Origin of the sequence: Marseilla massiliensis (assembly GCF_023336985.1) — a bacterium.
Lineage (GTDB): Bacteria > Bacteroidota > Bacteroidia > Bacteroidales > Bacteroidaceae > Prevotella > Prevotella intestinigallinarum.
Genome location: NZ_JAMBLP010000017.1, coordinates 1 through 57,671, shown reverse-complemented (window position 1 = coordinate 57,671; position 57,671 = coordinate 1). Strand labels below are relative to the sequence as shown.

General features: G+C 53.6%; 40 protein-coding genes and 1 pseudogene (1 of these 41 running past the window's edge). 30 read left to right on the top strand and 11 right to left on the bottom strand.

Annotated features, from left to right (window positions below; all coding sequences use genetic code 11):
• The 6 genes from M3089_RS11570 to M3089_RS11545 all read right to left on the bottom strand — a co-directional run.
• Nucleotides 1-1,274 carry the 5' portion of a DUF349 domain-containing protein gene (locus tag M3089_RS11570; RefSeq protein WP_249084249.1) on the bottom strand. It extends 595 nt beyond the left edge of the window, so only the first 1,274 of its 1,869 coding nucleotides appear in the window; its start codon is at nt 1,272-1,274; its stop codon lies beyond the left edge, outside the window.
• Nucleotides 1,275-1,451: 177 nt separating this feature from the next.
• Entirely contained in the window at nt 1,452-2,378 is a 927-nt protein-coding gene (locus M3089_RS11565) for a magnesium transporter CorA family protein (protein ID WP_205107469.1), read from the bottom strand.
• 245 nt (nt 2,379-2,623) lie between these two features.
• Nucleotides 2,624-3,097: a PH domain-containing protein gene (locus M3089_RS11560; protein WP_249084248.1), complete on the bottom strand. Its 474-nt coding sequence runs from the start codon at nt 3,095-3,097 to the stop codon at nt 2,624-2,626.
• A gap of 170 nt (nt 3,098-3,267) precedes the next feature.
• The gene (locus M3089_RS11555) at nt 3,268-4,725 is read right to left on the bottom strand and encodes an aminoacyl-histidine dipeptidase (RefSeq protein ID WP_249084247.1); all 1,458 of its coding nucleotides are present in this window, start codon (nt 4,723-4,725) and stop codon (nt 3,268-3,270) included.
• Nucleotides 4,726-4,837: 112 nt separating this feature from the next.
• Nucleotides 4,838-5,854 carry a lysylphosphatidylglycerol synthase transmembrane domain-containing protein gene (locus M3089_RS11550; RefSeq protein WP_249084246.1) on the bottom strand — a complete coding sequence of 339 codons (1,017 nt, stop codon included), beginning with the start codon at nt 5,852-5,854 and terminating at the stop codon, nt 4,838-4,840.
• 805 nt (nt 5,855-6,659) lie between these two features.
• Nucleotides 6,660-6,821, bottom strand: a complete 162-nt coding sequence (locus M3089_RS11545) for a hypothetical protein (protein ID WP_249084245.1) — start codon at nt 6,819-6,821, stop codon at nt 6,660-6,662.
• A gap of 740 nt (nt 6,822-7,561) precedes the next feature.
• On the opposite strand from M3089_RS11545, the gene M3089_RS11540 reads away from it, so the two are divergent.
• From M3089_RS11540 to M3089_RS11520, 5 genes are all read left to right on the top strand, one after another.
• Nucleotides 7,562-8,161 (top strand): flavodoxin, encoded by a 600-nt coding sequence (locus tag M3089_RS11540; protein ID WP_249084244.1) that lies wholly within the window; start codon nt 7,562-7,564, stop codon nt 8,159-8,161.
• A 32-nt stretch (nt 8,162-8,193) separates the two neighbouring features.
• Nucleotides 8,194-8,736 (top strand): flavodoxin family protein, encoded by a 543-nt coding sequence (locus M3089_RS11535; protein ID WP_249084243.1) that lies wholly within the window; start codon nt 8,194-8,196, stop codon nt 8,734-8,736.
• Between the two features lie 219 nt (nt 8,737-8,955).
• A complete protein-coding gene (locus tag M3089_RS11530) occupies nt 8,956-10,341 on the top strand; it encodes an MATE family efflux transporter (RefSeq protein ID WP_249084241.1) in 1,386 nt (461 codons plus the stop codon).
• A gap of 1 nt (nt 10,342) precedes the next feature.
• Nucleotides 10,343-11,017 (top strand): peptidylprolyl isomerase, encoded by a 675-nt coding sequence (locus tag M3089_RS11525; RefSeq protein ID WP_249084239.1) that lies wholly within the window; start codon nt 10,343-10,345, stop codon nt 11,015-11,017.
• A gap of 56 nt (nt 11,018-11,073) precedes the next feature.
• Nucleotides 11,074-11,634, top strand: a complete 561-nt coding sequence (locus M3089_RS11520) for a very short patch repair endonuclease (protein WP_249084238.1) — start codon at nt 11,074-11,076, stop codon at nt 11,632-11,634.
• A gap of 96 nt (nt 11,635-11,730) precedes the next feature.
• Here M3089_RS11520 and M3089_RS11515 read toward each other — a convergent pair whose 3' ends face one another.
• Nucleotides 11,731-12,567 (bottom strand): helix-turn-helix domain-containing protein, encoded by an 837-nt coding sequence (locus M3089_RS11515; RefSeq protein ID WP_249084236.1) that lies wholly within the window; start codon nt 12,565-12,567, stop codon nt 11,731-11,733.
• 174 nt (nt 12,568-12,741) lie between these two features.
• On the opposite strand from M3089_RS11515, the gene M3089_RS11510 reads away from it, so the two are divergent.
• The 5 genes from M3089_RS11510 to rsmA all read left to right on the top strand — a co-directional run bounded on the left by M3089_RS11510 (nt 12,742) and on the right by rsmA (nt 18,120).
• Complete coding sequence (locus M3089_RS11510; protein ID WP_249084234.1) at nt 12,742-14,085, top strand: TolC family protein; 1,344 nt, start codon at nt 12,742-12,744, stop codon at nt 14,083-14,085.
• A 45-nt stretch (nt 14,086-14,130) separates the two neighbouring features.
• On the top strand, nt 14,131-15,198 hold the full coding sequence (locus M3089_RS11505) for an HlyD family secretion protein (RefSeq protein WP_249084233.1): 1,068 nt from the start codon (nt 14,131-14,133) through the stop codon (nt 15,196-15,198).
• 12 nt (nt 15,199-15,210) lie between these two features.
• Nucleotides 15,211-16,830: an efflux MFS transporter permease gene (locus M3089_RS11500; protein ID WP_249084231.1), complete on the top strand. Its 1,620-nt coding sequence runs from the start codon at nt 15,211-15,213 to the stop codon at nt 16,828-16,830.
• A gap of 66 nt (nt 16,831-16,896) precedes the next feature.
• The gene (locus tag M3089_RS11495) at nt 16,897-17,109 is read left to right on the top strand and encodes a winged helix-turn-helix domain-containing protein (RefSeq protein ID WP_205107159.1); all 213 of its coding nucleotides are present in this window, start codon (nt 16,897-16,899) and stop codon (nt 17,107-17,109) included.
• Between the two features lie 195 nt (nt 17,110-17,304).
• The gene (rsmA, locus tag M3089_RS11490) at nt 17,305-18,120 is read left to right on the top strand and encodes a 16S rRNA (adenine(1518)-N(6)/adenine(1519)-N(6))-dimethyltransferase RsmA (RefSeq protein ID WP_205107157.1); all 816 of its coding nucleotides are present in this window, start codon (nt 17,305-17,307) and stop codon (nt 18,118-18,120) included.
• 1,655 nt (nt 18,121-19,775) lie between these two features.
• Here the strand turns inward: rsmA and M3089_RS11485 are convergent.
• The gene (locus M3089_RS11485) at nt 19,776-20,684 is read right to left on the bottom strand and encodes a helix-turn-helix domain-containing protein (protein WP_249084230.1); all 909 of its coding nucleotides are present in this window, start codon (nt 20,682-20,684) and stop codon (nt 19,776-19,778) included.
• A 157-nt stretch (nt 20,685-20,841) separates the two neighbouring features.
• On the opposite strand from M3089_RS11485, the gene M3089_RS11480 reads away from it, so the two are divergent.
• The 9 genes from M3089_RS11480 to M3089_RS11440 all read left to right on the top strand — a co-directional run bounded on the left by M3089_RS11480 (nt 20,842) and on the right by M3089_RS11440 (nt 28,586).
• On the top strand, nt 20,842-21,858 hold the full coding sequence (locus tag M3089_RS11480) for a DUF6282 family protein (RefSeq protein ID WP_249084228.1): 1,017 nt from the start codon (nt 20,842-20,844) through the stop codon (nt 21,856-21,858).
• 9 nt (nt 21,859-21,867) lie between these two features.
• On the top strand, nt 21,868-23,157 hold the full coding sequence (locus M3089_RS11475; protein WP_249084225.1) for an aldo/keto reductase: 1,290 nt from the start codon (nt 21,868-21,870) through the stop codon (nt 23,155-23,157).
• Between the two features lie 343 nt (nt 23,158-23,500).
• Complete coding sequence (locus M3089_RS11470) at nt 23,501-24,205, top strand: radical SAM protein (protein ID WP_239483432.1); 705 nt, start codon at nt 23,501-23,503, stop codon at nt 24,203-24,205.
• Nucleotides 24,147-24,974: an energy transducer TonB gene (locus M3089_RS11465; RefSeq protein ID WP_249084223.1), complete on the top strand. Its 828-nt coding sequence runs from the start codon at nt 24,147-24,149 to the stop codon at nt 24,972-24,974. The genes M3089_RS11470 and M3089_RS11465 overlap by 59 nt, the downstream gene beginning before the upstream one ends.
• 5 nt (nt 24,975-24,979) lie before the next feature.
• Nucleotides 24,980-25,933, top strand: a complete 954-nt coding sequence (locus M3089_RS11460; RefSeq protein WP_249084222.1) for a carboxypeptidase-like regulatory domain-containing protein — start codon at nt 24,980-24,982, stop codon at nt 25,931-25,933.
• A complete protein-coding gene (locus tag M3089_RS11455; protein ID WP_249084221.1) occupies nt 25,926-26,786 on the top strand; it encodes a hypothetical protein in 861 nt (286 codons plus the stop codon). The genes M3089_RS11460 and M3089_RS11455 overlap by 8 nt, the downstream gene beginning before the upstream one ends.
• Before the next feature lie 550 nt (nt 26,787-27,336).
• Nucleotides 27,337-27,717, top strand: coding sequence for a YccF domain-containing protein (locus tag M3089_RS11450; protein ID WP_205111798.1), 381 nt, complete (start codon nt 27,337-27,339; stop codon nt 27,715-27,717).
• Between the two features lie 73 nt (nt 27,718-27,790).
• Nucleotides 27,791-28,348 (top strand): NADPH-dependent FMN reductase, encoded by a 558-nt coding sequence (locus M3089_RS11445; protein ID WP_249084220.1) that lies wholly within the window; start codon nt 27,791-27,793, stop codon nt 28,346-28,348.
• Nucleotides 28,349-28,406: 58 nt separating this feature from the next.
• A complete protein-coding gene (locus tag M3089_RS11440) occupies nt 28,407-28,586 on the top strand; it encodes a transcriptional regulator (RefSeq protein WP_205111794.1) in 180 nt (59 codons plus the stop codon).
• 241 nt (nt 28,587-28,827) lie between these two features.
• Here M3089_RS11440 and M3089_RS11435 read toward each other — a convergent pair whose 3' ends face one another.
• Nucleotides 28,828-32,556, bottom strand: a complete 3,729-nt coding sequence (locus M3089_RS11435) for a hybrid sensor histidine kinase/response regulator transcription factor (protein WP_249084219.1) — start codon at nt 32,554-32,556, stop codon at nt 28,828-28,830.
• 1,064 nt (nt 32,557-33,620) lie between these two features.
• Between M3089_RS11435 and M3089_RS11430 the strand changes: the two genes are divergently transcribed.
• The 11 genes from M3089_RS11430 (at nt 33,621) to M3089_RS11380 (ending at nt 56,796) form a co-directional block, all read left to right on the top strand.
• A complete protein-coding gene (locus M3089_RS11430) occupies nt 33,621-36,194 on the top strand; it encodes a rhamnogalacturonan lyase (RefSeq protein WP_249084218.1) in 2,574 nt (857 codons plus the stop codon).
• A 34-nt stretch (nt 36,195-36,228) separates the two neighbouring features.
• Entirely contained in the window at nt 36,229-37,053 is an 825-nt protein-coding gene (locus M3089_RS11425; protein WP_205111788.1) for a hypothetical protein, read from the top strand.
• A 23-nt stretch (nt 37,054-37,076) separates the two neighbouring features.
• Nucleotides 37,077-40,271 (top strand): SusC/RagA family TonB-linked outer membrane protein, encoded by a 3,195-nt coding sequence (locus M3089_RS11420; RefSeq protein WP_394802281.1) that lies wholly within the window; start codon nt 37,077-37,079, stop codon nt 40,269-40,271.
• 3 nt (nt 40,272-40,274) lie between these two features.
• Nucleotides 40,275-42,329, top strand: coding sequence for a RagB/SusD family nutrient uptake outer membrane protein (locus M3089_RS11415; protein ID WP_249084217.1), 2,055 nt, complete (start codon nt 40,275-40,277; stop codon nt 42,327-42,329).
• 39 nt (nt 42,330-42,368) lie between these two features.
• Nucleotides 42,369-45,182, top strand: coding sequence for a SusC/RagA family TonB-linked outer membrane protein (locus M3089_RS11410; RefSeq protein ID WP_249084214.1), 2,814 nt, complete (start codon nt 42,369-42,371; stop codon nt 45,180-45,182).
• 151 nt (nt 45,183-45,333) lie between these two features.
• Nucleotides 45,334-46,995: a RagB/SusD family nutrient uptake outer membrane protein gene (locus M3089_RS11405; RefSeq protein WP_249084273.1), complete on the top strand. Its 1,662-nt coding sequence runs from the start codon at nt 45,334-45,336 to the stop codon at nt 46,993-46,995.
• Nucleotides 46,995-49,577, top strand: coding sequence for a glycosyl hydrolase family 28 protein (locus tag M3089_RS11400; RefSeq protein WP_249084213.1), 2,583 nt, complete (start codon nt 46,995-46,997; stop codon nt 49,575-49,577). Before M3089_RS11405 ends, M3089_RS11400 begins: the two co-directional genes overlap by 1 nt.
• A 337-nt stretch (nt 49,578-49,914) precedes the next feature.
• Nucleotides 49,915-52,314 (top strand): glycoside hydrolase family 2 TIM barrel-domain containing protein, encoded by a 2,400-nt coding sequence (locus M3089_RS11395; RefSeq protein ID WP_249084211.1) that lies wholly within the window; start codon nt 49,915-49,917, stop codon nt 52,312-52,314.
• A gap of 628 nt (nt 52,315-52,942) precedes the next feature.
• Nucleotides 52,943-55,471 carry a glycosyl hydrolase gene (locus tag M3089_RS11390; protein WP_249084209.1) on the top strand — a complete coding sequence of 843 codons (2,529 nt, stop codon included), beginning with the start codon at nt 52,943-52,945 and terminating at the stop codon, nt 55,469-55,471.
• Between the two features lie 421 nt (nt 55,472-55,892).
• Nucleotides 55,893-56,300 carry a COG3415 family protein gene (locus M3089_RS11385; RefSeq protein ID WP_249084208.1) on the top strand — a complete coding sequence of 136 codons (408 nt, stop codon included), beginning with the start codon at nt 55,893-55,895 and terminating at the stop codon, nt 56,298-56,300.
• A complete protein-coding gene (locus M3089_RS11380) occupies nt 56,278-56,796 on the top strand; it encodes an IS630 family transposase (RefSeq protein ID WP_317236440.1) in 519 nt (172 codons plus the stop codon). The genes M3089_RS11385 and M3089_RS11380 overlap by 23 nt, the downstream gene beginning before the upstream one ends.
• A 201-nt stretch (nt 56,797-56,997) precedes the next feature.
• Here M3089_RS11380 and M3089_RS11375 read toward each other — a convergent pair whose 3' ends face one another.
• Nucleotides 56,998-57,297 carry a hypothetical protein gene (locus M3089_RS11375; protein WP_249084207.1) on the bottom strand — a complete coding sequence of 100 codons (300 nt, stop codon included), beginning with the start codon at nt 57,295-57,297 and terminating at the stop codon, nt 56,998-57,000.
• 100 nt (nt 57,298-57,397) lie between these two features.
• Nucleotides 57,398-57,671, bottom strand: a pseudogene (locus M3089_RS11370) (hypothetical protein); the annotation flags it as partial.

The following is a 57,671-nucleotide window of genomic DNA, read 5'->3' as shown; positions in this document are numbered from 1 at the left end:
ATCTTTTTCCATTCCTTCTGCAGCGCTATGAGCTTGTCGGATGTAGAGCGCCATTCGGTGCTGTCTTGCAGAGCCTTGGCCTTTTCCACCAAGGCGCGTTTCTTCTCGGCGTTGGCTTTGAATGTTTCCTTGAGCGTCTTGAAGTATTCGGCCTTGCGTCCGAAGAAATCGTCGCATGCAGCCCTGAAGCGTTCGAATATCTTGACGTTCATCTTCTGCGGTGCGAATCCGATGGTCTTCCATTCAGCCTGTATCTCGATGATGGCCTTGGTGTGCTTCTCCCAGTCGCTTGCGCCCTTGTTTTCTTCGGCGGCTATGGCCTCCACCTTTTCGCAGAGGGCGGTCTTGCGTGCCAGGTTGTCTTCCTCCTTGGCCCTCAGCTGCTCGAAGTGTTGCTGGTGGCGCTTGTTGATTACGGTCGATGCGGCCTTGAAGCGCGCCCATATCTCTTCGCGCAGTTCCTTGGCCACGGGACCGGTCTCGCGGTATTCCTGGTGCAGTTTCTGCAGTTGGTGGAAGGCGCTTATCACGTCCGGCTCCTCGGCCAGCTTTTCGGCAGCCTCACACAGGCGCAGCTTTATTTCCTGGTTTTTCTTGAAATCATATTCGCGGGCTTCGCTGTTGAGCTTCAGCATGTCGTAGAATTGCTCAACGTATAGTTGGTAGTTGCGCCACAGTTCGTTGGCTTTGGCGGCAGGCACATTCTTTATCTCTTTCCATTCCTGCTGCAGCGCCTTGAATTCCTGGTATGATTTGTTGGCCTCCTCGGGCGAGGTGACCATGGTTTTTATCTTTTCTATTATGTCGAGTTTCTTCTTTAGGTTGGCTTCTTTCTCCTCTTCCTGCTCTTTGAATATTTTCGCACGCTTTTCCTTTATTATGCCCATTTCAGCCTTGAAGGCCTCTTCGTCTTCGTCGGGTGCGATTTGGTAGCTTTCAGGGTCGCCGCCGGCATCGATGTAACTTTTCAGGTTGGCTTCGCGCTCGGCAATGTGGAGCTTGTAGAACACGGTCTTGAGATAGTCCACTTCGTCTTTTGCAGGTGCTTCCTCGTTGTGGGCTATCTCCCTGACGCGGTCGAGGACTTCCTTCTTCGTGGCATAGTGCTTCTTGTATTCCGGTTCGGCTGCAGCCTCGGCCTCGGTTTCTTCGGTTGCCACTTGCGGAGTCTCACCCTCGGTTGCTGGCTCTGCGGCCGTGACGGGGGTTGATTCCACTTTGTTCATTTCTTCCTGATTGCCCATTTCGAGGGTCTTTTCTTGAGAGTCCATCATTCAAACTTTTTAGTCCGTGATTGTTTTAATGCCACTATCATTGTGCCTTGTGTGAATGTTGCTTTCAGAGTGTTGAATTGTTCTTTATGGCGCTTTGCACAGCACAATTTAGGCGCAAACTTACAGAAAAATATTGTAAACTCCTAATTTTCAGTCTATTTTTTAAAGCTTTTAAGTCTAAATAAGTCTCTTGTGGCGGAAAACCCACCAGAAAACGCCGGAAATGCAAGCTGATATGACGAGTGCTATGGCAAATCCGTATTTGCTGTCTTCCATGCCGTTGACGAGGTTCATGCCGAACAGGCTGGCTATGAGCGTGGGGAACATGAGTATTATCGACACCGATGTGAGCGTACGCATGACGGTGTTCATGTTGTTGTTGATGATGCTCGAGTAGGTGTCCATGGTCGACTCAAGGATGTTTGAATAGATGTTGGTGGTCTCTCGGGCCTGCGTCATCTCGATGTTCACATCCTCGATGAGGTCGGCGTCAAGCTCGTCTATCTGGAGCTTGAACTTCAGTTTCGACAGCAGCGTCTCGTTGCCGCGTATCGACGTGATGAAGTAGGTGAGCGAGTCTTGCAGCCGGCTGAGCCCGATGAGCGACTCGTTGTTCACTTCGCGGTCGAGGTTGCGCTTGGCTTTCTCTATGAGGCTGTTTATCTGCTTGAGCCGTTTGAGGTACCACACGGCCGAAGAGAGGAACAGGCGGAATATCATGTCTACGTAGTCGGTGAAGCCTTCGCCCCGCTTCTGCTGGTAGCTGACGAAGTCTATCATCATGTTTGTCTCGTAATAGCACACCGTTATGGTGACGTCGCGCTTGTGGATGATGCCGAGCGGAACCGTGGTGTAGGGCGTGCGCGAGCGTATCTCCTTGACGTACGGTATGCGGAGGATAATGAGCATCCATCCGTCGTCGTACTCGTAGCGGGCACGCTCGTCGGTATCGCTGATGTCAGAGATAAAGTAATCGGGTATCTTGAACTGCTCTTCCAGCATCTGCTGGTCTTCTTCTGTGGGACAAGTAACTTGTATCCAACAATTGGGCTGCCACTCGTCGATGGCTGTGAGCCCTCCAACCGTGTTCCAGTAAGTTCTCATTTTGCTAATCCTCCATAATGATTTCAGGTCAAGGATTAGCTTCATCGAGCGAACCCTCGGCACCTACAAGTTAAAGTTTTCCGCGTGATAATCGTCCATGATTTTGTTTGCTGTTGTTTTTTGCGGTGCAAAGGTACTCATTTTCTTTTTAACTTCCAGCATTTATTTCAACTTTATTTAAGTGCCGACATGCATATTTTTGCTATTGAAACATCTGTTACGGCCTGTTGGCGCCGCTTTACCGCCTACGCCTTGCCGCCGTTGCCGATGAGGCTGGACACAAGAGCCACCAGCTCTTCCGGTTTGTCGCAGCTCACCACGTATTTTCGCCGGGTGGTCGTCAACATCACCGTGTTGCGGTGGTCGCCCACGTATGCGAAGTACTTGCCCTTTCCACCGGTGAACCAACCGGTGAATCCGAACACTCCGCCGACGCCGAACAGGCGTAGGTCGGTTGCCATGCCGCCATATCTTTCAATCGAGATGATGTCGCGGATGGGCAGCGCTTTCTTTCCTATCCGCCGGATGATGGTGAGCGAATGGCTGTCTGCGACAATCTTCTTTGACGAATAGTAGTAGCTAAGGAACATGGAAACCAGCACTGCGACGAATGTCACAGTGGTTGCGGTCGTTGCGGCCAAGCCAATGCCGTCATACATACTGATGCCGTAGGTGATGCCGAACACTGTAAAAATTATGGCAAAACATACTGCGGTCATAACTTTTACAGTCTTGTTCATGGTAACATTGAATGTGGTGGTCATGTAGTTTTGTGTTGAGGTTAGTGTCGGTCGGTCAGAAGGAAGCTGCCGGCACAACTTGCCGTATGGGCCGTGTTGTGCCGGCAGGCATTCCATATTGTGATCATATCATTTCGTGGTGGCATGCCTTATTTGGCCGGGATGTCCTCAAGTGTCTTCTTGAGCAGGTCCCAGAATGGTGCCATTGTGGGTATGTAGCAACGCTCGCCGGTGGTGTGGGGAGAGCGGAGCGTCGGGCCGAGCGATACGACATCGAGGTGAGGATACTTGCCGAGGATGACGCTGCACTCCAGTCCGGCGTGGTCAACCTTCTCTTCTGCCTCCTCGCCAAAGAGCTCGCGGTATTCGCGTTCGAGCAGCTTCAGAATCTCGCTGTTGGTGTTCGGGTCCCAGCCGGTGTAGCCGCCGCTCATCGTAACCTTCATTCCGGCCATGTTGAAGCAGCTCTGCAGGGTGTTGGCAAGGTATTCCTTCATGCTCTCGCTCGACGAGCGTGCAAGTATCTTTACGGCCGCATTGCCTTCTGTAATGTCTATTATGGCAAGGTTCGACGACGTCTCGACCACGGCGGGTATTGCCGGTATCATGCGCAGCACGCCGTTGTGGCAGGCGTAGATGGCGTCGAGCAGGTTGTCTTGGATGTCCTCCGGCACTTCCTTCTTGGGCGTCTCGGTTTCTTCGGCGGTGAATATTATGCCGCTCTCAATGCCTGCATACTCGTGCTCGAAGGTCTCCTTGTAGTCGGCTGCGAGCTCTTTTGCGGCCTCGATGTTCTCTTTGGGCAGCGTCAGCACTACCTCGCACTCAAACGGTATGGCGTTGCGCATGTTGCCGCCGTGCCACGATGCCAGGCGTGCCTCGCATCCGGTGATGGCGTCGCGTACGTAACGGGCCATCAGCTTGTTGGCGTTGGCGCGGCCTTCGTGTATCTCCAATCCCGAGTGCCCGCCTTTCAGGCCCTTCAGCGTCACCTTTATGGCTGCGTCGTCAGGGTCGGTGTCGGCCTCTTTGTATTCCAGTGTGGCTGTTATGTCGAGTCCTCCGGCGCTGCCGATGACAAACTTTCCCCAAGTCTCAGAGTCGAGGTTGAGCAGTATGTCGCCGTTGAGTTCGCCCTCGGGCAGGTCGTTGGCACCGTACATGCCGGTTTCCTCGTCGGCCGTTATCAGTGCCTCCACCGGTCCGTGCTTCAGTTCCTTGTCTTCCATTACGGCCATGATGGCTGCCACGCCGATGCCGTTGTCAGAGCCGAGCGTGGTTCCGCGTGCCTTCACCCAGTCGCCGTCGATGTATGTCTCAATGGGATCCGTCTCGAAGTTGTGCGTGCTTTCCTTCGACTTCTGGGGCACCATGTCCATGTGCGCCTGCAGTATCACGCCTTTGCACCCCTCCTTTCCCGGGGTTGCGGGCTTGCGCATCACAATGTTTCCGGCCGTGTCCTTAAAGGCTTCGACGCCAACCTTTGCGGCGAAGTCGAGCAGGAAGTTCTGTACTTTCTCAAGATGTCCTGACGGACGCGGCACCTGTGTCAGCGCGTCAAAGTTGCGCCAGATGCACTCGGGCTTTAGGTTTTTTATCTCACTCATAGTCTATGGTTTTATTAGGGTGGGCTTCGGGGCTCGCTTCTGCCTGCCGGCATTGGCCTCGCCCGTGGCTTTCCCTTGTTGTGTCATTGTTTTATGCCGGCTCGCTGATGGCTCATGCTGCCGGCGCGATGGCTGCCGGCGCATTGCGCCTTTTGGTGAATGCCAGTGCCGCCCAGCCCCATACGCCGAGCAATATCACGAGCATTGTCTGCACGGAGTGCACTATTAGCACGAAAAACAGAGCCTGCTCGTCGGCCACTCCGTAGAGTATCAGCATTGTCTTCACGGCAAAGTGCCACGGGCCGGCGCCGTTGGGGGTAGGCACTATCACTGCTATGCTGCCCACTACAAACGTCACCAATGCGCAGGAAACGCCGAGATGGGCCGTGAAGTCGAAGCAGAAGAACGTCAGGTAGTAGTGGAGGAAGTAGCTGGCCCATATCCCGATGGTGAACAGCAGGAACATCGGCGTGTTCTTGACCCCCCTTAGTGACACCACACCCTGCCATATTCCGCTCAGCGTGGCCTTCACCTTATTATATACAGACAGCTTCTTCAGCAGTATGTGTATTAGCAGCAACGCGGCGATGGCGCACACTGCGGTCACTGCATAGCCCGCCGGCGAGAACCGTTCGAGCAGCGAGTCCATGCTTGTTCCGGTCTTGTTGAAGAACGTGTTGAACACTCTCATCTGGCACAACAGCATCACCCCGGTGACTATGAGCACCAAAAGAGAGTCTATGGCCCGTTCCGTCACTACAGTGCCCAATGCCTTCGGAAACGACACCCCGTCGTATCTCTTCAGCACTCCGCAGCGTGTAAACTCGCCTATTCGCGGCACCAGGAGGCTTGCGGCGTATGAGATGAATATCGAATATATGCTCACCGACCGCCTCGGATGTTCGCCGACAGGCTCCAGTGTCTGCCTCCATCGCCAGCCGCGCAGCATTTGCGCCAGTATGCCGAAGGGAAACGAGAGCGCCATCCACGTCCAGTCCATTTCGTGGAGCAACACGTCTTTCATGCTCTTGAAGTCGAAGCCACGGTACATCCAGTATAATATGGCTCCGCCCAACGCCAGCGGCATTATTATCTTGACGCAAGTGTTTGCTATCTTTCTTGCTTCCATATCAATATGCAAATATACATTATTTCGTGCGTAACGCAAAATAATTCGGTTAGTTTTCTTGTCCCAGGCAGGGCATAATTTGCGTTTGTCGGTGTTGTTTGTGGCTTTGTGGTGATTATGCGGCCGTGTGGGCGATTGCTGCGACGGCCCGGATTGCGGGCTGTGTCATGCCTGCCGGTGGCTCAAACCATGCGGTTTCGCCAACTGGCAGGCATGCCTGGCTTATGTCGGCAGGTGGCATCTTCGTGCCGAAGGGTGCCGTCCGGCCAATTGCCGGCTTGCATGTCTCACGATTGGGGCGGCTCCGTTTCGGCGTGGAATTTTGCTGTTTGTGGGCGCGCACAACATTGATTTGTGTCAAATATATGGGCTTTTGGCGCATTTAGTGCCTTTGCTTTAGGCGTCGTTTCGGCCGGAAGGCGTACCTTTGCATCAGAAAATAAGTATTAGGATAACAACAAAAAGTAAGTAGAAGATTATGGAAATGATTGGAATTGTAGCATTGTGCGTAGTTGTGCCGGTTCTTACGGCCGGTTTGTTTTTGGCATCTGTTGAGCTTCTCAAGGCCAACTTCTAATTGAAAGGAGGTCAAGGCGATGATTATGTTTGTAATGATGGCAGTCTATGTGGTAGTGTTGCTGGCGGCTGTAGCGCTTGGCATAATGATAGGAATCAAGACCGCCGGCAACCATTGACGCCACTCTTGTTGTGTCAGACAATTAGTTTTGTTTTATGATAAAGAATCCGGGCCACAATTGCATGGTGCAATTTCGGCCCGGATTTGTTTTGTTCAGTCGGTCAGCCGTCAGTCGGTGACGTCTTCATCGGCCACGGCATCCTGCCAGTTGTCCCATTTAGGTATGTCGGCATCGTAGCCCTCATATCCGAAGTTCTGCCATAGTTGCCCGTTTTTGTTGGCGGTTATGGCGTCGTTTGGTATCGGCCAGAACACGTTTCTCTTGTCCATCGTATACTTGAGTGTTGCCGGTCCGCTCACAATGCCGTTGCCGGTGTGGTTGTAGAGCGAGTAGTGGTAGATGCGTTGGTAGAAGTAGCTTCCGCCGTCGGCGTCTGTTCCCTGTTATAGTGTACCTTGTCCATGGGTGTCATTTTTGTCAAATCGTTTCATTTTCTCGCCCGGCTGCGCAACCGCTTGGCTGTCAGCGGGTTGCGGTTTGGGCCGTTTTGAATGGCAAAACGGCGCGTTTTGCAGCCCCAAACGGGCGCTTTTGCGGCCTCGTTGGGGCCGTATCGCCGGTGCGCCATGGCATGGCGTGGGCCGCATCCCGACGTTGTAACTATTTTGTTTCTTGTTTCCGTAAGGCCGCCGGCTGGCTTGCGGTGATATTGTGCAATGCTTCACAGGCGCTTGGCTCAAGGCTTCCACGCCTTGTCGGGTTGCGCCACAGGCCGAGGCAGAGGCCTGTCGGCACGGCTACAATGATACGGCTTTGCGGGCCCCGGCGCCATGCAGGTGCCTGTGGCCGTGGCGACTGTGCTCCAAGGCCAGCCTGAATATCAGTAAAAATGGTTGGCGTTTCGGTAATGGCGATATTCGGTTTACAGCCGAAAACAAGTATCTTTGCATTTAGAAAACAGAGCGCGGGCAGTGCAGGGCGGCCCGGCGGGCAGCCCATGGCCTTGCGCCGGATTGATGGAACACCGGTGCCGGCCTCCGGGCAGGCACCACAATAAAGCATATCGGATATGGTTAAAGCAATTGGATTTATCGCGGCGGCCATGATGCTCGCCGCATCGTGCACCGCACGGCAGGGCGGCCCACGGCCGGCCGGGCAGACGGCCGGACAGACGTCCGGCGGCAACAAGGTTCTTGTGGCCTATTTCTCTTGTACGGGAACTACCGAAACAGCAGCCAAGGCAGTGGCCGAGGCCACCGGCGGAACCCTCTATCGCATTCGGCCGGCAAAGGATTACACCGCTGCCGACCTTGACTGGCGCGACAAGTCGAGCCGCAGCTCGGTCGAGATGGCCGACCCGGCGTCGAGGCCGGCGCTGGCCGACAGCAGCGCCGCAGTCGGACAGTATGATGTTGTCTTCCTCGGCTATCCCGTGTGGTGGGACCAGTGCCCGCGCATAGTATACACCTTCATGGAGGCCTACGACTTCGACGGCAAGCGCGTGGTGCCATTTGCCACCTCGGGGGGCAGCACCATAGCCAACAGCGTGGGCGAACTGAAGCGGCTGTATGGCCAAGGCATCACCTGGGGCGACGGCCGTTTGCTCAACTCGGGGGCCGACGACGCGCGCAAGTGGGCCGCGTCGGTGGTGGCAGGCGGCAAGCAGTGACGAAGCATTAAGAAACCAACAAACACTTGTCTATGAGCAACATTCTTATTATCAAGACCAGTCCGCGCACAGGGGGTAACTCCGACGCGCTGGCCGATGAGTTTGCCCGCGGCGCCGCCGAGGCCGGGCACAATGTAGAGACGGTGAGCCTGGCCCGCAAGGCCATAGGCTTTTGCCGCGGCTGCCTGGCCTGCCAGGACACCCACCGCTGCGTGATGCACGACGACGCCGACGCCATCGGGCAGCAGATTCACGACGCCGACGTGGTGGTGTGGGCCACGCCGGTTTACTATTACAGCGTGAGCGGCCAGATGAAGACCATGATCGACCGTTCCAACCCGGTTTACGGCACCGACTACAAGTTTCGTGACGTTTATTTGCTGGCCTCTGCCGCCGAAGACGAACCGACCACGGCCGACGGCGCCGTTACGGCGCTGAAAGGTTGGGTGGCATGTTTCGAGCGGTCAAGGCTGGCCGGCGTGGTGTTTGCCGGCGGCGTCAACGAGCGTGGCGACATAGCCGGCCACCCCTCGCTGGCAAAGGCCTACGAGGCCGGTAGGTCCGTAGGGCGTTGACACACAGGCCTGCCGGGCCTTGCCGGGTAGGGCCGCCGCCGCGGCCCTACCCCAGTTTTTTCCACCCAAACCGTTGCCGGAAAAGAATAAAATGAGTAATTTTGCATCCCCGCCACGAATGGTGGCGCATGCCGGCTGCGGGCAGCACGGCCCTCGGGGCGCCGGTGGCGGCATGCATGAGGGGTAAACTTCATAACGAAAAGAGAAAAAGGCAACTCGATGTTTGGAAAGAACAAGGGCGACGAACTGTTGTCGTACATCCGTGAGGGTCGCACCATGACGCGCGGCGAGAAGCTGCGACTGATAGCCCAACTTAGCGTTCCGTCAATACTTTCACAGATGTCGGCCATCGTGATGTTCTTCATTGACGCATCGATGGTGGGCAGTCTGGGCGCGCGCCAGTCGGCATCCATAGGCTTGGTAGAGTCGTCCACGTGGCTGTTCAGCGGCTTGCTGGCAGCGGCCTCGATGGGATTTTCGGTGCAGGTGGCCCACGCCATCGGCGCCAACGACTTCGAGCGGGCGCGCCGCATATTGCGCCAGGGGATTGTGTGTGCACTCGTCTTCAGCACCATGCTCATGCTGCTGGGCATTGCCATCCACGCCCATCTGCCCTATTGGCTGGGTGGCGGCAGCGACATCGCCCACGACTCGTCGATGTATTTCCTGATTTTCTCGCTGGCACTGCCTTTCTATCAGTTGCAGAACCTGTCGGGAAGCATGCTCAAGTGCAGCGGCAACATGAAGGTGCCCAGCGTGCTCAACATACTGATGTGCCTGCTCGACGTGGGCTTCAACTACATTTTCATATTCAAGGTGGGGCTCGGTGTGGCCGGCGCAGCCCTCGGCACGCTGTGCGCCATATTCGTTTCGGCCACGCTGATGGCCTACTCGCTGCTTTTCCGCTCGCCCCACCTGGCCTTGCGCCACAGGCCCGGCTCGTTTCGGCCAACGGCCGACTGCGTGGGCACGGCGCTCAGGATAGGCGCCCCCATGGGCCTGCAGCAGATACTGATGGGCGGGGCCCAGATAGTGAGCACGGCCATCGTGGCCCCGCTGGGCAACATCTCGATAGCCGCCAACACCTTTGCCATAACCGTTGAGAGCTTGTGCTACATGCCCGGATACGGCATTGCCGACGCCGCCACCACACTTGTGGGCCAGGGCATCGGTGCCGGTCAGCGGGCGCTTACGCGCAGCTTCGCACGCCTTTCGGTGGCCATGGGCATGGTTGTCATGACGTTCATGGCCGTGCTGATGTATGTTTTCGCGCCAAACCTCATGTCGGTGATGACGCCGGTCGAGGCCATACGCGAGCTCAGTGTGGCGGCGCTGCGCATCGAGGCGTTTGCCGAACCGATGTTTGCGGCCGCCATCGTGTGCTATGGTGTGTTCATCGGGGCCGGCGACACGCTCAAACCGGCTGTCATGAACCTTCTCAGCATGTGGGGCGTGCGCCTGACGCTGGCGGCGGCACTGGCACCTCACTACGGCCTGAGGGGCGTTTGGACGGCCATGGCCGTAGAACTGACGTTCAGGGGGGCCATCTTCTTGCTGCGCCTTTTCAGGGGAGGATGGCAGAATTCGATTACAAAACAATCATGACATGAAGCATTTGGCTATTTCTTTCATCATGGCCTTCGCCTTGGCCGGCGCGCTGCAGGCGGCAGCACGCAAGGCGGTCGTTGTGCAGACCACGCTCGGCGACATACGCATTGAGCTGTACGACGAGACGCCGGCGCATCGTGACAATTTCCTGAAACTGGCGCGCAGCCATTTCTACGACAGTCTGCTGTTCCACCGTGTGGTGCGAAACTTCGTGGTGCAGGCCGGCGACCCCGGCAGCAAGAGGGCCGAACCGGGCCAGATGCTGGGCGGCGGCACGCTCGACTACAGGATTCCGGCCGAGATACGGTTGCCCCGGCTGTACCACAAAAGGGGGGCCGTGGCCATGGCCCGCGAGGCCGACGAGGCTAACCCCGGGCGCGAGTCGGATGCCTGCCAGTTTTATATCGTATGGGGCAAGCGCCATTCCACGGCCGTCGTCGACGAGCAGCGCCAACGCCTTGACACGCTGGGCGGCGGGGCTACAATGACCGACGAGATGGCTTCAACATACCGCAAGGTGGGAGGCCTGCCGCAGCTCGACGGCCTGTATACCGTGTTCGGCGAGGTCACCGAAGGCCTCGACGTAGTTGAACGAATGCTCGAGGTCGACACCGACGACTACGACCGACCGCTGGACGACATACGCATCATTGCCGTCAGGGTGGAAGAGTGAGCGGCTGATGCCCCCGTCGGCTTCCGCCGGCAATGTCAACCAATGTTTGTTTGCCTATGGACAATGACCGTGAGCGACAGAAGCGGAGCCGCATCATGGCTTCAATACACAGTCGGGACACCAGGCCCGAACTGATTGTGCGCCGCTATCTCTTTGCCAGGGGATTCCGTTTCAGGCTGGCCCACCCCAGATTGCCCGGCCGGCCCGACATCGTGCTGCGCAAATACCGCACGGCAATATTTGTCAACGGGTGCTTCTGGCACGGCCACGACTGCAAGGCTTTTCACCTGCCCAAGACCAACACCGACTTCTGGAGACGCAAGATAGACCGCAACCGCAGGCGTGACGTCGACGTGCAAAGGCGGCTGGCTGAGATGGGATGGCACTGCCTGACGGTGTGGGAGTGCGAACTGGCCGGGGAGAAGCGCAATCAGACGCTGCTTTCGCTGGAGTTTACGCTCAACCATATTTACCTTGAAGACCGCAAAATGCGCTACAGCCTTCCCGACGACACGCCGCAGATGGCGGCCGAACAGTGCCCCGGCCAATCTTTCGACACCCGCAGACGCAGTGCCGGCGATGACCCGCCGGCGCAGGCCGGGGCCGAAAAGCCTTGACCGGGGGCACAGGGTGTGGGGCTGCCTTTATAGCCTTTGTAGCCGCCATGCCAGCCGTTGCCGGGCCATTGCAGCCCCGCAGGCCGGTGGGCACAGTCATTCTGCAGCCTTGTTTCTGTAATCTGAGGGCGACATACCGCAGTGTTTCTTGAAATAACGGCCAAAGACCGACTGGTCGGGAAAGTGCATCTTATATGCAATCTCCTTTATTGTAAGTTTTGTGAAGCGCAGGCTGTGCTTGGCTTTCAGTATGGTTAGCGTTTCAATCCATTGCATGGCAGTGCGGTCGGAATGCGACTTGATGACCGACGAGAGGTAGTTTGGCGTCAGGCTTTGCTCGTTGGCATAGTATGACACGGCGCGTTCGCGCTCGCAGTTGCGGAACACCGACATGAAAAAACGGTTGAATATGCGCTCCTCGCAGTCTTGTGGCAGCTCTTCGACAGGGGCGCAGTTGAAGTAAATGTCAAGCACTTCGAGGCAGAAAGCCTGCAGCAGTGACTGCACGACCATGCCCCGAAGGCGGGCCGAGCGGGGACTGCACGACTCCCGGGCAAGCGCAGTGCGGTTGCCAATGGTGTTGAACAGCTCTTCGATGCGTGCCACCTGGGCATCGCCAAGCCTCACGCACGGATGTGAACGTATGTGCAGCCGGTCGGCAATGTGTATGTCTGAAAGCGCCGGCTGTATGGCGTCGAGCCCGCCTTCCATCAGGCATCCGCCAATGTCGGGGCTGTGTTGCACTATCCTGATAAACGTGTATGGGGTGTATATGCACATCATTCCCGCCTCGACATGAAAGCTCTTGTTGTTGAGCAACAGGTCGGCGCTGCCGCGGCGGCACAGGAAAAAGCCGCACTTGTTTTCTGAAACGGTGGCATAATTGGCCAATAGCTGGTCGATGTCGAGCATCCGGTAAAACTCATTTTCCATGTCGTTGGTTGCTGATTACGATGCAAATTAACCGAATTTTTGCCAATATTCCAATACCAATACAGCTGTTTTTAAAGCACATTCGTTGAAATTGCACAGTCTTCCGCTTGTTTTGCACTTTTCAGAGAGGCCGTTTCCCGCTATCTTTGCACCCAAACAATCGAAGCTACTGATATGAATACGAGACTAATGTTTGTGCTGCTGGCGGCTCTGCCGTCGGCGCTCTGCGCCCAAGGGGGCGTGATGTCATTGAAAGAATGCATCGAGACAGGCATACGAAACAACCTCACGCTCGCTGAAAGTCGCATCGACATGGAGAAGAGCCGTACGGCATTGACCCAGAGCCGTTCGCGTTTGTTGGCGGTGATTGCGGCCGATTTCATGCTGACAGACTATTTCATGAAACCTGCCAACGTGACATCGGGCACGCTGCTGGGCAATGATTTCCCCGACGAACCCACATGGCAGAAAATACAAAGCATGCAGTATGCAGTGGCGGCTGGCGTGAAGGTGAGCGTGCCGCTGTACAGCCAGACCATCCTGGCGGCAAGCAAAGTGGCGCAAACGCTGGTTAACCTAAGCAGCCTGGGGTATGAAAAGGCGGTTGAAGACCTCACGGTGCAAATCGGAAACGTATATTACCTGGCTCAGGCGTCGCAGCTGCAGCAAAGGCTTCTTGACGAGAACATAAGCCGGATGAAGGAACTCTATGCCATAACGGAGGAAATGTTCAAAGGCGGGGTGGTGATGGAAACAGACCTGTCGAGGGTGAAGATAAACATGGAAAGCCTCACGGCGCAGCGCGACAGGTATGCCACGCTTTACGAACAGCAACTTAATCTGTTGCGCTTCCTGCTCGACCTGCCGCCCGAGACTTCGGTCGGGGTCGTTGAAATGGCGGCCGATGTGCCGGCGGCCTATATCGGGGTGAGAAGCGAAATGCTGCCCGAACTGAGGCTGATTGCCGCAAAGGGCGAGCTGGCAGAGCGGCAGGCAAAGGCTGTCAGGGCCGGTTATCTGCCTTCGGTGATGCTCGGCGGGCAGCTGGGGGCTGTTGGGTATCAGGAAAAACTCCGCCATTTCTTCCACACAGACGGCGACACCCACAACTGGTTCGGCAACACTTACCTGGCCCTGACCGTCAACATACCGATATTCGACGGCAATGACAAGCGGCTCAGAAGGCGGCAATACGAGTACGACCGGCATCGGGCCATGGTGGAATATGAGCAGAAACGCAAGCAGATGGACAAAGACTACGGCGACGCCATGCGCCAGCTGCGCCACAACATCGAGGTTTTCAACACGCAACAGAAGAGCTACAGGCAGGCTGTCAGCGTCTATGAGGTGACCGGAGAGAAGTATAAGGAGGGCGTGGCATCCATGACCGAGCTGCTGCAAGACGAGATGAGGCTGCGCAACGCGCAGTCGGCCTGCGTGCAGGCGCATTGCATGTGCGACATGGCCAGGCTCGAGCTGCTCAAGCTGTCGGGCGCCCTTGATGAGCTGACGCGCTGATGTGATGTTGACGTGAAACGCAAGTAAAAACATAATACGTGGTATATGGAAACAAATGATAAGTCTGTCGAACAGGTCGGAACAAGTGTTTCGATGCCCCGGAGAGTTGCCGCAATAGTGGCGCTGGCCTTTGTTGCATGGGGTATATGGGAGGTGGCAGCCCTGTTTATCGGCCACAGGAAAAGCGTAACTACCGACGATGCCCAGGTGGAGCAATACATCTCGCCGGTCAACATCCGTGTGCCGGGTTACATAAAGAAGGTGAGTTTCACCGAGCATGAGTATGTGCATAAAGGCGATACCATACTTATGATCGAGGATGACGAGTACCGTATAAGGCTGAAACAGGCCGAGGCAGCGCTGATTGATGCCAGGAGCGGGCGCAAGGTGGTCGATAACACGAAGCAAACCGCGTCGGATGCCGCGTCGGTCTACGACGCTTCGATAGCCGAGGCACAGTTGCAGGTAGCCCAGCTTGAGAAGGATTGCCGCCGATACGGCAAGTTGCTCGAAAAGAAAGCGGCTACGCAGATAGCCGTCGAGCAGTATCAGACGCAGCTGGAAATGGCCCGTGCGTGTGTCGTTGCCCTCATGCAGCAGCGCGACGCTGCCCTCTCGTCGGTGTCGGAGGTAGGCCAACGGCAGGTAAACGCCGACGCGGCGATAATGCGTGCAGAGGCCGACGTAGAGCTGGCGCGGCTCAACCTGTCGTACACCGTGGTGACTGCACCGTGCGACGGCTACCTGGGGAGGCGGTCGATTGAGGAAGGACAGTTTGTAAATGCGGGCCAGACGCTCACCACAATAATGCCCGACAGCCACAAGTGGGTGGTTGCCAACTACAAGGAGACGCAGATTGAGCGACTTGCGGTGGGGCAGGAGGTGACCGTTACGGTCGATGCCTTCGCCGGGGAGACGTTTAAAGGCAGGATAGAGGCCATAAGTTCGGCAACCGGCTCGAAATATTCGATGGTGCCAACCGACAACTCTGCCGGCAATTTCGTGAAGATACAGCAGCGTGTGCCTGCGCGTATCTCGCTCACAGACATTACCGACGAAGACAACGCACGCCTCGTGGCAGGCATGATGTGCGTGGTGAAAGCAGACCTTTAGACCGCATGCCGTATGACAGAGAGCTTTCCTTTCCACAGCTGGATGCCCAAGCCTGTTGGTGTGGCGGTGTTGCTTGCACTGTTCGTGCCGTTGTTTTTCTCGGGCGGAACCTACCTGAGCAACATCAACGAGATGGCCGGCAGCATGGGCGTACTGACCGAAGAGTTCCAGTTTCTGAGCCTTTGTGCGAGCATAGGCATGTCGATGGTGTTTCCGTTTATGGTGCCCTATCTGCGTGGCCGCAACGTCAAGGCTGTCTACATAGGCGGCTATGCCGTGCTGGCTTTGCTCAATGTGGTGTGCGCCGTGAGCCGCAACCTGCCGCTATTGGCGTTGTGTTGCTTTCTCATTGGTTTTGTCCGGGTGGCCCTGGTGCTCAATACCACGTTCGTGATAGCGCCGTATGTGCTTGGCATAAACACGCTTGACATGTTCTTGCACGACCCGGCCACCGCCTCGGAGGCATACCGTGGCGAGCATGCCCGGACGGTGCTGATGCCCGTGCTCTACTGTTACATACTGTGCATAGTGCAGTTTAGCAACTTCGTCTCGGCCTGGGTGGCTTATGAGTTTAGCTGGGAATACACTTATTGGCTTGTCGTCGGCATGATGCTGGCGGCCATCCTGCTGGTCATGCTGACGTTTTGCAATGCTCCGTCGCAGGGTTGCCGACTGTCGTCAAGCCGCCTTCCCGATGCCGTTTTGCTGGTCGTTGCCATGGGAGCGTTGTGCTACATGCTTGTGTTCGGCAAGACACTCGACTGGTTTGACAGCCGTTCGATGCGCGTGGCACTGGCCGTGGCGGCTATCGGCGGCGGGCTTTACCTGTGGCTTGCGGCACATACGGCGGAGCGCCCCCTGCTCGAGGCGGGTGTGTTCGGCCATCGTTACACGTGGTACGGCATCGGCATCTTTGTGCTGCTGATGCTCGTCAACAGCAGCACGCTGTTTGTTACCACCTACCTGAAGCTGTCTACCTGCGCGGGAAACCTTGACAGTGCCCGTGTGTCGTGCTGGGCGATGCCGGGCTGCGTGGCCGGCATGGCGTTGTCTCTGGTGTGTGTGCGTTGCCGGGTTCACTTCCGTTATATTTACGCCATGGGCTTTGCCCTGATGCTCGGAGCCAACCTTTACATGTTCTTCCATTACCAGACGATGGGCGACTACGGCCACACCATACCGCCAACGCTGCTGCACTATTCGGGCATGCTGGTGCTTTACTCGGTCACGTGCGCCTTTGCCATGAAGCGGTTGCCGGCGCGCTATTTCGCCACGTGGCTCTTCCTGATGGTTGCTGTGCGCAATGTCGTGGTCCCGGCCATAGGCACTTCGGTCTACGCCAACTGGCTGCAGGAGCGCCAAAGGCACTACGCGACACGCCTGGCTTACGACTACAGCGCCGACAGGCAGCAGGCGGCAGCACGCTTTGCAGCTGTCGAGGCCGGCGGCAAGAGGCTGGGCCGTGGTGCCGTCGAGGCTGCCCAAACGGCGTCGGCGGCCGTGCTCGGGCCGGTGGCGAAGCAGGCCACCCTCGTGGCAATGAAAGACATAACGGGCTCTACGGTATGGATATGCGCAGGCGGCGCCCTGCTTTGCATGCTGCTGCCTTACCATCGGGGCGAGCGCACATAGGTGTATGCGCTGAAAGGCCATCGCGAATGAAAGTTAAAATAGTTGTTGAAAATAAAACAAACAGGCATGGACAAGAAAAAGATTGGCAGAGATGCCGGCACGGTATGGAACGTGCTGAGTGACAAACGGTGCTCTTGGGAAGAGCTGGTGGGCAAGACCGGGCTTGGGCCGCTGGAACTTGCGTGTGCCATAGGGTGGCTTGCGCGTGAGGACAAGGTGACCATTAGCCCCGAACGAGGCATATTGTATTTCGAGGTATACCACGAACACTACTACTGACGCCGCTCACCCGGCACTTTGAACGGCGCGGCAGGCATGGCCCCGGCGGTGGATTGAATGGATGGAAATATGGATGGCCGGCGGCCGGCGGCCTGTCGCGCTTATTATATATATAATGTGTAATGAGGCGGGGAGGTTAAAAACTGGGGCTTTTGTTTTGTTTTTTATCCAACTTCAGCTACCTTTGCATCCATCATGAAGCAAGTAAAACCAAAGAAGAACCTCGGCCAGCACTTCCTGACCGACCTCGACATAGCACGGCGCATAGCCGACACTGTAGACTCGTGCCCCGACATCCCGGTGCTGGAAGTGGGCCCGGGAATGGGTGTGCTCACCCAGTATCTGATGGAAAAGCCCCGCGAAGTGAAGGTGGTGGAGATCGACTCCGAATCCGTTGCCTACCTGCACGAGCGTTTCCCGCGCCTGAAAGAGAACGTGATAGCTGACGATTTCCTGCGCATGGACCTAAGCCTGGTGTTTGGCGGGCGCCAGTTTGTGCTCACGGGCAACTATCCATACGACATATCATCGCAGATTTTCTTCAAGATGCTCGACAATAAAGACCTCATACCGTGCTGCACCGGCATGATACAGCGAGAGGTTGCGCAGCGCATGGCTTCGGCCCCGGGCACCAAGGCCTACGGAATACTCAGCGTGCTCACGCAGGCATGGTACGACGTTGAGTATTTGTTTACCGTCGACGAGGGCGTGTTCAACCCGCCGCCAAAGGTAAAGAGTGCCGTGATACGCATGACCCGCAACGGGGTTACCGACCTCGGGTGCGACGAGGCTTTGTTCCGCAGGGTGGTAAAGACGGTGTTCAACCAGCGGCGGAAGATGCTGCGGGGCAGCCTGAAGCCACTGTTCGGAGGCAAGGCCGTGGCCGAGGGGTTTTTCGACGGCGAGCTCATGACCATGCGCCCCGAGCAACTCAGCGTGGCCCGCTTTGTGGAGCTGACCAACATGGTGGCCGGGCAGATAGGCGGGGATTGGGCCGCCGAAAAGCGGTAAAAACCGTTGTGTGCGGACACATTTAGTTGATTTAGGTCAAAAACAAGCCCCTTTTATGTTTTAAAACATATTTTTTGCATTGCCGTTTCGGCAAAACGTAGTAACTTTGCAACGTCAAAAGGAAAAAAGATAATTAGTCGAAGGTAATTAGATTCTAGGGTAACACAATAGGTAAAGATTGGTACTTAAGATTTCAGGACAGACTCAATAGGTAACGAAAGGTATTGGCTAAGGTAAAGATTATCAGGGTAACAATTGATAATGTGAGGAAGGTAGAAAGGTTGTTAGACCAGATGTAAAACCCTGTTTGCAGCGAAAGCTGCAACAGGTATGAGGATGGGAGAGCTTGAAAGCCCCTTTCTCATTTGAAAAAGAAGTATGGATTTTAGGGTTATATATTTTTAGTGGACGGAATCGATGTGAATCGGTAGCCGTCCATTTTTGTTGTTGCAGGCAATGGCCACGGCGTGGTGGCTTGCCTGCCGGCGCTTTGTTGGCAAACTGTCGGCCGGGGCTCAGCTTGCCGGTGATGCCGTAGCGGTGTGGGGGCATGGCCACGCGACGGTGGCCATGCTTTGTGGTTGAGCCCCGGTTGGCCTTCAGATTCCGAAGTGATTCAGTTGTGTTGCCGTGCAGTCTGGCTGGCGCCTTTGCCGGTGGAGCAGCGGGCTGCGCCAAGGCAAGGTGGCCGGCAAGATGCCTGCAGCGGTACGAAAGCGCACGGCAGGCCGCGAATGGCGACAGGGGCACATCGCCGGTGGCATGGCGGCCGGTAGGGGGCGAATTGCCTGTCTGGGCGTTTCGTAGCAAAAAACACAGTTGTGTGCGAACACAAAAGACCTGTGTTCGCGCACAAAACGTTGATTTATATCAAAAGAAATGGCCAGTTTTGAAATATGCGGCCATATTTTGAACAACGTAACGGCAATAGTTGTAACTTTGCATCGTGAAAAGGATGATGATGAATAGAGATTCGATGATAGAGACAAAAAAGTTAAGTAATGATATAGTCAGGTAAAAAGGTTGTTTGACAAACGTCAGGATAAAAGGCAGAAAGGTTAGTATTGAAAGGATGACACGAATGTAGGTATCGTCATTATAAAGGTAAAACAAAAGATTGAGAGGATAACATACGAAAGTGATCGTAATGACGTCGTGAGACGGTTGGTACTTAAGGTTTAGTTAATAGGTATTGCATTGAAAGGCAGACTGTTGCCATTTCACGGTGAATATGGGCAGTCGCTCTGACGAAAAGGTGGCGGACACCGTAAAGGCTTGCTCCGTGCCTTTGTTTAGAAAGAAGTTTTTAGTTATTGATATCGTTATCTTGCAGTTCCGGGGGCGTGAGCCTTAGGGCTGCTTTTTTTGTATGTGCATGGCTCCTCAGTCCGCTGTCGGGCCCGGTGAAGGGGTGCCGTCGGTGGTAGCATGGCCCCGGGCATGAAAGCCACCGGGGCTAATGTGGTTGCGCATGTTCTGCGTTTGTCAACCGGCTCATTGCCAGCGGGTTGGCGATATGGGCCGTTTCGGCCGGTAAAACGGCCTCTTTCATGACTTGAAACGGGCCTTTTTGCAATGCCAAACGGCCGTTGGCATAATTTAAGATGCATAAGGCTTTGCGGGGTATTGGCTGTGGGGCCGCCCGGTTGGGGCATTCACGTGGCAGCAAGCCATTTCCTGTATTGGCTCGGCGTGCACCCGGCAACCTTCTTGAACACCCTGTTGAAGTGCTGTGAGTATTGAAACCCCAGCTCGTCGGCAATCTGGTTGACGGCCTTGCCGGTGTCGGCCAGCATGGTCTTTGCCGTGTCGATGGTTTTGCCTTGAATGTATTCCTGCGGGTTTCTGCCCGTTTCCTTCTTTATCAGGTCGCCGAAGTAGTTGGGCGACAGAAACACCTTGTCGGCAAAATTCCTCACAGTGGGCAGTCCGTTTAACCTCGACTTGCCGCTCTGGAAGTAGTCGTCGAGCAGCGCCTCAAACCTCGTCAGAATGTCCCTATTGCTTTTCTCGCGTGTGGCAAACTGCCTGTTGTAGAACCTCAGGCAATAGTCGAGCAGCAGTTGTATGTTTCTTGCAATGAGCCTCTTGCTCATCTTGTCTGCCGGGCGCAGCAGTTCTGTTTTTATGTTTGCCAGACAGTCGAGCATGATGCCCTTTTCGTCGGCCGACAGATGCAGCGCCTCTGTCGAGTTGTAAGAGAAAAACGAGTAGTTCTTTATTTCCCGTCCGAGCGATGTCCCCTTTATCAAGTCGGGGTGGAACACAATGCCGCGTGCTGTCGGCCTCATGCTTTCCTGCATCTCGGTCTCCGAAACCTGCCCCGGCGAGAAGCTCGTTATCGTGCCTTCCCTGTAGTCGTAGGTTTGCCGGCCATAGCGGATGTCGCCGCATTTGGTCTCTTTGAGAAACAGCGCATATATCCCGTAGTTCACGGTAAAGTGGGTCGGGTGTTTCGTTGCGGTGGCCAGGTCGATTACGTTTACCAGCGGGTGAAGCGTCTCAAGGCCGAACAGCCTGTCGTAATCGTCCACCGTATCCAGTCGTATTGGTTTTTCTGCCATGTTTTTGTCTTCGTTTGTTAGCCTGTCACAAAAGTAAGGCTTTTCCGGCCAACCCGTATCGGCGGCACTGCATAATCAGTAAATGCGTTACAAAGCTCTGTAAATATGTTTCCGGCTTTCGGCCGCGTGATTATTACTTTTGCAAAAAAATGAAGCGATGGATTACAGAGGAAGAATCAACCGCAGGGACTTCATCAAGAGTTCCGTGCTTACGGGAGGCGCCCTGATGGCGCAATCGGTCATGCCGGCCGGGGCCGTGGCCCTGATGCAGAGTCAGGGCAGCAAGGCGGCCGGTGCCGCCACGGACGACGGTATGCTCAAGGGCGTCTGCGACATACACCTGCATTGCCGGCCCGACTCTCGCGAGCGCTCGGCAGATGAGTTTGGCTTCATGCAAGACGCTGTGCGTGCCGGTTACCGTGCCGTCATGTTCAAGTCAAACGATTTCAGCTGCCACGACCGGGCCTACATCATCAGGCAAGCCCTGCCGGGGGCCCAGTGCTTCGGGAGTGTGTGCATGAACAGGGTGCATGGCGACAAGGTCAACGTGTTTGCGGCCCAGAAGGCGGTGCAGACCAGCGGCGGCCTGTGCCGGTGCATCTGGATGCCCACGCTCGATGCCGCTTACCACTGCCGGTGTGAAGGCAGGGCAACGGGCGGCATTGCCGTGGTCGACGACAGCGGCAGGGTGCTGCCCGAGGTGGTGCGTGTGATGGAGATATGTGCCGAGGCCGGCATCATCTTTGCCACAGGCCACGCCTCGCCGCAAGAGAGCATAGCCCTTGCGCGCAAGGCGCGTGAGGTCGGTGTGGGCAAGTTTGTTGTCACCCACGCCAACTCACACTACTGGACCATGACGCCCGACCAGATAAAGCAGTGCATAGACCTCGGCGCTTACATAGAGTTTTGCTATCTGCCCTGCCTGTGGGGCGAGGGCACCGGGATGCCGCAATACCGGCGCCAGGGCATCGCAGAGTTTGCCGCATTTGTTGGCATCGACCCGTCAAGGAGCTTCGTCTCTACCGACTTGGGCCAGGCGGTCATGCCCCACCCGGTGGAGGGCATGCGCGATTGCATTGCCAGGCTGCAGGGCGCAGGCGTAGCCATCGGCGACATCGACAGGCTGGTGCGCCGCAACCCGGCGTGGCTGCTGGGACTTGACAAACAGGAATAAACCAAAACTATGGACAGAAGGAGTTTTATAAAGAGCGGGCTGATTGCCGCGGCTGTGGGCGCCACGGCAGGGCCGGAGGCCATTGCCCGCGAGGCCGGAAGGCAGGCCGCCCGCGAACAGAGGGCGAAAGGCATACTTAACTACAACCCAAACATGCAGTACCGCCCCATGGGACGGACGGGCGTCAGCGTGTCGGCGCTCGGGTTCGGCATGCTGCGCCTGCCCATGAAAGGCGGGCATGTAGACTTTGAGCAGACCACGCCCATGGTACGGCGCGCCATCGAGGGCGGCGTCAACTACATAGACACCGGCCGGGTGTACCTTGGGGGCGAGAGCGAGCAGGCCGTGGGCAAGGCTCTTGCCGGCGGATGGCGCGACAGGGTCTACGTGACGTCGAAGATGCCGTGGTGGGAGATGCAGAGCGCCGACGACTTCGAGAAGTTCTTCGACCAGTCGCGCCGTGCCATCGGCACTGATGTGATAGACTTCTATCACATCCACATGATAATGCACCGTGGTTGGAACGACTATGTGCTGCCATACAGGCTTATAGAGAAGATGGAGAGACTGAAGGCACAGGGCAAGATCAGGTTTATGGGTTTCTCGTTTCATGACAGCTTGCAGTTGTTCAAGCGGGTGGTTGAGTATACCCCCGCATGGAATTTCTGCCTCATCCAACACAATTATCTTGACTATGAGTATGAAGCCGGTGTGCTCGGCCCGAAATATGCCGCGGCCAACGGCATGGGGCTGGCCGTGATGAAGCCCGTGCGCACGGGCTTCCTGGCCCACCTGCCGCAAGGCATGAAAGACGCGCTTGCCTCTACCGGTGTGAGCAAGCCCGACACGGAGTGGGCGCTCGACTATCTGTGGGACATGCCCGAGGTCAGTGTAGCCGTAAGCGGCATGGGGGCGATGGCCGATGTGGAGGCGAACCTCGGATATGCCGCAAAGGCAAGGCCAAACATGCTGAGCCCCGCCGAGCGCGAGGCCTTGGGAGCTGCTGTCTATGCCTACCGCCACGCCCTGGGCCATATTGACTGCACCGGGTGTTACCAGTGCATACCCTGTCCGGCGAACGTTGCCATAGGCTACATCTTCGCCTATGTGTATAATAACTATCTGTTGCACGGCAACATGGAGCGCGCCATGGCCGACTACACCGTGTCTATGTCGCCGGTGCAGCGTGGCGACCCGGCCTCTTCGTGCACTGGCTGTGGCGTGTGCATGGCCAAATGCCCGCAGCATCTTGACATTCCAGGGCTTCTGGCTAAAGTGAAGCAGACCATGGGTAAGTAGCTTTGGGGTTTCATCCCGGCCCCATGGCCCGAGGCTATTCCATGCTGTTGGCGTGCAGGCTGGTTGTCGCCATAGTCGAAGACTTGGCTGGCTGCGGCGGCCCAAAGGCGCAATCAGGCAGCCGTCGGGAGTTTGGAAGCCTTTGGGCGGCATGGTGTAAATGCGGATAAGAATATTCAGCGGTGTGATGGCCGCGTTATGCATATTGCCGGCAAATTGCCTTCTTCATCATTTGATGTCATACTTGTTGTGCGGGAATCCCGCAGAAGTGGTCGGAAAACCATGCTTGCGGAAATAAACAGATGGCCCTCTTGGCTGTTGCCATGGAAACTATTATATTTGCATGGTTAGTGTAAGTGTATCTATGAATGGGCAGAAGGTTAAGATGATAGGCATAATCCGCCATCGCCTCTCGACCGACGGTGATGGCGTTACCACACTCGCGGCTTTCCATGGCTGCCCTCTGCGTTGCCGCCATTGCCTCAATCCGCAGTCGCTTGGCGGTGGCGACGGTTTTAGGGAATACACGCCCGACGAGCTGTATGCCGAGACCAGCATAGACAACTTATACTTTCTGGCCACGCACGGGGGCGTTACATTCGGCGGGGGCGAGCCATGCCTTTACCCAAAGTTCATCTGCGACTTCCGCAAACTGTGCGGCCCTGCGTGGCGCATCAACATAGAGACTTCGCTCAATGTGCCTGGCGAATGGGTGAAGACTCTCATTCCGGTGGTAGACACGTTCATAATAGACATAAAGGACATGAATCCCGGCATATACCAGAGCTACACCGGGCAAGCCAACGACCTTGTGGCAGCCAACCTCCGCTTGATAGTCGGAGCCGGGCGGCAGGGCGACTGCATCGTCCGCATACCGCTTATTCCAGGCTACAACAATGATGCTGACCGTGCGGCAAGCCGCTCTGCACTTGAAGAGCTTGGGTTCAGCCGGTTCGATTTGTTCACATATAAAATAAAAAGCAATGACCATGGCACGGGGAAAACAAACATGCAGGATACTGAAAGAGATTCGTCGGCAGATAGCTGAGGCCAACGATATTGTGTTCGCAACGTCGGAATGCCGCTACAAAGGCGACTGCCTTGGCACTTGCCCCAAATGCGAAGCCGAGGTGCGCTACCTTGAGCGGCAGTTGCGCGCCCGTTCCCTTGCCGGAAAGGCGGTGGCAGTGGCCGGCATATCGGCCGGACTGGTGCTCATGGCAGGCTGTGGAGGCTCGTCGGCGCCACCGCCCGACAAAGAGCTGCAAGGGGATACTGTGGCCCTGCAAGAGAAGGTTGAAGTGCCGTCAGTAAGTGGTGATGTGTCAGACATTGTTGGCACAGAGGATGAATCCGCCGTAGAAGGAATGCTGCTGGTTGCCCCTCGTAAACCGTGTGCGGCTGGCGGCGACGGTCGGGCGGATGATTCGGAGGTTATGCAAACAGTGGGCGAAGTGCCGGGTTATGATGTGCCGCCTTATGAAGTGACCGACGGCTCTGATACAATATATTCCGTTGTGGAAGAAATGCCGGAGTTCCCGGGAGGCTCTGAGGCATTGCATAAGTTTATCTTAGACAACCTGAGATACCCGGAAGGGCTGGCTGAAAACTGCATCCAAGGCCGGGTCATTGTTGACTTCTGTGTAGATACGCATGGGCGTGTGCGCGACCCGAAGATAAAGAGAAGCCTGCATCCGGCGTTAGACAAAGAAGCAATAAGGGTGGTAGGGCTCTTGCCGGATTTCAAGCCCGGCAGGCATAACGGCAGAAAAGCAAATGTTAGGCTAAGCCTACCGATAATATTCAGATTGGAATAATGACCATGGCACGGGGAAAACAAACATGCAAGATACTGAAAGAGATTCGTCGGCAGATAGCTGTGGCCAACGATATCGAGTTTGCAACGTCGGAATGCCGCTACAAAGGCGACTGCCTTGGCACTTGCCCCAAGTGCGAGGCCGAGGTGCGCTACCTTGAGCAGCAGTTGCGTGCCCGCTCCCTTGCCGGAAAGGCGGTGACGCTGGCCGGAATATCGGCAGCGGCACTCGCCATGCTTATGCCTGTGGAAGCAGACGCTCAGGCAAGGCAAGAGGCGCAAGGCGTTTTGAAAGGAAGCGTGGCAGTAGCCGCATATACAATCAGAGTCAAAGGCACTGTGCTTGGCGAAGAAACAACGTCTGACGGCAATGTGGTAAAAGAGCCTTTGGTTGGGGCTACAATAACAAACCGCCACGATGCCGTCGGGGCAGTGACTGATGTAGACGGCAGGTTTGATATACCGGCTTGCATCGGCGATACTTTGGAAGTAAGATATATCGGTTACAAAACGCAGACGATTGCCGTGACTGAAGGAATGGGTGATGCCGCAGTTGTTCTTGCATTGGCACCGTCGTTACAGGGCGAAGTACTGGACGGCATGGTTCCGGTAATCAAACGTGGCGTAATGGATTACCTTGACCTGAACGTGATAGACGAGCACGGCAACCCCATTGACAACGATGACATATATGTTGAACGCATTTGGATGGATGGCGAAAGTGAGAAAGATTGCCTGCGCATAGACGTCGAATATATCGACGAGAAGCATCCTTGCCGTATTTACTGGGACTATGGCTATGGCATGAAAGGTGCAGACGGAAAGCCTGTTAAAGAAGCGACATTCCGCATAGAGGCCGAAGGCTACGGCGCCCCCGTGACAATAAAGGTAAGGTATCCAAAGCGAAAGGCAAGTAAAACCGTAAGGTTTAAGCACAAAGATGAGCGGACAGATGGATAGAAGGTATAAGATGGTGCAATATATGGTTTGGGCGCAGCTTGTGCTTTTGGCCATTGTCGCTGCATTTGTGTGCCTCACTGGTGAGGACGTCGTGTGGCGGTGGGATTTGCCTTTTTGGTTTCTGTCTGCCGGACTTCTGCTCGGACTTCTTGCTTGGCCAATAAGCCGGGGAACAGAAAAGCCTATGGTGCTCAAATGGTGGCTCAGGATTGATTTCCTGTTCTCGTTGGCAGTGGCACTTCCTGTTTGGTTTCTGACTGGGTTGGTCTTTTCTTCACGTCGTCTTTGCGCCACGTATGGCGATTATGTCCTTTATCGGCAAGGCGGCTTTATGGCAAAGCCGTGCCTACATTTAGGAAAAAAAGAGGGGCTGCTGATTCGCGATCTTAAACATTCGGTTGACAAATTTGGATTTGACACCGACATCGAATGCTTCAGGGTCGACACAATGAAAGGCTGTTGGTATGGCCTTGGTGGCCGGCCGAGTCCGACGGTGTGGGTGTGCCCTTTAGATTCAATCAGATATCAACGACATGCCTATGAGGTTATGAATCTCATTGATAGCTTGTGGCAGGTGCAGCCATTGCTCACAGATAAGTCGTATGGCACGTTTGTGTTTCCCGACGATTTCAGCACTTTGCGTTATACTTGCGAATTTGTAGATTACACGGACTCTACAACTTTTTTCATTGATTACAGTAGCGGGGATAGTGTGACAGTGGAATATTTTGATACCGTTCACAAGCGGCTCTCATTTCCCAGAGACTCTGTCGGTATGCACGGTCCGCGGGAAATAAGGGAGTTTGTGAACTCTAAGATCAGGAATGGGCAAGGTGTAAAGGCCGGGCGCTAAACGTATAGTGGAGGCAGAGCCGATTATTACACAATAGTCAATTAGGTAAATACATTGCCAGCTTCATCAACAAAAGCATGTGGGGCATGTTCGGTGGGCCAACATCTATTTGGGCATAAGCTTTATTTTTCAATCATAGTGTGGTGTTTTTATATAAAATAGTGTATCTTTGCATTTGAATGCATCTACCTCAGGTCGGGTGAAATGGCCCGATATGCCGCCATTTGATTGCCGGCACGAGGTTGTGTCCTTTGCGATAAGGCGCAGCAGCCAAGCGCAACTCGGTTGCCGGCACGTGGACAGAGCGTTCGCGTTGGCATAATATTAATGTGGAAACAAAGCAAATGGCGCTAAGCCAACCAATGGGATGAGACCGTTGCTCAAAGCATGGCACCATTGGTTTATTGCATCATTGGGCGCCATGGCGTGTGAAATTCAGCAAGGACAACCGCTGCTGTTCACTTGGCTTGCTCAACAAGCACTATGCTGTTGCCCGTGGTGCTAAATACACCAATGCGGTTTTAATAATTGATTTACTATTAATGAAGGAATGCGTATAATAGGTAATTTGTTGTGGTGGCTTTTCGGTGGGCTTGAAGCGGCCATCGGGTATTTCACCGGGAGTGTGGCAATGGCCATCACCATAATAGGCATACCAGTGGCTTTGCAAACATTCAAGCTTGGCTTGCTTTGCTTGTGGCCTTTTGGTGCAGTAGTAAAGGAAACGGATGGGCCAACGGGTTGCATCCGTATTCCACTGAATATACTTTGGATTGTCTTTGGCGGACTGTGGTCATGGCTGATGCATGTGTTCTTTGGGGCATTGCTATTTGTGTCAATCATCGGCATTCCATTTGCAAAGCAGCACTTCAAGATGGCAAGGCTTTCGCTTGCGCCATTTGGAAAAACTGTAGAATTGAACATGTGGTGAGGCATGCCGAACTCATTAAGTAATCTGTCGGCTATGCATCACGTTATTCAAATGAATTAAAATAATAACCAGAATGAAGAAAATATTGTTTATCATCGGTTCACTGCGTAAGGAATCGTTCAATAGAAAGCTCGCCGAAGAGGCTGAGCGTTTGTTGCAAGGTCGGGCAATTGTGGAGTATCTTGATTATTCCGATGTGCCCCTGATGAACCAGGACATCGAATTTCCTGCGCCTGATGCCGTGAGGAGGGTGAGGGATAAAGTAGCAGAAGTTGATGCGCTATGGATATTCTCACCGGAATACAACTACAGTTATCCCGGTCACTTGAAAAACCTGATAGACTGGCTTTCACGTCCGCTTGTGGCAGGAGACCAGCAGACGCCTTTGGCCATCAACGGGAAGAAAGTTGCCCTGAGCGGTGCCGGTGGAACTGCGGCTACAGCCAAGTGTAGAGAGAAATTGATGGAGCTGCTCACACTGCCGTTCATTCGTGCAGACATCATGGTAAAGCCGCAGACAGGCATCCAGCTTAACCTGGAGGCATGGACAGAGGGGCGCATGATTATGACAAACGAGCAAAGGGAACAGTTGAAACAACAGGTGGATTCTTTCTTGGAATACATCGGATAAAACAATAGTATAACGATATAGACACATCAAAACATTAATAATTTAAGTTCAGAGAATTATGGAAGCAAAAGAAATGGTATTGGCAACAATGAAGGAGGCTGGCCAGCCTTTGAATGCGGGTAAGATTGCAGAACTGAGCGGGCTCGACCGCAAGGAAGTGGATAAGGCCATGAAGCAGTTAAAGGAAGAGGGGGCAATAGTCTCTCCTGTTCGTTGCAAATGGGCTCCTGCAGAGTAGCTGAATGTTATTGTAGCCGTCTTTGGGGAATAGCCTGATTATTGTTTTATTCTGTAGCCACTGCAACAGGTTCGGCAACAAGCGAATAATCAGTTAATCATCCCAAATAGCTTATATTATAGTTTAAGCAACGGGCCCTATTCAAGGGGCTTACTTACAAGAGGCTGTGCCAAATGCGTGGCACAGCCTCTTGATGTAATGATTACAAAAGTCAAATGACTGTTTCATGCTGCCCTTTGTTTTAGCCTCCTTGTTGGTATTTCTTTGGTGAAATGCCAAATCTTTCCTTGAAGATTTTCGCAAAATAGTTGGGCTTGCTTATGCCGACCTTGTAGCAGACCTCGGCCACAGTGGTGGTTTCGTCCTTAAGCAGTTGGGCCGCCTTGTCTAAACGTTTCGCCTTTATATAGTCGGCCGGAGGCTGTCCGGTCAGTGCCTTCATCTTTTTGAAGAAGTGGGTTCTGCTGTATCCCATGGCTTTGGCAACTTCATCTACCGAGAGCATCGGGTCGCACAAATGCCCGTCAATCCACATGTCCACAGAGTCAAGCAAACGCTTGTCACGTTCGTCTGTTATAATCAGTGGCAATATGGCCTTTTGTCGTGCCGATTTTTTCGTGTATTGCTCTTTCAGACGGTCGTTTTTCTCTATCAGGCTAACGGCTGTTGTTATTAGTAGCTCAGGGTCAAATGGTTTCGTTATGTATGCGTCGGCTCCGTTTTTCAAACCCTTTATCCTCTTGTCGTCACTGGTCAGTGCCGTCAGCAAGATGATCGGTACGTCTTTGGTGTTCTCGTTGTTGCGCACCCTTGCCGTGAACTCCAATCCGTCCATCAGGGGCATCATTATGTCGCTGATGATGAGGTCGGCCTGCAGGTCTTCCAGTGTGTGGAGTGCTTCAATCCCGTCCATGGCCGTGTATACGGTAAATAGCCTCTGCATTGTTTCGCGCAGATATTCCATGACGTCGGCGTCGTCCTCAACAATAAGCACCTTGCGGTCGTTCATAGGCTGTGCTGCCAGTTCGTGGTATGCTCTGCCATTATCCTCTTGGGCATGCTCAAGTAGCAGGTGTCCGGGAGCCATAAAGTCTTCTTCACAATAAACACCCTTGTCTGTTGGCAGTTCCACGGTGAAGATTGATCCTTTGGGAACATTTGGCATGAAACTGATGCTGCCTTTGTGAACCTCCACCAAGGCCTTGGTAAGGTTTAGCCCGATTCCGATGCTGTCATTGGAAAACGTGCTTTGCATGAACCTTTGGAATAGTTCCGGTTGCTTTTCCTTAGGTATGCCTACACCATTATCTTCCACGCGAATAATCATCTTGTTGTCCTTAAAGCCGAGTCTCACCGTGATTTCACCTTGGCAAGGCGTGTATTTGAAAGCGTTTGACAGTAGATTGTATGCAATCTTGTCTAAATGCCCCTTGTCGACAAACACCATTCTCGACTTTTCCTGCGGTATGAACATGTAGTTTATGCGTTTGTTTTCGGCAATGTCCTTGAAACTGGAGAATATCTCCTTGATAAATTTCACCACGTCGGTTTCTTCTAATGCAAGCCTGAGCTTGTTGTTCTGCATCTTACGGAACTCAAGGAGCTGGTTTACAAGTCTCATCATCCTGTTGACGCTCTTCTGCATGTTGCTTATTGGCTGTTGCATCCCGGCCGGTATGTCTTGGTTGCCGATGCTCTGCATGGCTCCGCGTATTATAGTCAATGGTGTGCGGAACTCGTGCGATATGTTGGTGAACGTCTGCAATTTATATTCTGTGAGCTTGTTCTCAATGGCGATGCGCTGGCGTAGCCTGTAGACGGTGCGCAGTTGACGGAACACCGCGGTTCCAACTATGGCAGCCAAGGCCATGTATATTGCGCATGCCCACCAAGTGCTCCACCACGGTTGCCTGATGGTGATAACCATCTGTCTCTCTTCGCTTGGGCGCGGTCCGTTGTCATGTGCCCTGACCATGAATATGTATCTTCCCGGAGGCAAGTTCTTGTATGATGCGAAGCTGTAGGCAGAGGGTTCGCTCCAGCCCTTGTCATAGCCTTCGAGGTAGTAGCTGTAGCGCGTTCCCATGGCCGACTTGAAGTTGAACATAGAGAATCTTATGGTCAATGAGTTCCTGTTGTACGGCAGGGTGATGGCTTCTTCGTTGTCGGGTGCACCGTCTATAGGCGAATCGTTGCCCATGAGTCCGGCCGAGACCCCGTTGATAAGTATGTCGGTGATGGTAAGTCGGTTTGCGGTTCCGTTTTCGTTTGCGGCCCTTGTTGGGTCGTAAATCACAATCCCCCTGTTTGTGCCGAAAGCAAGTTTCCCGTCGGGCATGCGGCATGCGCAGTTGTCGGCATAGAAGTTCTGCACGGGGTCGTATTCGTTGTATCTGTACCATATTTTGCCGTCTCGTGGGTCATAGCATGTTATGCCTTTGTTGGTTCCCATCCATATTACGCCCAGGTCGTCTTCTATCATTGAGCGGACATCATTGGATATAAGTCCTTTTATTGGCGTAATTTGCCATTTTTTGTTCTGCTTTCCTATGCTCTTTGTGTCGTCTATCCTGTAGGCGCCGTTGCCTGCTGTTCCTATGTATATGTGTCCGTTGGTGTCTTCAAATATGCAGCATACATCGCAGTGAGCCAAATCAGCAGCGGGTATGATGCGTGTGAATGCGTCGTTATTCTTAATAAGTTCGTCAGGATAGAATCGATACAGGCCACTTTCAGCCCCAACCCAAATGGCTCCGGCCTTGTCTTGCAGCATTACCCTCGGCGAGAAGTTTTCGCCGAAAAAGTGGCGGAATGTTATGGTTCCGTCATTGTTGGTAGTAACAAGGTCGAGGTGAGCCTCTGCGGCTGCCACCCAAATGCGGCCCTTGCTGTCGCAGAGCATATGCAGAATGTTGTTGGCCGACACCGTTCGGCTGTCTTTGGGGTCGTGGCGCAGCCATTTTCTGCCTTTGGCGAGTATTCCCTCCTGCCTTGTTCCTATCCAAGTGTTGCCGTTGATGTCTGAGCAAATGGAGTGTACGTCGAGTCCGCTTATGGTCGGACGGGGCGGTATGTGCATTCTGTGGTCAGTCTTGTATACGTCGGCGAATGGGTTGGCAATAAACAAAGTGCTGTCTGGCATCCACCTCATCACATAGACCTGGTTGGCCCGTTGGTTGCCGGCATGCGGGTTAAGCAGCTTGACAGCCGTGTCGTTGTCTTGTACGGTGAGGCATACTGCGCCGTTAAATTCGTCGGCAACCCATACATCTTCATTCCTGTCCATGCACATGTCTATGATGAAATCCGAAGAAATAAGGCCAGAGTCATGGCGTATGTGGCGAGCGGTTTGCGTCTTGCGGTCATAAACGGTTATGCCGCATCCGTTTGTCGACACCCATATAAGGTTGTTCTTCCTTGAAGTGACGATTTTGTATTTCTTGCTGTTTACCAGCGGGAAGAGGTCTTTGTCGAACACTCGCATCTTTATGACTTCGCGTGTGTTGCGGTCAATAAACCATATTAGCCCCGTTGTGTCTACAACAACCATGTTGCCGAGGTTGTCGTTGATAACGTTCCCGCCATTGTCTATTACAGTCTTGAATTGTGCGAGGGCTTGCATGTCTGTCTTTGTTGTGCGCACGCTGTCGTAGACGTGTTGTTTCTTCCGGGCGGGCAGATCAACGAATCTGTTACTGTTTACATCGAAGATTGACAGCTTGCCTCCCAGTTCGACAATGAGCAGTCTGTCGTCGGGCAGCCTGTACAGTCCGCTTATATGGTTGTTGTTGAGCAGCTTTGTGTTCCCGCTTTCAGAATATTTGTATGTCGTGTAGAAATAGTTGTCGAAGCGGTAAAGGCCTCCGGGCGTGCCCATCCAGATGAATCCTTTGGAGTCTTGTATGATGTTTCTTACATTGTTGTCGGGCAGTCCGTTTTCTGAGTTAAATTTGCGTGAAAAGATGTCCATGCCTTCCAAAGGGCAGGCACAAAACAAGTTTATGATTGTTAGTATTGATATTAAGATATTGCGCATGTTGCAAATTTAAGCATTTGTGATGTATTGTCCAAGCAAAGCCCGTTGTTTTTATTGTCATTGTTTATTTTCAGAATGCTTTAAATACACCATTCAACTCCAGGGTGTTTGTAGTAGCTCCTGTGCGTATCCGTTGCAATGTAGTTATGACAGACCTGAGCATTTGCCCAATTCAGGCTCTATGAGCCTTGGCAAAAGGTTCACATTGAGCCTGCAACTGTGTGGCGGTTGGCGCAGATGTGTTGGTTTTGGTCCGGAATGTTACCCGCCGGTGTCCTTTTTCCATTGTGCAACACAACAGGCGGTTGTTGCCCGTTTCCATGCAAGCGTGGCCCTGTCTGTCGATATGGCCCGTTCTGCACTGCAGAACGGCCTTTTCCAAGCTAAGAAACGGCCGGTTTTACGGGCTAAAACGGGCCATATCACAACTCGCTGGCAGCCAGGCAGTTTGCATAAACAGCCATTGCGCCACGAAAACATGGTTAAAATTGACAGTTGTAATTAATCAAAGGCATCATATAATAAGGCCTGCCATGCAGGCACAGCCGATGATGGTCTTGTCAAACAATCGCATCGCTGGTGGCAATGACGTTTAATGTAATTTTAGCGTTTGGTGTATTTTGCTCATTTTTTTCAACGTTCAACCATTGAATATGCGTAAGAGCCCTATGGTAGCCCGATTGTCTTTTTGTTGCAACTACCCGTAAGCAATGTCTTTCCCACACCCTTTTATAGGGTGTAACAGTGGCCCGAAAGGTGCTGATAGTCTAAAAATGGCTGTTTTTGTACGTTTGTGGCCCATTTTAGATAGTGCAGATATCTATATTTGCAGCACCAAAACCACTTGCAACCATTGCAACAGGCTTAAAGCCGTTTGGTGACTTCGGCGTTGCCGAGCTGTTGGTATTGAGGGCTCTTGGCGGTGCCTTCAAGTCGATGTAAAATAAAAATACTTCGTGCACTAATATGGCTGAAAACCAAAAAAACTATATAACAGTATGAGAAATATTCTAACCATAATGATTTGTTTCATGGCGTTCACACTGTCGGCCACGGCAAGTCTCGTTGCCGGAAGCAGGGGGCGTTCATTGGTTGCTTTGCCTTCGCAGTCGAGTGGGGTCTTCCTCAGTTGGAGGCTGTTGCCCGGTGATGATGCCGGTGTATCGTTTGATGTTTTGCGCGACGGCGAGGTGATAGCCTCCAACTTGATTCGCTCCACGTCTTTCGTTGACATGACCGGGACTCAGTCTAACACCTACAGCGTGGTCGTAAGGCAAAACGGCCGTGTGGTTGAGGAAACGCAGGTGGTGACTCCGTGGGCCGATGTCTTCACAACGTTGAGGGCCGACCGGCCCGCCGCCGGCCGTACTCCGTCGGGAGAGAGCTACTCGTACTTCCCGGGCGATTGCGCCGTGGCCGATGCCGACGGTGACGGGGAGTACGAACTGTTGTTAAAATGGGAGCCGACCAATTCGAAGGACAATGGTTCGACGGGCAACGGATATTCCGGAAACTGCATCATCGACTGCTATGAGTTTGGCGGCGAAAGACTATGGCGGGTGGATTTGGGAATAAACATACGTGCCGGTTCTCATTACACTCAGATTGTTTTCTACGACCTTGATGGCGACGGGCAGGCCGAGATGCTTTGCAAGACAGCCCCAGGGAGCAAGGACGGAACAGGGGCTTACGTCACCGAGGCAGCCTCAGACCCGGCGATAAAGGCTCTTGACAATGTGGAAGACCTGCGCAACCGCTCCAACGGACGCATATTCAGAGGTGCCGAGCTGTTGACCGTGTTCGACGGAAAGACCGGGAAAGCCATCCACACCGTGTGGTATTCACCCAACCGCGCCGGTGGACTGTGCGGTGTGGCCGACTATCCCGACGACGCGTTTTGGGGAGATGACTATTCCAATCGCAGCGAGCGCTATCTGTGTTGTGTGGCATATCTCGACGGGCAAGAGTCCAATCCGTCGGCCATCTTCACCCGCGGCTATTACACCCGGGCTTACATCTGGGCGGTTGACTTTGATGGCTCGCGGCTCGTTACGCGATGGCTTTCGGCGTCGACAGGCAAGGCCGACCTCACGCTTTATTCTCCCGACGGAAGCAGCGAGACCCGCCGATACCTTGAAAACACATCGGGCCGTCCGCTCGATGGGCCCGACGGGGTGGCCACCGAGGGCAATACCTGTTTCGGAGAAGGGGCCCACAATATATCTGTAGGCGATGTGGATGGTGACGGCCGCGACGAGATAATGTTTGGTTCGGCAGCACTCGACGATGACGGGTGGATGCTATACAGCACAGGCATGGGCCATGGCGACGCAATCCACCTCGGCGATTTCGACCCCGACCGTCAGGGGCTGGAGTTTTTCATGGTTCACGAGGAGGCCCCCTACGGCTATCATCTCATAGATGCCGGCACTGGCGAGATACTCATCTCTGAAGGCAGTGCAGGCGACAACGGCATGGGCACCATGGCCGACCTCGACCTGTCTGAGCGTGGGGCTGAGTTCTGGACGGCCGCATCTCCTGTAATCTATAATGTAAAAGGCGGGGAGATAGCCACGCTCGCAACCGACAAGCCACACAAGTTCAGGCTGTATTGGGACGGTGACCCGGCTGATGAGCTTTTTTACGACGCTACTGTCGACAAGTGGAACGGTGGCGGCAACTTTGACCATGTCATACAGATGTGGGCCTACGGCAATTCTTCGTCAACCAACGGAAAGCCCCACCCGTGCCTCATCGCCGATATCATGGGCGACTGGCGCGAGGAGGTCATCCTGTGGGATGATGCCGACTCTTGCACTCTGAACATCTTTACCACCAACATTCCTACAGAATGCCGAGTGCCTTGGCTTATGACCGACCACATTTATGAAATGGGCGTGGCCTGGCAGAACGTGGGTTACAACATGCCCCCTCACCTCGGCTATTACCTGCCTGATTACATATCGGAAAACCAACCCGACGACGGCAGCACTTCTATTGTCTACGATTTTACAGGCGTAGGCGTCAACAACAGTATTGTGGGCGTCGATTGGGGCAGCCCGGTGACACCGGCCGGAGAGCCTATGAGGCTGATAGCCCATGCCGGCAACGATTACGACAACCGCTTTGCGGGCAGCTTCGGCAGTGATGGCAGCACTTGGCGTTACCGCGATGCCAGCAGCACCTACGAGGGTTTGTGGTCGCAGGGGGGCATGGCTAAACTGGCAGTTCTCGGTTTGCACGTCGGCGACGAGGTTACATTCAACCTTTGCAAGGGGTCTGTGCTGACGTTCGACAATAAGGGAATGGCAGGAGGAATCGTGGCTGTCGAGGCAGGCGAAAGCACCGTAGTGGTGGCGGCCGCCGGAGACATGGTCGTTACAGCCGGTGCCGGAACGTATATCCGCAGTATCTCGATACGCTCAGAATCAGGCCATGACGAGTCGGGCATAAGCACAGCCACAGGCATGAGGCAAGCAGACGGGGAGTATTATACGCTCTCTGGGTTGCGCGTGGACAACCCGCGCAAGGGAATTTATATCCGTAATGGCAAAAAGATAATAATAAAATAACTCAATTATTCAATACAACTAAAAACTTAAGGCAATGAAAAAAATCTATTCTGTTATTGCGATGGCAATGTTTGCTATGGGCATCAATGCCCAGGTTACCTACGATTTCACTACTGTGGCCCCGGCCCCCGCGGATGGCGGCGGCATAGTCAACCCTGCCTATGGCGAAGGAAACACCACGGATGGCGACCATGTGTTCTCAATCCATTCCAAGACAGACGGGGCAGACATTCCCATGGTATACCTCGTGGCCCCCGACGGTACAGACTACGACAAGCGCATTGGAATACACAACCGGGGTAAGAGCTGGGTGTTCCGCAACACAGCCGATGCCGTTTGGCGCGGATTGTGGTCGCAATACAACAATCGTTACCTCTCCATAATGGATCTTCACCCCGGAGATGTGGTTTCCATTGTGCTCAGCCCAAACGACAGCAACAGTGGGTTTGTGTTTGACGACAAAGACCTTGACCAGGACGAAACCGGGCGCTACGGCTCTATGACAAGGGCTGAACTGAACCAGGCATTGGTGGATTACTATGGCGGAGATCCCGACTATATGGAAAACCAGGGTATAACCGAAGAGGAGCGCAACCGCGTGAGCGAGCAGTTCAAGACCGTTTCGTTTCAGATTTACGACGGAATCACCGACCCGACCGTAAACCTTCTGCTAATGTCTGAATCGGGAATATATATCGAAAAACTGACCATCGCGTCTGCCGGAGAGGCCGATGCGATAGAAAAAGTGGACTATGTGGTAAAGGGCGATGGCCATTGGTATGATATTAACGGGCGCAAGGTGGACTCGCCGGTGAAGGGACTTTACATACATAATGGCAAGAAGGTCGTTCTGAAGTAAGAGGCAATAAAACTCTTTGGTATATGAACAGGAGATTATTATTGGCGACTCTGCAGGCTTCGGCGTTCCTGGCGCCATCCGTATTTGCCGTTCCGGCAATGGCGGAGGCGGCCGGGATTGCCGTAAGTCAGCAGGTTGTGACGGGTGTTGTCGTCGATGACATGGGCGAAGCCGTCATAGGAGCCACGGTGACGGTGGATGGTGGTGATGCCTCAAAGGGAACTCTCACAGACATCAACGGACGGTTCTCTATCAATGCGGCTAAGGGGGCAAGGCTTCGCATAACGTATGTTGGTTACAAGCCGGTAGTGGTGGCGGCTCAAAACGGAATGAGAGTGCAGCTCCAGTCAGAAGAGGTAAGCCTGAGGGGAGTGGAAGTCGTGGCTTACGGTGTGCAGAAAAAAGTGACTGTTACCGGTGCTTTGTCGAGCGTGAAAGGAGCTGAGCTTACTCGTACGCCGGTAAGTTCTGTTAATAATGTCATTGCAGGCCAACTCTCGGGTGTAACCTCTGTGCAGTATTCCGGCGAGCCCGGAAGCGATGCGGCAACAATTTTTGTGCGTGGGCAAGGCACATGGAGCGATTCGTCGCCGTTGATACAGGTCGACGGCGTGGAGCGTTCGATGTCAGACATCGACCCTGAAGACATCGAAAGCATCACTGTGCTGAAGGATGCCTCGGCAACTGCCGTGTTCGGAGTGCGCGGAGCCAACGGCGTGGTGCTCATCACTACAAAGCGTGGAACAGAGGGAAAGGCAAAGGTTGACGTATCGACGTCTTTCTCGGCCTTGGCTCCTACAAAGATGGTTGAACAGGCCGGCAGCTATGGCTACGCACAGTTCTACAACCAAATGCAGCTCAACGATTTTGATGCGTCTGGCGGGGCTGAGTTTACGCCGATGTTTTCCGACGCGGTGTTGCAGAAGTTCAAGGACGGCAGCGACCCCATACGCTTTCCGAGCATGCAGTGGGCCGACTACATAATGAAAGACGTTACACTGCAAACCAAGCACAGCGTTAACGTGAGCGGCGGCACGAAAAACCTGCGTTATTTCGTCTCTGCAGGAATGATGACACAGGGTGGGCTGTTCAAGGAGTTCAACCAGGACTACGACTATGGCTATCAGTACAATAGGTTTAACTATCGTGCAAACTTGGATTTGGACGTAACCCAATCGACAACAGTGTCGTTCAACGTGGCAGGCAACGTGAGCAATGCCGACAAGCCAAATACCGGTGGCGGGTCGTCGGGCCTTATCATGACCATGTATCAGGCCACACCGTTTTCCAGCCCCGGCATCATAGACGGCAAGTTCGTGAGCACCAGCACCGATTATTCCGACGGGGTGACGCTTCCTTTTGTAGGCGGCAACGGACTGTCTTACTTTGGCAACGGCGGTATAGGCGACATAGAGGCCATCAACGGGGGCCATATCTCGACAAACATCAATAAACTGCAGATTGACCTTCAGTTGCAACAGAAGCTCGATTTCGTCACAAAAGGCCTGCTGCTCAAGTTGAAAGGAGCCTACAACAACCAGTTCAACGTGGTTAAGAGCGGTACTGTGACCAAGGCAACTTATTATCCCATACTCGATGAAGATGGCAAAATCGTCTATCGCAAGTATGGTGAAAACGGATTGCAGACCTACGAAGAGGAAACGGGCAAGGCGCGCGACTGGTATTTTGAGGCGTCGTTAAACTACAACCGCACGTTTGGTGACCACACTTTTACAGGTCTGCTGCTTTACAACCAAAGCAAGACGTATTATCCGTCGACGTACCGCGATGTTCCGCGCGGTTATGTCGGGCTTGTTGGCCGAGCCACTTACGACTACCAAAACCGCTATCTGGCCGAGTTCAACATAGGCTACAATGGCTCGGAGAACTTCCATCCCGACCGCCGTTTCGGCACGTTCCCCGCCGGATCCGTTGGTTGGGTGGTGAGTGAGGAGAAGTTTTTCAAGCCCCTTGACGGGGTGGTCAGCTTCCTGAAAATGCGCGCTTCGTGGGGCCTTGTGGGCAACGACCGCATAGGCGGAAGCCGTTTCATGTACACATCCGATCCGTATGTGGTCGGCGATGGCCAATACTTAGTGCGCGACGGCCACGGCTATAACTTCGGAATAGACAATGCAACACTGCACATGGGGGCTTACGAGATGGCCAAGAACAATCCAGACGTGTCGTGGGAGAAAGCTTTCAAGCAAGACTATGGCGTTGACATCAACTTCCTTGACAATCGTTTACGCACAACATTTGACTATTACTGTGAGCACCGCACAAACATATTGCTGCAAGACATGACCGCCCCGAGCTATGTGGGCTATGCTGTTCCATACGCAAACTTGGGAGTTGTAGACAGTTGGGGCTGGGAACTAAGCCTTAAGTGGAATGACAACATCGGCAAGGATTTCCGTTATTGGGTTTCTGTAAATGTGTCTTATAACCAGAACGAGATAAAGGAAAAGAAGGAAGCTCCGCTAAAAAACGACTACCAATATGAGAAAGGGCATCGCATAGGGGCTCGTTATATGTATCAGTTTTTCCGATTCTATGATGAAGACACGCCGCGACTTTACGAAGAAACCTTCGGCGAGCCGTTCCCCAAACAGCTCGTTGACCTGAAGGATGGCGATGCGGTGTTTGTGGACCTCGACCATAACGGCATCATCGACGACAACGACAAGACGCGCGCCATTGGCTATACGGACGACCCTGAGTACATTGCCGGCATTAATTGTGGGTTCAGTTACAAGGACTGGGAGTTCAGTATGCAGTGGACCGGGGCATGGAATGTTTCGAGAATGATTGAAGATGTGTTCCGCATTCCGTTCAAGTCGCGCACAGGAATGAGCGATGGCGGACTATTGCAATACCATATCGACCATACATGGTCGCCCGACAACCCCGGCCAAGACTACGATTATCCGCGTGCTACATGGGCAAACGGCTTGAACAACAACTATCTTGACTGCTCTCTTTACGAAAAGGATGCCAAGTATCTAAGGCTGAAAACCATTGCGTTGGCATATAATTTCCATGCTGATTTCTTGAAAAGAAAGTTGGGAATCAATAATTTGCAAATCGCAATAAGCGGCTATAACTTGCTTACGTTCACTCCGTTTATATGGGGAGACCCGGAGACCCGGACGAGTTCGGCGCCGTCCTATCCGCTACAGAAAACGTATACAGTAAGTCTGAAACTTAATTTTTAAAATATGAAACGGTGTAATTACAATACATTCAAAGTGTGTCTGCAAAAGGCATTTGCATTGCTCGGCCTTGTGGCTGCGCTGCTGCCGGTGGCATGCACAGACCAAGTGCAGTTCGGCGGGGCTTTCCTCGAGAAAGCTCCGGGCGGGACTGTGACAGCTGATACGGTGTTCTCAAATGCAGAATACACACGCGAGTTTCTTGCCAATGCCTACGCATACCAGTACTATAACCTGCCATGTAAGTCGTCAAACGGTTCACCTCAGTGCCTTAACTATTGGAAAGGGATGCCCGACGCTTTGGGCGACACCCATCATTTGTTCTACAGTTCGTCGAAGGTCTTTACCGATTATTACAATGGATCGCTTACTTCTTCACCCGACGCCAAGAATAATGGCGGGGTATATCCGTACCTGAATGAGCACATCTGGGAGACTGTGCGCAACTGCTGGCTTCTGATTGAGAATGTTGACCGAGTGCCAAATATGTCAGAAAGTGAAAAAGAGTGCATCAAGGATGAGGCCCGGTGCTTGATGGCTTATACCTATTTTATTGCTTTCCGCTTCTATGGCGGTCTGCCAATCATACGCAGTACGTTTACCGGGAGCGAGGAAGAATACACAAACGGGCGCGAGTCTGCCAGAAATACGGTCGACTTCATGCTGGAACTGCTTGAGACTGTCATTGCCAACAATAACCTTCCGTGGAAATACACCGGTGCCGAGGCTTATTCAAAGACCGGGCACTGGACTATGGCTGGTGCCATGGCGCTCAAGTGTCAGGTGCTGTTGTTTGCTGCTTCGCCACTGTTTAATGACAATCTGCCATACTACAGCGGTCAGTATACTATGGAGAACGACGCCTGCACTTGGTTCGGTTCTTACGACGCAAGCCTTTGGACTGACCTCAGGCTGGCATGCAAGGATTTCTTCGACACTCTGTCTCAAAACGGTGGATACCATCTGGTGCAGCCTGCAGGGCACACCCAAGAAGACTATAGGTATGCTTATCGTTATTCATACCTATTCCAAGACAGTCCCGAGATAATCCATAGTGTCAGGGTGAGCACAAGCACCAGCGGCAACAACTACCAGTGGTTCAACCTCCGCAACAACGAGCGCATGTCGTATTGTCCCACCGAAGAGTATATTGAGATGTTTCCGTGGGCCGACGGAACGCCGTTTGATTGGGAAGCCGACAGTCTGGCCGGTAGGCTTGACACGATGTTTGTGGCTGGCGACTCGCTGCCCGACTACCAGTTATTGCAGAACCGACGCTACACGCGAGACCCGCGATTGTATGAGACTGCTGCCGTCAATGGCGCCTTGCAGACCATCAATTGGGGCGACGGGCGGACGAGTGGGCAGCCCTATGAGAACTGGGTGGGTGGCACTACGGCCGGAACGCAGCCTGCAACTAATACCGGCATATATGCCACCGGGTATAAAAACCTGAAATATATTGCCGGAGATGCATACGACAAACAGTATCCGCAGTGGTCTCCTCTGCTGCTCAGTGATATGTATCTAACCTATGCCGAGGCCATAATACAAGATGGCGGAAGCCTGACTGAAGCCATAGGATATATCGATGCCGTGAGGGCGCGAGTGGGATTGGGCGGACTTGCAGAGTGCAATCCTACAAAAAACCTGACCGGCAACAGGGAGGCACTTCTCGAGGAGTTGCTCAGGGAGCGTGCCTGTGAGCTGGGTTTGCAAGGTGCGCGATACTTTGACTTGATACGTTATAAGCGTGCGGCCGATTTCGAGAAACCTCTCCATGGCTTGCGTATCTACTGGCTGAAGAAAGACAGCGACGGGAATTGGCAGCGTAATGAGGAGCAGTGGTACAACAAGTACTACGATACACGGAGCGTAAGGGATAATCCTGATCATCCAATGTATTACGAGCCGTCGCACTTCGAGTTCGAACGGTTCGAGATAACAACCGGTTCGCGTGTATGGTGGAACAAGGGTTTTGACACAAAATGGTATCTGCAGCCCTTTCCTATCACAGAAGTCAACAAGGGGTATGGCCTTGTACAGAATCCGGGATGGTAAACCGTTTATTGCAGAACATCATATTAATAATAACGAAACATGAATCAAAGATATTCCATCATATTCACATTGCTTGCAGGGATGGCAGCTCCTGCATCGGCGCAGAACGACTCCACGGTGGTCGAATCGTTTGTCGGGCAGCCTGTAGATGTGGGGGCTGAAGTGGTGCTGACGCGTGAAGAGTCTACGGCGGCAGTCTCCGTCATTACCGAGCGTGATACAGACAGACGCAGTGCAAAGAACATCGGCAACAGCATAATTGGCCAAGGCAACGGCCTTATATCCCTTCTGGGGAGCGGAAGCTATGCCACGCAGAACCCAACGTTCTACGTCAGAGGCCTGCAAACGCTCAATGGCAACGACTCGCCATTGATACTCGTTGACGGTATTGAGCGCGACATAACCACCGTCACACCCGAGGAGGTGGCTTCGGTGAGCGTGCTCAAGGATGCGGCTGCAGTGGCTCTTTATGGCTATAAGGGTGTCAACGGCGCGGTGCTTGTCACTACAAAGCGCGGAAAATCAAACTCGCGAAGCATCAAGTTTACTTACGACCATCTGTTCAACAGCATCATCAATAAGCCAAAGTTTGTCGATGCCTATACATACGGCAAGGCAATCAACGAGGCCCGGGCTAACGACGGACTCAGTTCGCGTTATAACAGCAATGAGCTTGACGCTTTGCGCGATGGCACTTACCCATATCTCTATCCCAATGTAAACTGGGTTGACGAGACATTTCGCGACCGTGCAATGACCAACAAGTATAATCTGCAGTTTCAGGGTGGTACAGACAAGTTCTTGTATTACGCCATGGTAGACCTCATTACCGACAAGGGGTTCGTTAGGAACCATGACAACAACGACGGGTATTCCACTCAGGACAAGTATGTTAAGGGCAATATGCGCATGAACATGGACATAAATCTTACCCCAACCACTCTCGTCAAAGTCAATCTGCTCGGAGTCTTGGCCGAAGAATCCGGCCCTGGCAATCAGGCAGACCTGTGGGATATGGTTTACACATTGCCCGCGTCTGCATTTCCGGTAAAGAGTTCCGGCGGAACTTGGGGCGGCAGCAATACATGGGCGGGAACGCTTAATCCCGTTGCCCAGTCGTCGGGGGCGGCTTATTACAAGAATCATTCCCGCTCACTCTATGCTGATATTTCCATCTGTCAAGACCTCGGCAGTTGGCTCAAGGGGCTCGGGGCATTTGTTCGTACAGGCTATGACAACACGGCAAACATATTTGAAGACCATTCAAAGACCTACGTTTACAGTGTTGTTGTGCCAAACTGGCCTGATGCCGCCGCCGAGCCCACAAGCACCGAACAGACGTATGGTGTTGACAGTCCGATGGGCGATGAGGCCGGTGTCGAAACTTATAGCCGCAGGTTTCATTTCGACGGAGGGCTTAAGTTCATGCGTGAGTTTGGCGACCACAGCCTTTACACACAGTTGAAATGGAAATATGAATACGAGGATCCCGAGGGAGTGAACAACACGGTATATCGTCAGGATGTTTCATTGTGGGCACACTATGGTTACAGACAGCGCTACTTTGCAGACATTGCCTTGGTTGAGAGTGGCAGCAGCCGCCTTGCTCCCGGTTCTAAATGGAATTTCTCGCCAACAGTCTCTGCCGCATGGATCGTTTCTCGCGAAGATTTCATGAAGGATGTTGGCTGGGTGGACTTTCTGAAGTTACGTGCTTCGGCCGGCATTATCAACGCCGATTATCTTCCGGGCGACAATGTGTGGTCGTATTATGAGCAGCAATACACCATGACAGGTGCAACTTATCCATTCGACAGCGGCTGGAATACCGACTTTACATCAACCGGTCTGGGGCAGTTGGCTACGGTCAACCCCGGTCATGAGAAGGCATACAAATATAATGTTGGAATGGATGCCAGGCTTTTTGGCTCTCTTGATGTCACCCTCGACCTCTACATGCAGCATCGCACAGACATATGGGTCTCGTCTGCAGGCAAGTATTCAACGGCCATAGGAATGGTTGCCCCTTATGAGAACGCGGGCATAGTGGACAGCCGCGGACTGGAGCTGGGACTTGATTACCAAAAAGAGTTTGGCCCTGTGGCGTTTAACTTGGGCTGTAACCTGACTCTTACACACAATGAAATAAAAGAACAGCTCGAAGAGCCGCGCCTTTATCCAAATCTTGTGCAGACGGGCCATTCTGTCGGACAGATTTACGGACTCGAGGCCATAGGCTTCTTTGCCGATGAGGCCGACATTGCCTCCAGCCCCACACAGACATTTTCTACGGTAAGACCTGGCGACATAAAGTATCGAGATGTTAATGGCGACAATAAGATAGACGCCAATGATGCCATTGCCATAGGCAATAATGGCACGGTGCCGAGTGTGTTCTACAACATCCGCCTGGGTGTTGAGTATAAGGGCATAGGCCTTTACGCCCTGTTTCAAGGTGTAGGTCGCTATACTGCCAACCTTAATGCCAAGAGCATGTACTGGCCGCTCATCGGCAACACCAACATTTCGCAGTATGCTTATGACAACCGGTGGACGCCCGACAACAAAGACTCCAGGTTTCCGAGGCTTAGCAGTCAAAGCAACGCCAACAACTATCGCAACTCTACGCTTTGGCTCGAAGACCGCTCGTTCTTTAAACTCCGCGACCTCGAAGTTTATTACAACCTGCCTCAGTCGGTATTGAAGGCCACAAAGATTGTGAACGGTGCCAAGCTGTACGTTCGCGGGACAGACCTTTTCAGCATAGACAGCATCGAGGAAAACGATCCGGAGGCTTTGGGCATTTACCCGGTTTACAAGAGTGTGGCCCTTGGATTGAGCGTTACGTTCTGACGCAATGCGAGGGCAGTTGGATTGATCTTTAGATACGAAAATAATAAATAATTCGATTATGAAGCTATGCATAAGCCGGAAAGGTTGGGCTGTGGCTCTTTGCCTTTCCACCGTTTCTTCCTTTACCTTCCTCTCGTCGTGCAGCGACAGGATGGACTACAAGGAATATAACATATACGACAGAGACTATATTGTAAAGAACTTCGGGAACGTGGGCGGTTTCATGACAACCCTCTACAACTATGTTGACTACGACTTCGGCAACTTTTCTTCGGGTGCCATGCTTGCCTCGGCTTCCGACGAGAGCGAATATAGCAAGATGGGCAACGGCATTGAGGACTTCTACAATGGGGCGTGGAGCCCATCAAATGCTAAGGAAGACCTGCCGTCGGCATGGGTCAAGATGTACCAAGGCATAGCAACGGCCAACGAATTTCTGGATAAGTTTCAAGGCGAGGTGTTTGATGAACTTAAGTACAACCCCGATTATCGGGCCCAGATGCACCGCTATGAAAACTACAGGTATGAGGCCCGTTTCATGCGTGCTTACTTTTATTTCAACCTCGTTAAGACCTATGGAGGGGTTCCACTCATCGATTGCGTGATGTCTCCCAATGAAGTCAACAGCCTGGCCCGTGCCTCCTCAGACAGCATCTTTGCATTTATAATAGGTGAGTGTGATGCCATACAGGACTCGATAGTTGCCGATTATTCCGACTTGGGTGAATACGCGCTTGACACAGAGGAGACCGGGCGCGCCGACCGCCTGGCCGTCATGGCCTTGAAAGCGCGTGCTGCTCTGTATTGGGCCAGTCCGCTGTTCAATCCATCGGGCGACAACGGGCGCTACCATGCGGCTGCACTCTACACAAAACAACTGCTCGATGCCTGCGAGGAGCGGGGCAAGGGGCTTACCGCCAACTACAGAGACTTGTGGAATTCACGGTCTTACAACACTCAGGCTATTGTCAAGGAGATAATCTTCGGGCGCAGATATTCATCGTCATCGGCCGGCGACCATCTTGTCGAGGGCTACAACTATCCTGCCGGCATTGAGGGCGGTGCAGGCGGAAACTGTCCAACCCAGACCCTCGTCGACGCTTACGACATGATAAACGGCAGGCCAATAGGCGACCCGGCGTCGGGCTACGACCCGGCCAATCCGTATGCCAACCGCGACCCGCGACTTGCTGCTACGGTGGCAACCAATGGCGACGTATGGCCGTCGTACCAGTCGAAGGCCCTCCAGACCTATTATGGCGGGGCTAACGGTGAGCCGCTTGAGGGCGCCACTCCTACTGGATATTATCTCAAGAAGCTGTGCAATGGCAGCATTTCGCTGGCAAGCAACAGTACGATGAAGGATGCCACGCACACTTGGCTGACGTTCCGGGTGGGTGAGTTTTGGCTCAACTATGCCGAGGCCATGTTCCGATACACCGGCAGTGTGTCGGCAACGACTCCCGATTTGCCCGTGTCTGCCCTCGAGGCCGTTAACATGACGCGCAGGCGTGCCGGTGTGGGCGACATAACAGACACGGCCCCCGGCGCATTCTGGGAACGTTACAAAAACGAACGGATGGTTGAACTTGCCTTCGAGGGCCATCGCTTTTGGGACGTGCGCCGCTGGGAAGAGGCCGACAAGCACTTCACAAGTATAACGGAGATGAAGCTCACCACAGCTGCCGACGGCACCGTGACATACACCAGGAACAAGGTGAACCGGCAGTGGGACGACAAGATGTACTTGTTCCCAATACCGCAGACAGAGATACTTAAGAACCCAAACCTAAAACAAAACCCGAATTGGTGATGGTAAGATTGGCTTTTTTCATTATGTTGTCTGTGGTTGGGCTTTTGCCCGTTGGCGCACAGGCGTATAATAGTGTCAGGCCCGGGCAACTGTGGCTCGACACCGACGGCAAGCCCATACAAGCACATGCACCGCAGATATTGGTCAAAGACGGTGTTTACTACTGGTATGGTGAGAACAAGGAGAAGACAACTCTGGGCTCCAACGTGTGGACATGGGGCATCAGGGCATACCGTTCCACCGACTTCTACAATTGGGAAGACCTCGGGCTTATCATAAAGCCAGATACTGTCAATCCGCTTTCGCCACTCCATTATTCGCAGACTCTTGACCGCCCGCACATCATCTACAACCGGAAGACAGGCAAGTGGGTGTGCTGGATAAAGTCGATGGATACCGACGGCTACTTTGTCATAATGCAGGCCGACCGTTTTGAGGGGCCATACGCGCTGGTCAGGAGCTTCAAGCCTGAGGGTTTCGGTGTCGGCGACTTCGATATGTATGTAGATGAAGTCAGCGGCAAGGCTTATGTATGGTTTGAGCGGCCACACTGGGAGATGGTTTGTGCAGAGCTAACCGACGATTTTCTTGGCACCAACGGCAACTATTCCGAGCACTTCGTGGGTTTGCTGCCACCCTATACGCGCGAGGCCCCGGCCCATTTCGTGCGCAACGGACGCCACTATATGTTCACAAGCGGCACCACCGGCTATGTGCCCAACCCGTCGAGGGTGTGTGTGTTCGACTCATACCATGGCGAATACACCGACTTGGGCTGCCCCCACGTTGGCGATAAGTACAGCGATTCGTTTGGCTCACAGATATCGTCGGTGGTCAGGATTCCCGGAACAGGTCTTTATGTGGCCCTTGCCGACCGATGGTTGCCTGCGCTTGCCGGCACCGACATACCTGTGCGCATAGCCCGCGACTACGAGCGCCGCTACAAGGGGCGCAAGCCGTTTGAACGCGATTTCACACAACCGAAAACAAAAGACAAGACTGGCATGAAGCGCACCAAGTGGGACACAACCGCTGGTTCGCGCTATGTGTTCCTGCCGGTAACGTTTGATGCCGACGGCAAGCCCGTAATCCATTGGGTAGACGAGTGGCGTATCGAAGATTATGCTGTGCCATCGCGTGCCGACGTCGGGCCCGGCGCCATGCCCGAAGAGATAGAAGCGGTGGCGGCTCCCTTTGCCATGCCGCAGCTCCGGCGGCCCGAGTTCCCCGACCGCAAGGTAGTTGTCTCACTGAAAAAAGGAAAAACAAATACACGCATCATACAGGAAGCCATCGACAAGATGAGTCTGGATGGGGGCGGAACGGTGGTCATCCCCGCCGGCGAATGGCTCACGGGGCGCATCGAGCTGAAGAGCAACGTTTGCCTGAACATTCCCGAAGGGGCTGTGCTGAGGTTTAGCGGGCTCATACGCGACTATCTCCCGGTGGTCTTCACTCGCGACGAGGGCATAGAGATATACTCGCTCGGAGCGTTCATCTATGCCAACAATGCCGAGAACATAGCGGTCACTGGCGGCGGAAAGATAATCGGGCCGTCAACCGACTGTGAGATTTTTGCCAACAACAGTGCCAAGGCTCTGAACATAGAGGCCATCTGCCGCAATGGTGAGATGCCTTTGCCGGAGCGGGTGTTCGACGGAGAGAACAATGACGGCGAGGTGTTCCTGCCCAAGACCATAGCCCCGATAAACTGCCGCAACGTGCTGATAGAGGGCGTTACCCTTGAGCGGGGGCTTTATTGGAACGTCGTTCCGCAGTACTGCGAGAACGTAATCATACGCGGTGTCACCGTAAGCTCTTACGGACACGGGCGCACCGACGGCATAGACGTGGAGTCGTCAAGAAACGTGCTCATAGAATATTGCTCGCTCGATTGCCAAGACGACTGTTACACAATGAAATCGGGGCGTGGTGTCGACGGTCTGCGCGTTGGCCGGCCCACAGAAAATGTTGTTGTGAGGAAATGCCTTGCCCTGCGCGGTGCCGGCGGCATAGTGTGCGGAACCGAGGTGGCCGGAGGTGTGCGTAACGTTTACTGCCACGACTGTGTGTTCGACGGCACCGACCAGGCTTTTCGCTTCAAGACTCTCCGGACAAGGGGCGGGGGCGTGAGCAACGTCACTGTTGAGCGTGTGCGGGCCCGTGTCACGGGGGCAGCTTTTTATTGCGACATGCTCGGTTCGATGAAGTGGGGAGGCGATTTGGCCCGGCGCTATCCTGTGAGGGAGATAACCGAGGCCACGCCCGACTTCAACACCATTGTCGTTGACAACGTTAGGATAGACAGTTGCGCGCAGCTTGTCAAGGCGGTAGGCTTGCCCGAACAACCGTTGCGCAACGTGCTGTTGAGCCGGGTGAAGGCCAGATGCGGCCAGTTTATGTTCATGCGTGACACTGAGTCGTTCGTACTGAAGGATGCCGATGTCGAAGCCTCCGACCCTTCGGCCACAATCGACGGGTGCAGTGGGATGATGATGCTCGGCGTGATGGTCAATGGCAGGAGATTTGACAGCATGTCCTGTAGCTTGGTGAGGTCAATGCCGGTTGTCTGTTCAGAATGATTTCAGCCATGCAATTTTGTGTTTCAAATGCGTTTATAAGTAGGTGTTCAAAATTAATTGCCATCAAATTGTGCGCTATGTAGGAGATGCATGCCCAAGTCCGAAGAGAGAGCGTAGCGGGCTACGCAACCGATGAGACTTTGGTATGCGGCCCGAAAGAGCACACAAGATGGTGGCAAAGATATAGAGGACACCTGCAAGGTCTATTGTATCGGTTAATTTTGAACAGCTACTTATATCATCGGGCTGCATCATGCCGGCTGTGTTGCACTTCAAGCTGACGGTGGCAGATGACGTAAAATGCTATTTTTTATAATGATAAAACAACTTAACGACTATGAATAGAAACAAATGTTTAATGGTTTTGGCCGGGCTTATGCTTTCGGCGTCGGTTATGGCCGAGGGCGAAAGGATGTCGATGCTGATGAACTTCGACTGGAAATTTAAGCTCGGCGAGACCGACGGTGCACAGGCCGCTGCCTACGACGATTCTTCCTGGCGCAGCCTTGACTTGCCACACGACTTCCAGATAGAGATGCCGTGGAACGAGAAGGCGAGCCGTTCGCGCGGGTTCAAGGATATGGCCACGGCTTGGTATCGCAAGACTTTTGCCGCCAGTGGCGATTGGAAGGGCAAGCGTGTCGTCCTTGACTTCGAAGGTATCATGCTGCACGGCGATGCTTACCTCAATGGAACTAAGGTGGGCGGTACGGACTATGGTTATCTTGGCTTTGAGGCCGACGTCAGCGGGCTGATTAAGTACGACACGCTCAATGTGCTGGCAGTGCACTGTTCCACAGGCGAGGCCTCCGATTCGCGATGGTATACGGGAGGGGGGCTTTATCGCGATGTGCACCTTGTGGTCAAGAACCCCGTATCGGTGGCCCGCCATGGCATTTATGTCACAACGCCTGAAGTGTCGGAGCAGAGGGCAACGGTAGATGTGCAAGTTGAGGTGGAGGGCATAAGAAACAAGAAATGCGACCTTGTCGTCAAGACGACAATACTCTCGCCAGACGGTCAGGTGGTGGGCCGGTCAGAGGTGGCCGCGCCCAAAGACAGCAAACAGCCTACGGTAGAGGTTGGCCTGCCGCAGTTGTCAATAGCCAATCCGCGCCTGTGGTGGACTGAAAAGCCCGACCTTTATACGGCCGAAGTGGCGTTGGTGCTCGACGGGAAGACCGTAGACAAGGTAAGCCAACGGTTCGGGATACGCACCATTGAGTTTTCAAATGACTTCGGCCTAAAGCTCAACGGCAGGAAGATATTCCTGAAGGGGGTGGCCTGCCACCAAGATTACGGTGCAGTGGGAGTGGCTGCCTATGAGACAAGCATAGCGCGGATGATGGACAGGTTGAAGGAGTTTGGCTTCAACCACATACGCACCAGCCACAATCCCTACAGCGAATCGTTTTTGCGTCTGGCCGACGAGAAAGGCATTTTGGTGGTCGACGAGCTGTACGACAAGTGGAGTAACACCATTGCCTGGGCCGGCCGGCGGCCGTGGACATCCATCTGGTGGGAGAATGTGATAGAGTGGGTGAAGCGCGACCGCAACCATCCGTGTGTCATCATGTGGAGCCTTGGCAACGAACTTCAGTTTCAGGAAGAGCGGTGCGGATTTCCCACGCGCGACTGGGGCGTTACGGCTTACAACATAATGAACACCCTCGTAAAGCGTTTTGACCCTACGCGCAAGACCACCGTGGCCATGTATCCGGCCAGGGCCAACGGCATTGTGAAACATAGCAAGGAGTTTCGGATGGAGCAGAACATCGTCCCGCCCGAACTGGCCACCAAGACCGAGGTTGCCAGCTTCAACTATTGCTGGGAAGACTATGGCAAATATCTGGAGAAAGCTCCCGGCATGATTGTTTATCAGAGTGAAGCCACGACAAACGAACTGTCGGCACCTTACTTCGGAATGGATCGCGACAAGATGGTGGGGCTGGCCTACTGGGGGGCGATAGAGTATTGGGGAGAGTCTAACATCTGGCCCAAGAAGGGTTGGGACTATTCGTTTTTCCGCCATTCGTTGGAGCCAAACTCGCAGGCATACCTTATGAAAAGCATCTTTGAGCCCGAGGAGCCGTTGGTGCATATAGGCATAGCAGGCAAGGTTGACACGCTATTGTGGAACGACATAACAGTGGGGCAGACCCGCGTAACGAGCCACTGGAACAGAGAGCCGGGCAAGAAATATACGGTGAACGTTTATACAAACGGAGACGAAGTGGAGTTGTTTGTCAACGGCAACAGCCTCGGAACAAAGCGTAACGACAACAAGCGCAAGCCGAACATAATAACTTGGAAAGGTGTTGAATATGTTCCCGGTGCCATTGAGGCTGTGGCAAGGAAAGACGGAAAGCCGGTAGCGCGCCACCGTGTTGAGACGGCGGGTGAGCCGGTAAGCTTGAAGATGGTCGCTGAAAACACTGGATGGAAGGGTGACGGCATGGACTTGCAGTATGTCAGGGTGTATGCCGTCGACCGTAAAGGCAGGGTAGTGCCTACGGCTGTAGGTAGGGTTAGTTTTGAAGTTGAGGGAGCTGCGCGCCTGATTGCCGTTGACAACGGCGACCATTCGTCGGGTGAGCTGTTCTGTGGCAACAGCAAAGCGCTTTACGAGGGGTTCGCCATGGCCATTGTGCGCTCTGCGCGTAAGCCCGGAAAGGTGAGGGTCACTGCAAGGTGCGACGGTTTGAAGTCGGCAAGTGCAACGTTGGTTACAGAATGACGTGGCGGTTGCTTGTGGTGGTTACACTGCCGGTGGCTTATGGCGGGTGCCCGACGGTTGGCGGATGCCGGCATCCAGGCCTGCTTGCAAATATGCAACCGACGCAGGCATGGTCGTCGTTGGTTTGGCGCTCCTGCCGTTTGGCCTTCCAAAACGGCTCTTTCGGCACTGCAGAACAGGCTGTTTCGGCGCCTGAAACGGTGTTGGTTGCAGGCTCGCATGGCTGGCTTTGCAATGTGCTGCCTGTCAGTCGGTTGCGAGCGCATGGCGCTGTTAGGGCCATTAACATAAAAATGTTAACGGCTGTTTCGGGCCGGAGGCAATGGCAGGCACTGCCAAGGGTGATGCTTGTCGGTGGCGTGAGATATTCTGCTGCTTGCGTTTTTACTTTTTTTGAATTGCATAATAAAACATGGATGAATTCGTTTTTTCAAGTAGTTACGGTTGTCAACCGCGGGCAGGCTCCCTTGCTGCCGTCATGGGCTTGTGGGCATGGCAGCAGCGGCCATGGCCTTAGGTGACGTGGCCCTGTGTGGCCGGCGCAGGCTTTTGTCGGTCTGCCACAGCTCAATGTGCCCGGCAAGTTGCTTGCCCGAATATAGAGTAATTGCAAAACATCTTATACATAATGAAAAAAAGACTATTGACTACGTTAATGGCCATGGCAACCATGGCATCGGTGGCGGCCGACGACGCCTTGTGGCAACGGTTTGTCAGTCCTTCCGACGAGGCCCGCACCAAGGTTTGGTGGTTTCATGGCGAGACAGAGACAACGGAAGAGGGCATCGACGCCGACCTTGAGGCATTCAAGGAGAAGGGTGTCGGTGGCGTGGTTTTCTATGACCAGGTTCACGGCGATGCGGCCGGGGCGTTCCCGTCCATGTCTCCTGAGTGGTGGCGCATGCTGAAATATGCTGCCCGCAAGGCCCGTCAGTTGGGCCTTACGTTTGAAGTGGCCGCAAGCAACGGCTACGTGTCGGGCGGCCCATGGATAACGCCGGAGCTTGGCATGCGTAAGACCGCCATGGTCGATACGGTGGTCACGGTGGCCGAGCGGCAGAGCGTGACGTTGCGCTTGGCATATCCGGGTAAGGGCTTCTCGGACATTGCCACTGTGATGTTTCCCGACCGGGAGTCATTGAAAGACATCTGCATAGAGCCGCGCAGGCTCACTGCCGAGGACAACCGCCAGCTGACAATAAGCTACGATGCCGGGCGCACTTTGAGCATAGCCGCGATAAGCTATGCCACCAACCCTCGCGGCAAGGGCTCTACGGGCTCGATGAACATTCCGGGCAGGCCCCGGGAGCGTTATTTCGGGGCTGGGTTTGTTGACCTGCCGCCTATAGGCGACCTCGAATACAGTGTCGACGGCAAGACATGGGAGCGGGCCGCGCAGTTGCCTGCCGTAGAAAATGTGATAGGGCACAAGAGCAAGGAGCGCACCGTGAGCTTCCCATCTGTAAGCGGACGCTACTTCAGGGTGAGGCTGCACGACTGGATGGACAGCGAAGGCAAGCTGAACAAGCTGCAGATAGAGAACGTGCGCCTGTCTGCGCGCGACCGCATAGACAACTGGCAGGTGAAGGCCGGTTTGCGAACAGAGGTGTATTACCCGCACGAAGAGGGGGGAAACACTGGGGCCGTAGACCCCGCAACGGTGAGCGATGTGTCGGGGCTGGTGGGGCCCGACGGCACCCTCACGCTGACACTTGAGCCGGGCACGTGGCACATAATGCGCTTTGGCCATGTGCCTACGGGCGGGCGCACCAAGCACGGGCGCAAAAACCTGCTTGGCCTGGAGGCCAGCGTGATGTCGGCCGAGGCTGCACGGGTTCATTATGACCATTACTTCGGTGCCATCTGCGATACCCTGTCGGCAATTGGCTGCAAGCCCGACGGCATGGCCATGGACAGCCATGAGGCCGGCATACAGAATTGGGTGGAAGGCTTCGAGAAACGGTTCAGCCGTATCAACGGGTATGACATAACCACGTGGCTGCCCGCCCTTGCCGGGTACATCGTGGGCGACAGGGGCAAGACGGAGCGTATGTTGCTCGACTTCCGCAAGGCCATAGCGTCGACAATCAGCAGTGAGTTTTATTCCACCTTTGCCCGCCTGTGCCATGATGATGACGTGAACTTCACGTCGCAGGCCATGCTCAACATCGACGCCGACAACATATCGTGCCGAGGCCGTGTGGACAAGCCTCAGGGAGAGTTTTGGGCTTACCAGGCAAACGGCAACTACGATTGCCTTGATGCGGCGTCGGCCGCCCACCTTTATGGCCACGCCATTGCGTCGGCCGAGGCTTTCACAGACTCACCTTACCGTTCTACTTGGGACGAGTTGCTGCGCATAGCCAACCTTGCCTACTGCAAGGGGACAAACGAGTTTGTGGTTTGCGCATCTTCATATCAGCCTTGGCTCGACCGTAAATATGACGACGACAACAGCAAGCATCCGTACATCTTCCACCGCCTAAACCCCAATTGGGCCACGTCAGGCAAGTTCTGGAACTACCAGGCACGCTGCTCACAGCTGTTGCGTGAGGGCAGGCCAGTGGTAGACCTGTGCATATACCTGGGCGAGGACTTGCCGCTAAAGACAATGGCGTATAAACTGCCTATCGTGCCAGAGGGCTACAACTTTGATGTCTGCACGTATGACGCTCTGATGCACCGCTTCTCGGTTGCATCGCAGGACACGGCACAGGGCAGGCTGGCCGTAAGTGGCGGAATGCGTTACAAGGCACTTGTAATACAGGACCGCACGTTCGTATCTGCCGAGGCGCAGCGCAAGATAGAGCAGCTGGAGCGTGGCGGTGTGCCTGTGATATGGTGCAACCGTGGGGAGACCGTGGCCGAAGGGCTGCGCCGGCATGGCATCGGGCCTGACCTTGCGCTGCGTAGTGCCGACAAACCTTCTGACAAGGTTTGCTTCTACCATCGCCAGGCCGATGGGGCCGACATATATTTCGTTTACAACCATAGCAGCAACGACTATGATGCTCCCGTGACCCTGCGTACAAAATTTGGCACGGCTGAGATATGGAACCCTTATACGGTGGAGCGCAAAAAGGCAAGCATGACTGCGGGAAAGACTGTGCAACTGCATCTTGAGCCCTACCAGAGCGCTTTCATTGTGGCAAGATGAGTTGTGTTGAGGCCGGATGGGCCCGGAAAAACGAGTGCCGTGATTGAGCTGTATGTCGGGCTCAATTGCGGCACTTGGCTTATTGCGTCGATATGTCTTGGCCATGCCACAACCGGGCTTCCATTTATTTCAATCATTCAATGTCTCTCTCCTGGCCTTATGTGTGACCTGGCGTGGTTTCGCCTTGCTTCGGCAAGGCGAAAGGGGTTGATATCCGTGAAGGCGGTTGTGTGATTGTTGCGCCCAATTGCAATGAATTTCAAGCTATAGTTGCGGTGGCTTCCGGGTGAAGGGGTGTCTGGACATACTTCATGGTTGACTTGTGTGGCAGTTTTATTCTTCACAGATAAGTAGATGTTCATAATTAGTTTATATCATAAATATTTGATACCTTTGCCTGATAATCCTCAAAGCTATCTCTATGGGCAAAGTCAAATCAATCACATTAACGGATTCCGAACTCTTATCTTTGGAGGCAGGCCTCCGAAATGGTTCGAGCCATTGCTTCCGGATGCGTTGTTGTGCCGTATTGCTCAAATCAGCAGGTTTTTCAAGCAAGGCCATAGGTTTGCAGACAGAAATGTCGCATGTGTCCGTCAACTTTTGGGTAAAACGTTTCTTGGCGGAAAGCATCAACGGCTTGCAGATCCGCCCCGGCCGTGGGCGCAAACCTATCATGGACTGTACGGACGAGGAAGTTGTCCGCAAAGCCATCGAACAGGACAGGCAGAGCGTGAGCAAAGCCAGGGAAGCCTGGCAGAAAGCCACGGGCAAGGAAGCGAGCGACCTTACGTTCAAGCGTTTTTATCAGCATTGGCGCAAGATATAAGCGAATAAGAATACGCCCAAGGGGAGTACCCTCGCCGCAACTCTATGCGTATAAGAGCGAGAAGTTGCAAGAACTTGAACATCTGAACAGAGACGGCAAAATAGACCTCTATTATGCCGATGAAAGTCATGTATGCACAGAAGGCTATGTGCCTTACGGTTGGCAATTCCGTGACGAAGATGTGTATGTCCCTTCCCAAAAGGCACAAAGAATCAACATCTTCGGCATGATAGACCGAAACAACCGCTATCATGGATTCACCACGACTGAAAGCATTGACGCGGACAAGGTCGTTGAGTACCTCGATGACTTTTCCTTGCGCACAAAAAGAGATACATTCATCGTGCTTGACAATGCTAGCGTACATCGGAACAAGAAAGTGCGGGAACTGAGAGCACTGTGGGAGAAACGTGGGCTTTTCCTCTTTTACCTTCCGCCGTATTCCCCGCACCTGAACCTTGCGGAAGCCTTGTGGAGGATAATGAAGACCAAATAGATCAGACCGCAGGACTATGCAAGTAACGACAACCTCTTTTACACCGTCAATAGGGTATTGGCGGCTGTTGGGGATACATTGGGAATTAAACTTAAACATTATGCTGCTTAATTTTGATTACTTACTTAGTTACTTACTCTTAATATCTATGGGTTTATGTGCAAGACTCACTCCAACAGATTTCTATATCTCTAAAATATCTCATTTTGTGGTTGATAATATCCCTGTAATAAAGGCTTTTGTTGCGCACCATAAATCATCTTCAATTTTCAAAACTAGTATAGTTAAAAGTCGTAAGAAAACCAAATATGCGATATGATGTTTCTCAGTATCTTCTTCGGAAATAATGCAACCATGAGCATAGAGGTTTCGATATGCAAATCCATTGGTGAACTCTTCATTATCCATGTAGTAGCTAAAGTATCGTTTCTCTTCTTTCGTCAATAAATTGTCATTTTTTATAAGCCAACCTTTATTTAACATCTCATCAAGGTACCTCATTCCTTTTTCAGAATAATGCCAATAAGAACAAGCTCGATATTCCCATAGTGATTTTAGTATAATTTTAAAATCATTATTTGGCATAGATAGCTGTCCGTCTTTACTTTTTTTTTATGACATCATGCGATAAAAGGAAATCTATGTTAGTTTTTTGATACTCTTCATAGAATTCATAATATACTTCTTCGTTATTTAATAAATCAAAAAGATTATGGTAATGCTTTTCCTTAAAGGGCTTAACATAACCAAGTAGAGTGTTAGAACCAAAAATGCAGTTTAGTATTACACGAATTTCTGAAGAGTCTTCATTAATTTCATAATACTTGTTAAATAAAAGACTTTTGCCTTCTGTCATTTTCAAAGGCTTGCTTAAC

What these genes read in the sequence shown, in the direction of transcription:
- M3089_RS11405 (WP_249084273.1), top strand. Translation starts at nt 45,334, where the DNA reads ATGGACTACAAGGAATATAACATATACGACAGAGACTATATTGTAAAG.
- M3089_RS11510 (WP_249084234.1), top strand. Translation starts at nt 12,742, where the DNA reads ATGAATACGAGACTAATGTTTGTGCTGCTGGCGGCTCTGCCGTCGGCG.
- M3089_RS11390 (WP_249084209.1), top strand. Translation starts at nt 52,943, where the DNA reads ATGAAAAAAAGACTATTGACTACGTTAATGGCCATGGCAACCATGGCA.
- M3089_RS11425 (WP_205111788.1), top strand. Translation starts at nt 36,229, where the DNA reads ATGAAAAAAATCTATTCTGTTATTGCGATGGCAATGTTTGCTATGGGC.
- M3089_RS11385 (WP_249084208.1), top strand. Translation starts at nt 55,893, where the DNA reads ATGGGCAAAGTCAAATCAATCACATTAACGGATTCCGAACTCTTATCT.
- M3089_RS11535 (WP_249084243.1), top strand. Translation starts at nt 8,194, where the DNA reads ATGAGCAACATTCTTATTATCAAGACCAGTCCGCGCACAGGGGGTAAC.
- M3089_RS11525 (WP_249084239.1), top strand. Translation starts at nt 10,343, where the DNA reads ATGAAGCATTTGGCTATTTCTTTCATCATGGCCTTCGCCTTGGCCGGC.
- M3089_RS11495 (WP_205107159.1), top strand. Translation starts at nt 16,897, where the DNA reads ATGGACAAGAAAAAGATTGGCAGAGATGCCGGCACGGTATGGAACGTG.
- M3089_RS11550 (WP_249084246.1), bottom strand. Translation starts at nt 5,854, where the DNA reads ATGGAAGCAAGAAAGATAGCAAACACTTGCGTCAAGATAATAATGCCG.
- M3089_RS11555 (WP_249084247.1), bottom strand. Translation starts at nt 4,725, where the DNA reads ATGAGTGAGATAAAAAACCTAAAGCCCGAGTGCATCTGGCGCAACTTT.
- M3089_RS11440 (WP_205111794.1), top strand. Translation starts at nt 28,407, where the DNA reads ATGGAAGCAAAAGAAATGGTATTGGCAACAATGAAGGAGGCTGGCCAG.
- M3089_RS11515 (WP_249084236.1), bottom strand. Translation starts at nt 12,567, where the DNA reads ATGGAAAATGAGTTTTACCGGATGCTCGACATCGACCAGCTATTGGCC.
- M3089_RS11415 (WP_249084217.1), top strand. Translation starts at nt 40,275, where the DNA reads ATGAAACGGTGTAATTACAATACATTCAAAGTGTGTCTGCAAAAGGCA.
- M3089_RS11460 (WP_249084222.1), top strand. Translation starts at nt 24,980, where the DNA reads ATGGCACGGGGAAAACAAACATGCAAGATACTGAAAGAGATTCGTCGG.
- M3089_RS11565 (WP_205107469.1), bottom strand. Translation starts at nt 2,378, where the DNA reads ATGAGAACTTACTGGAACACGGTTGGAGGGCTCACAGCCATCGACGAG.
- M3089_RS11420 (WP_394802281.1), top strand. Translation starts at nt 37,077, where the DNA reads ATGAACAGGAGATTATTATTGGCGACTCTGCAGGCTTCGGCGTTCCTG.
- M3089_RS11520 (WP_249084238.1), top strand. Translation starts at nt 11,074, where the DNA reads ATGGACAATGACCGTGAGCGACAGAAGCGGAGCCGCATCATGGCTTCA.
- M3089_RS11540 (WP_249084244.1), top strand. Translation starts at nt 7,562, where the DNA reads ATGGTTAAAGCAATTGGATTTATCGCGGCGGCCATGATGCTCGCCGCA.
- M3089_RS11485 (WP_249084230.1), bottom strand. Translation starts at nt 20,684, where the DNA reads ATGGCAGAAAAACCAATACGACTGGATACGGTGGACGATTACGACAGG.
- M3089_RS11465 (WP_249084223.1), top strand. Translation starts at nt 24,147, where the DNA reads ATGGCACGGGGAAAACAAACATGCAGGATACTGAAAGAGATTCGTCGG.
- M3089_RS11445 (WP_249084220.1), top strand. Translation starts at nt 27,791, where the DNA reads ATGAAGAAAATATTGTTTATCATCGGTTCACTGCGTAAGGAATCGTTC.
- M3089_RS11545 (WP_249084245.1), bottom strand. Translation starts at nt 6,821, where the DNA reads ATGGACAAGAGAAACGTGTTCTGGCCGATACCAAACGACGCCATAACC.
- rsmA (WP_205107157.1), top strand. Translation starts at nt 17,305, where the DNA reads ATGAAGCAAGTAAAACCAAAGAAGAACCTCGGCCAGCACTTCCTGACC.
- M3089_RS11500 (WP_249084231.1), top strand. Translation starts at nt 15,211, where the DNA reads ATGACAGAGAGCTTTCCTTTCCACAGCTGGATGCCCAAGCCTGTTGGT.
- M3089_RS11480 (WP_249084228.1), top strand. Translation starts at nt 20,842, where the DNA reads ATGGATTACAGAGGAAGAATCAACCGCAGGGACTTCATCAAGAGTTCC.
- M3089_RS11375 (WP_249084207.1), bottom strand. Translation starts at nt 57,297, where the DNA reads ATGAGGTACCTTGATGAGATGTTAAATAAAGGTTGGCTTATAAAAAAT.
- M3089_RS11455 (WP_249084221.1), top strand. Translation starts at nt 25,926, where the DNA reads ATGGATAGAAGGTATAAGATGGTGCAATATATGGTTTGGGCGCAGCTT.
- M3089_RS11475 (WP_249084225.1), top strand. Translation starts at nt 21,868, where the DNA reads ATGGACAGAAGGAGTTTTATAAAGAGCGGGCTGATTGCCGCGGCTGTG.
- M3089_RS11450 (WP_205111798.1), top strand. Translation starts at nt 27,337, where the DNA reads ATGCGTATAATAGGTAATTTGTTGTGGTGGCTTTTCGGTGGGCTTGAA.
- M3089_RS11505 (WP_249084233.1), top strand. Translation starts at nt 14,131, where the DNA reads ATGGAAACAAATGATAAGTCTGTCGAACAGGTCGGAACAAGTGTTTCG.
- M3089_RS11530 (WP_249084241.1), top strand. Translation starts at nt 8,956, where the DNA reads ATGTTTGGAAAGAACAAGGGCGACGAACTGTTGTCGTACATCCGTGAG.
- M3089_RS11430 (WP_249084218.1), top strand. Translation starts at nt 33,621, where the DNA reads ATGAGAAATATTCTAACCATAATGATTTGTTTCATGGCGTTCACACTG.
- M3089_RS11395 (WP_249084211.1), top strand. Translation starts at nt 49,915, where the DNA reads ATGAATAGAAACAAATGTTTAATGGTTTTGGCCGGGCTTATGCTTTCG.
- M3089_RS11400 (WP_249084213.1), top strand. Translation starts at nt 46,995, where the DNA reads ATGGTAAGATTGGCTTTTTTCATTATGTTGTCTGTGGTTGGGCTTTTG.
- M3089_RS11560 (WP_249084248.1), bottom strand. Translation starts at nt 3,097, where the DNA reads ATGACCGCAGTATGTTTTGCCATAATTTTTACAGTGTTCGGCATCACC.
- M3089_RS11470 (WP_239483432.1), top strand. Translation starts at nt 23,501, where the DNA reads ATGGTTAGTGTAAGTGTATCTATGAATGGGCAGAAGGTTAAGATGATA.
- M3089_RS11410 (WP_249084214.1), top strand. Translation starts at nt 42,369, where the DNA reads ATGAATCAAAGATATTCCATCATATTCACATTGCTTGCAGGGATGGCA.
- M3089_RS11435 (WP_249084219.1), bottom strand. Translation starts at nt 32,556, where the DNA reads ATGGACATCTTTTCACGCAAATTTAACTCAGAAAACGGACTGCCCGAC.